The organism is Mesorhizobium escarrei (genome assembly GCF_935825525.1).
Lineage (GTDB): Bacteria > Pseudomonadota > Alphaproteobacteria > Rhizobiales > Rhizobiaceae > Mesorhizobium > Mesorhizobium escarrei.
The window spans coordinates 1-54,693 of the sequence record NZ_CAKXZT010000186.1; the positions used below are offsets into that span (position 1 = coordinate 1).

Sequence of the window (54,693 nt, forward strand, 5' to 3'; positions counted from 1 at the left end):
GAATAGAGAAGTGTCTCTGATCGCATTTCTGCTAAGCTGGGAAGAAAATCGCCCGCGATGTGCGTCCGGCTTTCCGAGTGTAGGCTTGAGAACCCGGGGGCGACGAGGCGCGCATCAGGGATGGTCCGCAAGGGGTCGGTTCTTGCCGCCACCGGAGTGTCAGACTTTCGCCATTAGATGGTGACAAGCATCTTGCCGGCATTCGCTAGCGGCGTCGTCACGCCCGACAGCATCGTGCGGATATGGGCAACGCTCTGATAGCGACCGTTGAGCGAAATGCGCGGCAGCGCTTGCAGGAAACCGGCATGTTCGGCGCGCAGCACGCCGTGGCGTGTCGTCACCGCCGAGGCATAGCCGGCATCGCGGGCAAAGCCGACTTCGCGGTCGCCAACGGCGCTGGCATAGCCATAGGGATAGGCGAAATGGCGCGGCGCCTCGCCAAGCTCGGCCTGCAATATGCGCCTGACGCCGTCGACCTCGTGCCGCGCATCGGCTTCGGAAAGCCGCTTCAGATTGCGATGATTGACGGTGTGCGCGCCGATCGTCACCAGCGGATGCCCTGCCATCGCGCGGATCTCGTCCCAGTTCATCAACATGCTCTGGCGCGCGCCCAACTCGATATCGTTCGACCGCGCCAATTCGCGCAGCACCGCGCGCTGGTCCTCTTCGCGGACCTCCAGCGTCAGATGGTCGTGCAGGCGCGCAAAGGCCTGGATTTTCTTGCCCGGGGTCGAGCAGTCGATCGTCACCGGACCGTTCGCTATCGTCAAAACCAACCGGTTCCGCGCGCTGACGATGTCCTCGACCACCTCCCACCATAGATCGGCGGCGCCGTCTATCAGCCCCGGCGCGACATAGATGGTGATCGGCGCGCCGTGCTTTTCCAGCACCGGCAGCGCCTCCGTCATGTTGTCGCGGTAGGCGTCGTCAGCGGTGATCGCCGCGAATTGGCCACCCTTGCCGCCGGCCTTGATGCGGTCGATCGCCTCGTCCAGGGTGACGAATGTATAGAAGTGCGCCTTCATGTCGGCGATCACCGCGTCGAGGAACTCAGGCGCGATGTTGAGATGCCGGTTGACGCTATCAGGCTTTTCCGGCGTGGCGGTGACCCGGTGCAGCATCAGGATGGCGCCGATGCCGCCGACGAACGGCTTGGCCAGCGGGGCAAGACCGGTATAGCGGACGACGTTGAGCGCCAGTTTCCGGATTGCCTCGCCCCCGTCGATCATTCATTCACCTTTTGCGCCTAGGCTCATCCAAGCACGGAATGCGCCTATGCGCCCCCAATCGCGGTGAATACGCCCTAAAGGATTGAGGTATGGTTGACGCCACCGCGTCATTTGACGGCAACCGGCTCGAGGCAATGGAGGCTGCGCCGCGCGCGCTGCCTGCGGATCATGCCGGCCTGTCGGTGTCGGTCGCCGACGGTGCGGCGATTGCGGCCTATTCCGAGTTCTGCGGTTCGGCGCTGTTCGCGCCGGCGCAGAGCCTGGCCTGGATCCTGAACTGGGCCAGATATGCCGAAGCGGACACCGTCTTAGTGACGCTGAGCGCTGACGGCCGGCCGGTTTTTTCGTTGGCGCTGGAAGTCACCAGCCGCGGTCGGCTCCGCGTCGCCCGTTTCATGGGTGGCCGCCATGCCAACGGCAATTTCGCGTGCGCCGACCCGTCCTGGCTGACCAAGGCGGATGCTGCCGCTATCCGCTCGATTTTCCCGGCGATCGCCAGGGCACGGCCGGACATCGACCTCATCGCGCTGGAACGGCTGCTGCCCGATCTCGACGGCATTGCCAATCCGCTGCTATCCCTCCCGCATTTTCCCAGCCCCAACCTGTCGCTGGCCGTCGACCTGGCGGGAGGTTTCGATGCACTGCTCGCCCGCGCGAGCGGCAAGCGCAGGCGCAAGAGGCACCGCTCGCAGGCTCGAAAGCTCGAGGCCGTCGGCAGCCACCGCCGCATCGAGGCCCGGACAGCCGACGAGGTGAACAGACTGCTCGATGCGTTTTTCGAGATGAAGGAATTCCGCTTTCGCAAGATGGGCATCACCAACGTCTTCGGTGAGGCGGAGGTTCGTGCTTTCTTCCGCGCGTTGTTCGTCGAAGCGCTTTGCGACGATAAGCCGTCCTTCGTGCTGCATGGGCTCGAAGTCGCCGGCAAGCTTCGCGCGGTAACCGGATCGAGCCGCTCTGGAAAACGCCTGATCTGCGAGTTCGGAGCGATCGCCGACGACGACCTCGCCCATGCCAGCCCCGGCGACTTCCTGTTCTTCGACAACATCGAGGAAGCCTGCGAGAGCGGGTTCGATGTCTACGATTTCTCGGTCGGCGACGAACCCTACAAGCGGCTGTGGTGCGACATCGAGACCCAGCATTCCGAGGTCTTGATTCCGCTGACGATCAAAGGCCGCGCGCTGGCCCTTGTCCTGCGGCAAGGCGCGCGCCTGAAAGCCTTCCTCAAGAACAGCCCGACGATCTGGAAGCTGACCAAGATGCTGCGCCGCAAGGCGGCCGGACAGGCAGCACCTGCGGTGGGCGAAGGCGACAGGTGAACGCCGCCGAGATTCCGGGACGTTCAAGAGAATCATCGAACCGTCTCAGGCGGCGGAGCGCCGTCCTGGTAGCGGCGTCCCTGGCGTCTGGTGGCCGACCGGGGTCACCAGCGTCAGGTCGGGATAGCCGCTCTCGATCAGTTCGACCGCGGCCTGCGCCACCTCGTCGTTCGGCTCCAGCAGCGACAGGAAGACCTCGGTGCCCTCGCCGACAAGGCGGCTGATGCCTTGCGCGTCGGCGGGTCCGCATTCGACCACGACCAGATCGTAGGCGGTGGTCAGCGACTGCATGATGATCGGCAGCCGGTCGGCGGCGCGCATGGCGCGAACCGGATCGGCGGTGCCGACGGGAATGACGTGGCAGTCCGAATAAAGATCGGCATGGATCACGTCGCTGAACTGCGCTTCGGAGGCGAGCAGATCGGTGATGCCCGGGAAAAGCCTGCTGTCCAGCGTCGGCCGCGAAGCGGCGCCCGAAGCGGTGAGATCAAGCAGGAGCACACGCAGGCCGGCGTCGGAAACCTCACGCGCCACCAGCACCGCCGAGGCGGCCGCCTCGTCGCCCTCCGGCGACACGAATATGGCGCGTGCCGCACCGCTTGAGACCAGTTTTTCCACCGCCTTGTCGATTTCGACCTCGCCAAGCGTGCGGCGCGCCGGCCCGACGTCCTCGCCAATTGCAGGGGCCGTTGCTGGCGCCGCGGCAGCCGCTTGCGGCTCTGCCTGGGCTTGCGCCGTCCGATCCTCAAGGTCTTCGATATCGGCCGGTTCGTGATCGGGGCGTTCGTGATCGGGGCATTCGTGGTTGGGCGATTCGTGGGCAACCGGCATCGCGACCTGTTCGATCCGCTCGAAGCGGGCGCCGGCGGCCGGCCGCATGGCGCGACCCGAAAACAGCTCTTGCAGAAGCGTCACGATCGCCATGACCAGCAGCGAGCCGACGAAGGCCGCACCGGTGATCGGCAGGATTTTTGGGAAATAGGGCTCGGACGGCGCCACCGCGCGGGAAAAGACACGGGCGTCGACCGGCAGATAGTTGCTGTCCTGGCGCGAGGATGCCTCACGATAACGGGTCAGGTAGGATTCGAGCAGCTGGCGCTGGGCGGTCGCTTCGCGCTGCAGCGCGTCCAGTTCGACCTGCTGGTCGCCGGCGCGCGCCGATGCGGCCTTCAGCGTGTTGACCTCGGCGACAAGCTGGTTTTCGCGGGCCTGGGCGGTCTGCGCCTGCGTCATCAGCCCCGTCATGATCTTTTCCGCCTCGTTGCGGATCTGACGGTCGAGATCGGCAAGCTGCGACCTCAGCGCCCGGATGCGCGGATGATTGTCGAGCAAGGAGGTGGAAAGGTCGGCGATGTTGGTCTTGAGCTCGACCTGCCGCTCGCGCAGGCGCTGGATGAGTTCGGACGACAGCACCTCCGGTACCGCATCGAGCGAGCCGCCATTCTGCAGCGCCCTGCGCACGCTGTCGGCAGTCGCTGCCGCCGAGGCGCGATTGGCGCGCACCCGCGACAATTCGCTGGACAGTTCGGAAAGCTGCTGCGTGGCGAGCACCGAATTGTTGCCGCCCATCAAAAGATCGGACTGGGCGCGGTAGCTTGCCGCCTTGGCCTCGGCATCCTTCACCCGCTTCGACAGGTCGGCGATCTCTGGCGCCAGCCAATCGGTTGCGGCGGAATTCGATTCGATGTTGGCATTGCCCTGGACGGAGATGTAGGCGTCGGCGATGGCGTTCGGAATTTCGGCGGCGAGCCGGGGATCTTCCGAGGAGAATTCGATGACGATAACGCGAGATTTTTCAACGCGATAAACGTTGAGCTTCTCGCGCATCTTCGTCAGCACACGTTCATCCGGCGGAATCTCGTTGGGGTCGCTTTTCAGGCCGGCGACGACAAGCAGACGGCTCAACGCCGGCATATCCGCCGTCTCGTCGAACTCGGGAAGCCGCGACAAATCAAGCTTCTGCGCCACCTGCTTGAGGATGTCGGTCGAGGAAATGACCTCGACCTGGCTGGTCACGCCTTCCTCGTCGAGAATCGGCTTGTCGTTGACATTGGTGCCGTCGGGGCGCGTGTAGACCGATTCGCGGGTCTCGATCAAAAGCCGGGTTTCGGCCCTGTAATGCGGCGTGGCGAGCCAGGTGAGCGCGAACGCCAGGCCGGTTACTACTAGCGCGACGACAAGAATGCGCAGCCAATTCCTCGCAAGGCTGGCGAAGAGCTGCCTGAGATCGACGTCGACATCTGCGGCCGCGGATTGAACGGACATGCATCCTGCTCCGGTATTTAGTCAGCATACACCGTAAACAACTATGGTAACTCAGCCGTTAATATCGCGGTAAGCATCTGTTAGGTTTTACTCGCACGCGGGCAACAAAGCTTCAAAACGGGGCGTCTTTTGCCGGTTGCCGTCGCCTGGGCCGCCCGCCTTTACCGGGCATTAACCCTAACCGGATGATAACGGGGCCTCGATCTCTCCAGAGTTTGCCGCGGTGTAGCGGCGGCCAGTCGAAGGTACATGTCCGGTCATGAAAAGCACTGCTCCCCTGTTCCGTGCGCTGCTCGCCGTGTCATTGCTTGCCGGTTGCTCCAGCTACCGGCCGGCGCCGGCCGCCTTTCATAAAATGCTCGATCAGCCCTATCGCCTCGGCGCCGGCGACCGGGTCCGCGTCACCGTGTTCGAGCAGGAAGGATTGACCAACGTCTACAGCGTCGACCAATCCGGCTATCTGTCCATCCCGCTCGTCGGCGCCGTACCGGCGCGTGGCCACACCGCACAGCAGCTCGAAGGCGAGATCGCCGACAAATTACGCCAGGGTTATCTCCGTGATCCGGACGTTTCGGTGGAGATCGACCGCTACCGGCCGATCTTCATCATGGGCGAAGTCGGTGCTGCGGGCCAGTACTCCTATGTTCCCGGCCTGACCGTGCAAAAAGCGATTGCCATCGCCGGCGGTTTCAGCCCGCGCGCCAACCAGGAAAGCGTCGACATCACCCGCGACATCAACGGCAAGGTCATGACCGGTCGCGTTGCCACCTCCGACCCGCTTCTGCCCGGCGACACGGTCTACGTTCGCGAACGCCTGTTCTAGACCACGTGGCGGACACACTCAGGATCGTCCACTGCTTTCGCTCACCTGTCGGAGGGATTTTTCGTCACGTGCGCGACCTGACCGAGGCGCAGGTTGCCGCCGGGCATGCCGTCGGCATCGTCTGCGATTCGACGACGGGCGGCGACTTCGAGGAACATCTGTTCAACCAGATGAAAGGCATAACGGCGCTCGGCATCCATCGCACGCCGATGCAGCGGCATGTCGGACCGGGCGACCTCGCCTCGGCCTGGCGCACTTTTGGGATCATCAAGGAATTGCGGCCGGACGTGCTCCACGGGCACGGCGCCAAGGGTGGCGCCTATGCCCGCCTGTTCGGCTCATTGTTGCGGGTATCAAGGTCTCGCGTAGCCCGCCTTTATTCGCCTCACGGCGGCTCTCTTCACTATGACGAGACTACCACCACGGGGAAGCTGTTCTTCGCGCTCGAGCGATTCATGGCGCGCTTCACCGACTATCTTCTGTTTGTCTCCGACTATGAAAGGCAGACCTATCGCAGGAAGGTGGGCGAACCGCCCATCCCGAACAACCTGGTCTACAACGGCCTGAGCGCCGCCGAGTTCGAGCCGGTGCGAACCGAGCCGCATGCGGCCGATGCCCTCTATATCGGCATGATGCGCGACCTCAAGGGACCGGACATCTTTATCGATGCGCTGGTTCTTGCCGGAACGCGGCTCGGCCGCCCGGTGAAGGCGGTGATGGTCGGCGACGGCGACGACCTGCCGCGCTACCATGCGCAAGTGAAGCGGCTCGGGCTCGAGGGCCATATGCGGTTCCTGCCGCCGATGCCGGCGCGCAAAGCCTTTGCGCTGGCCGAACTGGTTGTCGTGCCCTCGCGCGCGGAAGCCATGCCCTACATCGTGCTGGAGACGCTCGCCGCCGGCAAATCGATGATCGCCACCGGCGTCGGCGGCATCCCGGAAATCTTTGGCGTCGGGTCCCCTGCCCTGATCCGGCCCGATCCGCGCGAGCTCGCCGACAAGATGAGCGCGGCGCTGGCCGACCCCAATGCCTATAGCAGGCTGATGCCCGATACTGCCGACCTCAAGGGGCGATTCGGCGCCGACGTGATGGCCGCGGCGATCGAGACGGCCTATTTCGCCGCGCTCAAACGGTAACCCCAAAGGGCGCTAACTTCAAAGCTTCTCCAAAAGCTACTTGTTGCTTCAAGGGTTTCTTAGCTCTCTTTTGCTAATCACTTGAGTGTAGCTTTGCGGATGCACCATGAGCGAGACCGATCCCGCACGCCGCTTTTCGAAAGACGCGGTGCGCAATTTCAACGGCCCGGCCGGGGACGATAGCCCCGGCGGGATGAACGACGTCGCCCGTCAGGTCGCATCGCAATACCGGCGCGACACCATGTCGCCGATCATGGTCAGCGGCGTCTTGCGGATGGTCGAATTCGCGCTGCTGTTCCTGTCGGGCCTGTGCATCTATTTTTACTATGTCGGCTTCTTCAACCATCTCGCCTGGCAATATCCGCTGGCGATCGCCGCCGCCTCGGCCCTCGCCGTGGTGTTGCTCGACGTCGCCGACTGCTACCAGATCGTCTCGTTTATGCGGCCGCTCGCCAATTTCGGCCGTCTGCTGATGGTCTGGGCCGGCACCTTCGCCTTGATGGCGCTGACGGCATTCGCCATGAAGATGTCGCAAGACTATTCGCGCCTGGTTTTCGGCACTTGGTTCGTCGTGGGCTTCATTCTGATCTTCGGCCTGAGACTGCTGATGTCGAAGCTGATCCGGCGCTGGGCGCGCGACGGGCGCATGGAGCGCCGCGCCGTCATCGTCGGCGGCGGCGCGGCGGCGGAGGTCCTGATCCGCTCCGTCGAAAAGCAGCCCTACAACGACATCCGTATCTGCGGGATCTTCGATGATCGCGGCGACAAGCGCTCGCCGCCCATCGTCGCCGGCTATCCGAAGCTCGGCACCGTTTCCGAGCTCATCGAGTTCGCCCGCATCGCCCGTATCGACATGCTGATCGTATCGCTGCCGCTGACCGCCGAAACGCGCGTCCTGCAGCTTTTAAAGAAGCTGTGGGTGCTGCCTGTCGACATCCGGCTCTCGGCGCATTCGAACGCGCTGCAGTTCCGGCCGCGCGCCTATTCCTACATCGGCTCGGTGCCGATGCTCGATATTTTCGACAGGCCGATCAACGACTGGGATTCGGTCGCCAAGCGCGCCTTCGACATCGTCTTCTCGATCATCGGCATCATCGTGTTCTCGCCGGTCATGCTGGTGACCGCGATCGCCATCAAGCTCGACAGCAAGGGACCGGTGCTGTTCCACCAGAAGCGGCATGGCTTCAACAACGAGATCATCGAGGTCTACAAGTTCCGTTCGATGTACACCGACAAGGCGGACCCGACGGCCAAGCAGACGGTGACCAGGAACGACCCGCGCGTCACCCGCGTCGGCCGCTATATTCGCAAGACCTCGATCGACGAGTTGCCGCAGTTCTTCAATTCGCTTTTCGGTTCGCTGTCGCTGGTCGGCCCGCGCCCGCACGCCATTGCCGCGCAGTCGCACAACCTTCTCTACAATGAGGTGGTCGACGGCTATTTCGCACGCCACAAGGTCAAGCCAGGCGTCACCGGCTGGGCGCAGATCAATGGCTGGCGCGGCGAGATGGACACCAACGAGAAGATCCGCATGCGGACGGAGTACGACCTCTATTATATCGAGAACTGGTCGCTGCTGTTCGATCTGAGGATCCTGTTCCTGACGCCGATCCGGCTGCTCAATACGGAAAATGCCTATTGAGCGCAGTCGCGCATGAACTGTCGCCGGCCGCGATCAACGCCAAGCTGATCGCGCTGATTGCGTCGGGCGCGGTTTTCCTCGGCGTCTTCCTGTCCGGCTTCGTCATCGCCGAGCCGGCGCCATACGACCTCTATATGGTCGGGCTGATGGCAGTGTGGGCCTTGTTCGGCCTGCGCATATCGCGCGCGGCGGCGCCGCTGCTGGTGCTGCTGGTGGTCATGAACATCGGCGGCATGATCTCGATGACCCAGATGTCGGATATTGCCGGCACCCCGCTCTATCTCTCGGTGTCACTGTTCCTCGCCTTCACTGCGGTGTTCTTCGCCTCAGTGACATCGGTCCAGCCCAGTCTCTACCGGGTGATCTTCCTGGCCTATGTGATGTCGGCGGTGCTGACCTCGCTGCTTGGGATCGCCGGCTATTTCCATGCCTTCCCGGGGGCGGAAATCTTCACCAAATACGATCGCGCCACCGGCGCCTTCCAGGATCCGAACGTGTTCGGGCCGTTCCTGGTGCTGCCCGGCATCTACCTGCTCCATCTCCTGCTGACTGGCCCCGTCTCACGCATGCCGTTGCTGGCGATGCCGCTGCTGATCATCACCGCCGGCATTTTCTTCTCCTTCTCGCGCGGCGCCTGGGGTATGTTCGGCGTTTCGGCGATCCTTCTCACCGGTGCCCTGTTCCTGCAAAGCGCCAGCGGAAAATTCCGGCTGCGTGTCGTCGTCATGACCATTGCCGCCATCTCGCTGCTGGTCGTCGCGATGCTCGTCATCCTGCAGCTGCCGGGCGTCTCGGAGATGTTCTCCAGCCGCGCCCAGTTGGAACAGAGCTACGATACCGCCCGCCTCGGCCGTTTCGCCCGCTATATCTTCGGTTTCCAGATGGCGCTTGAGCATCCGCTCGGCATCGGCCCGCTCGTCTTCGGCAGGATTTTCGGCGAGGACACACACGACATCTGGCTAAAAATGCTGATGGACTATGGCTGGCTCGGCTTCGTCTCGTTCCTGGCGCTGACCTGCTGGACGATAGCGGCCGGCTTCCGCATTCTTCTGCGCGACAGGCCGTGGCAGCCCTACCTTCTGTGCGCCTATGTCGCCTTCATCGGCAATATCGCGCTGGGCACCTTCATCGATATCGATCACTGGCGCCACGTCTATCTGCTGCTCGGGCTGATCTGGGGCGCCATCGCATTGGAATACCGCCATCAGCGGCAGTTGCGGCCGCTGGCGCTGTCGTCGCCGCCAGCGTGATGGTTTTCAGGGCAAGTCTAGGTTTCTGGGGGCAAGTCTAAGTCTTGAAAATGGTCGGAGTGGCCGGATTCGAACCGACGACCCCTTGACCCCCAGTCAAGTGCGCTACCGGGCTGCGCTACACTCCGGACCGGTCGCGATGTATCGTGATAACCCGGTTCGGGTCAACCGAATTCGGCGGCCGTCACCCCGATGGTGGATTTGAAGTTCCTGCCCTGTTGGACGTCGTCAGCATTCAGGAACTTCAAATCCAGAACACGCTTGTCTGGCTTGATCCTCTGGCGTCGCTGCTATGAGACGGGTCTTGGATTTTCCATGGATTGGGTCAGCGCGGCTGTATCGATCAGCGCGCTTTCCGGAAGCCGGAGTGCAGAGGCTATTCGCCTAAGCTTCGACAAATCGGCATTCCTGCCGTTCTCGATGTCGGCGATCTCATCGACCGACAGTCCGCACGTCAGAGACAGCTCTTCCATGCTGTATCCCCTGGTTTCTCGGACGGCCTTGAGGACGCTGTGGTCGGGCGCAGCTTCGGTCGCCGACAGTTCGGAAAAAGCTTCGCTTGTTGCTATTTGGGGCATTTGGCAACTCCGTGGATTTAAAGAGTTTGATCAAATCAAGAAGTTGCCTGAGACGGCGCAGAGAATGCCCTCTCGATGGTGATTTGCCAAGCGCCAAAAATGCCGTCACGGGATCGTGATTCCGATCGGCGCGGCCGCGGCACAGGCCCCGGCGGCACCATCCCGATCGGGTTCTTTGACTGGCCGATCGCGAAATTGTTCGACCTCCCCTTATTTAGGCGGCTGTCGCTGGGTCGGCAGCCGTTTCGAAAGGATCGAATCAGGGCGGGAGCCTGATGCAAGCAGAACGCGTCAGGGGCTGCGAATATTCTTGAACCGACGCGTGAACCTTTTCTCTCCGGGCCGCACCAACACGGTATGGACGCCACAAAGGCGGTCCCAACCGGAAGGACGCCCTGACGGCGATCCTCGATCCAGAGAAGGAAACGCTCAGATGACCAACATCTCGAACTTCAAGCGCCTGAACTTCAAGCACTTGTCGCTCGCCGCTGCCATCGTCGTCTCGGCCTTCGGCTCGATTTCAGTGCCGAACTCGGCCGTCGCCAACGGCACGCATCCGGGCGGCGGCGGCGCGGTTTGTAAGGGGCGCGGGTCACTGCCTGGTGCTGCAGCTCGACTGCAAGGGTACCTACCCGGCCGCCACCGACTCCAACGGCACCGTCTACGGCAAATGCAGCCAGGCCGCGCAAGTCAGCCCGAAGAACAAGCTCAAGCGCGCGCGCTGATCGACCTGTAGCCAACGAAAATGGCGGCCGTCCGCGCCGCCATTTTCTTGTCTCAACGTGCCGATCTCGATCTCGTTCGCGACGTTTTCTGCTGGCGGCTGAGGAACAGGCTCGCGACGAGCCCGACCACAACCAGACCGACAGCGGCCGCTGTCGCGGGATGATCGCGGGCTGTCTTCTCTATCACCCTGCTATGCCTCCTGATCGCAGGCAGAGCGTCACTGAAGCGCTCGGCGAGGTCCGAGTAATAGTCCGACGCGGTGTCACGCCCGTCCTCGTAATAGGCGCTGCCGCGCCTGGAAACGGCCTTCCTCAGCGCCGCCAATTCCCTGGAGAGGGCCGCGACCTGTTTTTCAAGATCGATGTCGGAGAGGGTCGAAAATGATACCATGACAGGCTTCCTTCTTTTGCGAAGGAACGCACGATCGCAAAACCGGTTCCGGTTTTGCCGCGACCGATCGGGGCCCAGAGCGCGTCGCGTCGGAAGGGAGCCAGCGACCCGCTTGAAGTTCTTCTGCAGTCGCTATCCCAAACCCGCTGTGCGCCCTCGGGCCAGCCCAGGGGCATGTTTTGGGCGACATGCACTACAGCGCTAGTTCCTCGATACAGTGATTTTGACAGATCGGTGATCGGCAGCGTCGATCATTCCCGTCAGTGGCGATTCGCAAACCTCTATGATTGGCTGAGACATCCATCCCTTCGTTATCCCAGGGCGAGCAAGGAGCGCAGCGACGCGGCGCAGACCCTGGGATCCATGCCGTTACCTCGCGGCAGTGCCCGGCCGACCAGAACCGAACGTTACCACCACCCAGTTCCGCGAAAAAGCTCAAACCATTCTGGATTGGTCTTCTCGATCAGCTCGATCTTCTATTGGCGCGGCCAGCGCTTCTGGCTCGCGGTCATATAGGCATAGCCGGTCATGGTTGAAGGGTAACTGCCACCGTTGCGGATACAAGCGTCGTTCTGAGCCGCTGCATTCTTCGGCTGATGTCACGGAATGGATCCCAGGGTCTGCGCCGCGTCGCTTCGCTCCCTTGCTCCGCCCTGGGATGACGAAGGGCATGGTGGCCTGTGGCTAATCCCCAGCGTCAGAGATGATGGCTGCAGGCCGGCCGGCAACGACCGTCACTCAACGAACCAAATCCCCTGTGCAGAGGAACTAGCGCACCTGATCGAGCAGGCGCTTGCATTCCAGAAGGTCGAACAGCGCCTCCTGCAGCAAAGCACGGTTGTCGCGCGAGAGTTTCGACGTGCCCGGCTGCACCGGCCCGTCGTCGTCGGTCTTGCCCAGGCCGAAAAAACGCCGGCTGGGTTTCACCTTGGGCTCGCCGACCAGCATCTCGTCATCAGCGCCGCGCGGCTGGGCCGCCGGCGTCAGCGGCACCGCATCGGCCTGCCGGCGCTGCGAGATCGCCTCGACGGCCGCCATGTCGCCACTGCCGATGGCGACCAGGAAATGGTTTCCGTTCTCGCGCAGCAGCTTCTGCACGCCCTTGATCGTATAGCCCTGGTCGTAGAGCATGTGGCGGATGCCCTTGATCAGTTCGACATCCTGCGGCCGGTAGTAGCGGCGGCCGCCGCCGCGCTTCATCGGTTTGATCTGATTGAAACGGGTTTCCCAAAAACGCAGCACATGCTGCGGCAGGTCGAGATCTTCAGCGACCTCACTGATGGTGCGGAAAGCATCGGGGCTCTTGTCCATGGACGAAATCCTCACGCTGGAGCATGATCCCGAAAAGTGGGAATCGGTTTTCGGCCAGGATCATGCTCAACAAAGAGTCATTCCGATCCGGCTTGTTCTGCCGAATCGAGCCTTATTTCAGCGGTTTATGAAACAATATTCAAGCCCGGCGTCAAAGCAGGCGACCGTTTTCAACCGGGCTTTGAAGCGCAGGCGCTATTTGCTGCCCTTGGCCTTGCTGTTCTGGTGGGCGCGCAGAATGCGGTTCTTCAGCACATTCGACGATTTGAAGGTCATCACGCGGCGCGGCAGGATCGGCACTTCCTCGCCGGTTTTGGGGTTGCGCCCGATGCGCTCGTTCTTGGAGCGGACATGGAACGTCGCGAACGACGACAATTTCACCGTCTCGCCGCGAACGATCGCCTCGCAGATCTCGTCCAGAACCGCTTCGACGAGCTCGGCCGATTCAGTACGTGACAAGCCAACCTTGCGATAAACGGCTTCAGCAAGATCGGCGCGCGTAAGTGTCTTTCCCCCCATGCGAACCGTCCCCATCAGCTCAAAAAAACATAACTCTATATAAGCAAAGATAGAGCCTAAGTAATTGATCCGGCAAGGTCAAGGACCGAACCTGCCAGTTCGGCACTTACCAGCGAACCAGGACCGCGCCCCAGGTGAAGCCGCCGCCCATCGCCTCGATCAGCACCAGATCGCCCTTCTTGATGCGGCCGTCGGCGACCGCCACCGACAGAGCCAGCGGCACGGAAGCCGCCGAGGTGTTACCGTGCAAATCGACGGTAACCACCACCTTCTGTTCCGCTATCCCGAGCTTCTTGGCGGAAGCGTCGATAATCCGCTTATTGGCCTGATGCGGCACGAACCAGTCGAGATCCTCAGCGGTGATCCCGGCAGCCGAGAACGTCGCCTCGATGACGTCGGTGATCATGCCGACCGCGTGCTTGAACACTTCGCGGCCTTCCATCCTGAGATGGCCCACCGTTCCGGTGGTCGACGCTCCACCGTCGACGAACAACTTGTCCTTGTGAGCCCCGTCGGAGCGCAGGCTGGCCGCCAGCACCCCGTGGTCTTCAATGCCGCCCGCCCCCTCGCCTGCTTCCAGCACCATCGCGCCGGCGCCGTCGCCAAACAGCACGCAGGTCGAGCGATCGCTCCAGTCGAGGATGCGCGAAAAGGTTTCGGAGCCGATCACCAGCACGCGTTTGGCCAGGCCGCCGCGGATATAGAGGTCGGCCGTCGTCACCGCGTAGACGAAGCCCGAACATACCGCCTGCATGTCGAAGGCGAAGCCGTGATGCATGCCGAGCCGGTTCTGGATGTCGACGGCGGTCGCCGGAAAGGTGTTGTTGGGCGTAGAGGTCGCCAGCACGATCAGGTCGATATCGGCTGGCGTCAGGCCGGCATTGTCGAGGGCTGCGCGCGCCGCCGCCTCGCCGAGCGAAGCCGTCGTCTCGTCGTCGGCCGCGATATGGCGCTGGCGGATGCCGGTGCGCTGGGCAATCCATTCGTCTGACGTCTCGACCATGCCTTCGAAATCGGCATTCTTCATGATGCGGCGGGGCAGCGCGGCGCCTGTGCCGCGCACGACAGATCTGATCAAGGCTCTTTCCTATTCCTCTGCGTCGGCAACGACGTCGGATTTCCTGGATGTCTGGGCATGCGGATTGCGCGCATGGAACAGATCAAGATCGGCTTCGATGCGATCGAGCAGATTGTTTCGCACCATGTCGTAGCCAAGCTCGATCGCCGCCGCGAAGCCGTCCGAATCGGCGCCGCCATGGCTTTTCACCACGACGCCGTTCAGACCCAGGAAAACCCCGCCGTTGGAACGGCCGACATCCATCTTTTCGCGCAGGCGATCGAAAGCGCCTTTGGCGAATACATAGCCGATCCTGGCCATCAGCGTGCGGTCCATCGCGGCGCGCAGGTAACCGGCGATCTGTCGTACCGTGCCTTCCGCCGTCTTCAGCGCGATGTTGCCGGCAAATCCTTCGGTGACGACCACGTCGACCGTGCCCTTGCCGATGTCGTCGCCCTCGACGAAACCATGGTAGTTCATCGAGGCCATGTTGGCCTCGCGCAACATGCGGCCCGCCTCCTTGACCTCTTCTTGGCCCTTGATCTCCTCGACGCCGACATTGAGCAGACCGACGCTCGGCCGTTCGATGCCGAAAACCGAGCGCGCCATGCCAGTGCCCAGAATGGCAAAATCAACCAGTTGATGCGCATCCGCGCCGATGGTGGCGCCGACGTCCAGCACCACGCTTTCGCCGCGCAATGTCGGCCAGAGCGCCGCGATCGCCGGACGGTCAATGGTCGCCATGGTGCGGAGGCAGAATCTCGACATCGCCATCAGCGCGCCGGTGTTGCCGGCCGAGATGCAGGCGTCGGCAGTGCCTGCCTTGACCGCCTCGACCGCTTTCCACATCGACGACTTCCAGCGGCCATGGCGCAGCGCCTGGCTCGGCTTGTCGTCCATCCTGACTGCTATCTCGCAGTGGATGAACTCGCTCACTTGCGCCAGCTTGGGCAGCTTTGCGAGTTCGGGGCGCACTGCCTCCTCGCGACCATAGATGACGAAGCGGATGTCAGGACGCCGGGTGGCGACCGTCATGAGCGCCGGGATGACCACGCTTGGTCCGTGATCGCCGCCCATGGCATCGATGGAAATCCTGATCACGCGGTGTTCATCTCACAGTTTGCTTGAGCGAGCGCCTGGCGCTGGCAACGGGTTTAGGGCTCGCGAAGGTTCGGCGAAAATAGCGTTTTTGGGCTGCCGCACAACCGGCTTTCTCCGATTGGGTCGGGTTTTCAGGATTTCCCCAGCAGGGAACGCAGCTTTTGCTGGAATTCGCTTTCCGCAGTCCCGGCATCGTCGGCAGCCTCCATCGAAACGCCTTGCTTGCGCGGATAGGGATCGACCGCCAGTCCAAAGAACTGTTCGGCGAGCGCCCCGACGTCGATTGAATTGCCGGAAAAAGTTTCCGGGCTGTCCGGCCCTTCGGCATCGAGCATTATCTCGCCGCCGCCTTCGAAACCCTGCCGCCCGAGCTTCGACTGCTCCGGCAGGAACAGTGCGTCGACCGCCTCGTCAATATGCGCCTCGATCGGGTCCAGGGTGACGATGCAGGTCTGGGTGATATCGGCCTCGACGCGGCCGCTGACCTTAATGCCGTTGCGCTTCCAGGGCGCCACCAGCAGTTCGGCGCGGTAGTTCTCGACCGACAGCAACTCGTGCTCGCCTGCCAGCGCGGCGCGCTGCGCGGCGTCGGCCTCGATCAGCACCGGCAGTCCCTTTTGCGGCAGCCGGGCGACATTGGCCACGAAGGACACGGGGCTCTGGCGATCGGGGCTCTGGGAATCGGCGTGTTTCATCTTTTCCTTAGATATTCGTAATTCTTAGATAGGCTTGCTTTCTTAGATAGTCTTGGCCACGGGGAATGCCACCGTGCCGGAAACAATCGATTCGGTCGGCTGTTCCGCGAGTCGCCTGGAGACATCGGCGACGTAGCCGGCCAGATGCGTCGCCTGCGGCCACGTGCCGACATCGGGCCTGACATTGCGGGCAAGGGCCGCGACGAGTGCGTCATGGTCGTTTCGTTCCAGCGCATCGTCATAGGCGGCGGTGCGGCCATAGAACATCTTCGCCAGTTTCTTCATGCGCTTCGGCACGCCGACGTCGCCGATGCCGAGTTCGCGCAGCGAATGCTCGACATCCATGAAGAACTCGTCGATCAGCACCTGCGCGACCTCCCCGGCAACACCGCCCTCGCCGCGCAGACGGTGCTGGAACAGGAACATGTGCAGCGACAGCATCTCGAAGCGGCCAAGCGGCGTGTCCGGGACATTCCAGTCTGAATAAAACACAGTTTGCCGCGCCGCTGCCACGATTTGTGCGTAGAGCGCCTCGGTGATAGCGCGGTTGGCGTGACGTTCGCGACCAAAAAGGCGCTGGAACATTGAGGGTGGTCTCCCGGGGACCGGTTGTTGAATTGGCCTTGTTGCATCGGCGAGCAAGCTGGTTTACCGGTTTTGCGGCCCAGCGCAAGTTGCGGCCAGCTAATGGAGTTGTAGTTGCGCGCGCTGAAAATCAAGTCGAGTTTTCTGCCCAGGTCCGCTTTTCCGAGATCCGCCGGCGCGATCTCGCTGCTGGTGGTTGCTTCGGCGCTTTCCGCCTGCAACTCGTCGAAGATGATCGGTGATCTCAATCCGAGCGAGACGCTGACGCAGGGCTACGTCATCGACCAGCAGGCGATCGACCTGGTGCCGGTCGGCTCGAGCCGCGAACAGGTGCTTCTGGCGCTCGGCACCCCGTCGACGAAGGCGACTTTCGACAACGAGGCCTTCTACTACATCTCACAGACGCGCAAGCGTTACGTCGCCTTCGACAAGCCGAGGCTGGTCGACCAGAAGGTGCTCGCCGTCTATTTCGGCGAGGACGGGCGGGTTACCCAGATCGCCAATTACGGCCTGAAGGACGGCAAGGTGTTCGACTTCATCTCGCGGACCACACCGACCGGCGGCAAGGACCAGAACTTCCTCAGCCAGATCATCGGCGGCGCCAGCAGGCTGGCGCCCGGCCTCCCCGGCGGCGCCGGCGGCGGCGCCTCGCCCGGCACCTGATCCTCCTTTTCTTTTGCTTCCCCTCATTTGCTTCTGGGGAAGCAGCAACATCTCAGGCGACCGAAAACCCGCGGGAGCGATCCCGCGGGTTTTTGTTTTCCTCAGACCATTTCAACGCGAGCTTGAATCCGTCACCGGCGCCAATGCCCTGACGCTGGACGTCCAAAATAGACGAACCCGCGGGATCGCTCCTGCGGGTTCGGTTCTGGATTTCGGGCCTGGAAAGGCCGAGCGGCCTCAGCCGTGCGCGAGCACGGCCAGCAGCAGCAGGGCGACGATGTTGGTGATCTTGATCGCCGGGTTGACTGCCGGACCGGCGGTGTCCTTGTAGGGATCGCCGACGGTGTCGCCGGTCACCGAGGCCTTGTGCGCCTCGGAGCCCTTGAGATGTTTGACGCCGTCCTTGTCGGTAAAGCCGTCCTCGAACGATTTCTTCGCGTTGTCCCAGGCGCCGCCGCCAGAGGTCATCGAAATGGCGACGAACAGGCCGTTGACGATGACGCCGAGCAGCGAGGCGCCAAGTGCTGCAAAGGCGGACGCCTTCGAGCCCGAGATCAGCAGCACGCCGAAATAGACGACCAGCGGTGCCAGCACCGGCAGCAGCGACGGAATGATCATTTCCCGGATCGCCGCCTTGGTCAGAAGATCGACCGCACGCGCATAGTTCGGCTTCGAGGTGCCGGCCATGATGCCCGGATCCTCGCGGAACTGCTTGCGCACCTCCTCGACGATGGCGCCCGCCGCGCGGCCGACAGCCGTCATGGCGATGCCGCCGAACAGATACGGAATCAGACCGCCGAAGATCAGACCGGCGACGACGTAAGGGTTGGAGAGGTCGAAAGAGACTTCGCCCATGCCCTGGAAGTAAGGGTATTTGTCGCCATTGGCGGCAAAGAACTTCAGGTCGTTGGAGTAGGCCGCAAACAGCACCAGCGCGCCGAGACCGGCCGAACCGATGGCGTAACCCTTGGTCACCGCCTTGGTGGTGTTGCCGACGGCATCGAGCGCATCGGTCGACTGGCGCACCTCCTTGGGCAAGCCGGCCATTTCGGCAATGCCGCCGGCATTGTCGGTGACCGGGCCGAAGGCGTCGAGCGCAACGATCATGCCGGCAAGGCCGAGCATCGTGGTGACTGCGATCGCCGTGCCGTAGAGGCCGGCGAGCTGGTAGGTCGATATGATGCCGCCGACGATGACGATCGCCGGAAGTGCCGTCGACTCCAGCGAGACAGCAAGGCCCTGGATGACGTTGGTGCCGTGACCGGTAACCGAAGCCTGGGCGATGGAGTTCACCGGGCGCTTGTCGGTGCCGGTGTAGTATTCGGTAATCACCACGATGAGACCGGTCACCAGAAGGCCGATCAGGCCGCAGATGAACAGGTTCGTGCCGGTGATGGCCATGCCGGCGACCGTGCCGATCTCGCCCCAGCCCAGCGTTGCCGAGGTGGCGATGCCGAGGCCGACGATCGACAGCAGGCCGGTGACGATCAGGCCCTTATAGAGCGCGCCCATGATCGAGCCGTTGGAGCCGAGCTTGACGAAGAAGGTGCCGACGATGGAGGTCAGGATGCAGGCGCCGCAGATGGCCAGCGGATAGAGCATCGTGGCGCTGAGAACGGCGGTGCCGCCAAAGAAGATGGCGGCGAGGACCATGGTGGCGACCACGGTCACGGCATAGGTCTCGAACAGGTCGGCGGCCATGCCGGCGCAGTCGCCGACATTGTCGCCGACATTGTCGGCGATGGTGGCCGGATTGCGCGGATCGTCTTCGGGAATGCCGGCTTCGACCTTGCCGACGAGATCGCCGCCGACGTCGGCGCCCTTGGTGAAGATGCCGCCGCCGAGACGGGCGAAGATCGAGATCAGCGAAGCACCGAAGCCGAGCGAAACCAGCGCGTCGATGACGACACGGTCGTTGGGCTGAAGGCCGATGAATTGGGTGAGGATCAGGTAGTAGATCGAGACGCCGAGCAAGGCCAGGCCAGCGACCAGCATGCCGGTGATGGCGCCCGACTTGAAGGCGATCTCGAGGCCGGCTGCGAGGCTGTTGGAAGCCGCCTGCGCGGTGCGCACATTGGCGCGCACCGAGACGTGCATGCCGATGAAGCCGGCGGCGCCCGACAGAACGGCGCCGATCAGGAAGCCGATGGCGGCGGTGATCGAAAGCAGCCACCAGGCGAGCAGCAGGACCACGACGCCGACGATGGCGATGGTGGTGTACTGGCGCGCCAGATAGGCCTGCGCGCCTTCGCGGATGGCCGCGGAAATTTCCTGCATGCGTGCATTGCCCTGATCGGCCGCGAGGACCGAACGTGTCGCCCAGATGGCGTAAAGGACTGAAAGCAGACCGCAGGCGATGACAGCTGAAATTATGGTCATTGCCGGATTTTCCTCGATTTGATGACCCAAAAGAACCCCTCCCTGGGCCGTTGAGACGGGGAGCGGATTCCGCGCGCAGAATCCGCTCCCCTCGCATCGGCTTATGCGAAACAGGGGTGCGAACGTCAAGATATTGTTCGGTTTTTGCCCGGCTTTCGCCGAAAAGCCTCTCGGTAGAGCCGCTCTTTCACTTCAGTCCCCCGGCCGGGTCATGGAAATCGCTGTTGGAATCCATTTCTGCCGAGATGAGCGAAGGCGATATCTGCGTTTTGTTAACTACGCCGTCTCCTGCCCCATGCGCCGTGCGGTGTAGCGCTCGATCGCCGACAGCCCGTCATAGATCAGCACGGCAAGGGCGGCGACGATCAGGCCGCCCTGAAGGACGAAGGCGAGATTGTTGGACAACAGACCGGCGATGATCACCTCGCCCAGCGTCCTGGCCGCCACGGTCGAGCCGATCGTCGCGGTGGCGAGGCTGATGACCACCGAAAGCCGGATACCGCCGAGAATGATCGGCGCGCTGAGCGGCAGCTCGACCTTGACCAGCCTTTGCCAACCGGTCATGCCGGCGCCGCGCGCCGCCTCGACCACATTGGCCGGCAGCGTCGTCAGCCCGGTCAGCGCGTTCTCGAAGATCGGCAGCAGGCCGTAGAGAAACAGCGCGATCAGTGTCGGCTTCTCGCCAAAGCCGACGGCCGGCACGGCCAGAGCCAGCACCGCCACCGGCGGAAAGGTCTGGCCGATATTGACCAGGCTGCGCGACAGCGGCAGGAATTCGACGCCGGCCGGCCGAGTGACAAGGATGGCGAGCGCCACGGCAACGATGGTTGCCGCAACCGTCGCGATCAGCACAGTCCTCAGATGCAGCAGCGTCAGCGTCAACAGGCTACCCTGGTTGTAGATTGCCGGCGCGTTGCTCTCGGTCAGCGGCTTCAGCAGCGGCTCGAACCAGCCCGGATTGGTCACGAACGCAATGAGCAGCACCACCAAGGCAAGCCTGAGCAGTGATGGAAGCCAGGCTTTTACACCGGCCTCTTTCATGCCGGCCTCGCCGCCCGTTTCACCAGCCCGCCCACGGTCACGCGGCCGAGCGGCTTGCCGTCCGCGCCTTTCACCGGCAGCGCCGGGCGTCCCGACCAGAGCAGTTCGGCCAGCGCATCGCGCTGGCTGGCGTCGCCGGGGATCGCCTCGCCTTCGGCGGTGCCCGTCTCCACTGCGTCGCGCACCCGGCCGAGCGACAGCAGCCTGAACGGCTTTTCGCTGGCGCCGACCAGGGTCTCGACGAAGGCGCTGGCCGGCTTCGCCAGGATCTCGGCGGGCTTGGCATATTGCACCAGCTTGCCGGCATCCATCACCGCGATCTTGTCGCCCATATGCACCGCCTCTTCCATGTCATGGGTGACGAGGATGATGGTGGTGCCGAAGCGCTTCTGGATCGCCAGAAGATCCTCCTGCGCCTTGTTGCGGATGATCGGGTCGAGCGCGCCGAACGGCTCGTCCATCAACAGCACGTTCGGCTCCGCGGCAAGCGCCCTGGCGACGCCGACGCGCTGCTGCTGGCCGCCGGAGAGCTCGTGCGGATAGCGTGGCCCGAACGCCTGGGGATCGAGCTGGTAGAGCGTCATCAACTCGTCGACGCGGCGCTTGATGCGGGCCGCGTCCCAGCCGAGCAGCACCGGCACGGTGGCGATGTTCTGCGCTACCGTGCGATGCGGAAACAGCCCATGGCCCTGGATGGCGTAGCCGATGCTGCGGCGCAGCTCGTAGCCGGGCAGCGACCTGTTGTCGGCGCCGTCGAGCCTGATCACGCCGGCGGTCGGCTCGACCAGCCGGTTGATCATGCGCAGCAGCGTCGTCTTACCGGAGCCGGAGGTGCCGACGATGACGACGATGGTGCGCGGCTCGATCACCATCGACACGTCATCGACGACGGTCGTCGCGTCATAGCGCTTGGTAATGCCTTCGATCTCGATCATGCCGGTTGTGCCTCGCGTCTCCCGGTGGAGGTCATTTCGATCACCGCGTCGAGGATGATGGCGGCAGGAAAGGCCAGCGCCACCGTTGGCACGGCGCCGAGCAGCACCAGGTCCATCGCCGTCTGGCCGACGCCCTGGAACACGAACACGCCGAAGCCGCCACCGCCGATCAGCGCGGCAATGGTGGTAAGGCCGATGTTCTGGACCAGCACGATGCGGATGCCAGTGAGGATCACCGGGAAGGCCAGTGGAAATTCGACGCCGAACAGGCGCTGGCGCTCGGTCATGCCCATGCCGCGTGCGGCATCGTTGGCGGCGCGCGGCACGCCGGCAAGACCGACCACGGTGTTGGCCACAACCGGCAGCAGCGAATAGAGGAACAGGGCGACGAAGGCGGGCGCGGTGCCGATGCCGCGAATGCCGAGGGAGGCCGCGCCGGGCACATGCGTGGCGACCCAGCCGAGCGGCGCGATCAACAGGCCGAACAGCGCGATCGAGGGAATGGTCTGGATGATGTTCAGCACGTTGAGCACGCCGGCCCGCAGTTTTTCGACGCGGTGGCAGAGGATGCCAAGCGGCAGGCCTGCTATCACCGCCGCCGCCAGCGAACCCAGCGCCAGCGTTACATGCTTGGAGGCTTCCGCCCAAAAACTGTCGGCACGGTTGGCATATTCCTTGAGGATCGACAGACTGTTCCAACTGCCCGAGACCAGCAGCATGCCGATCGCCGCTGCCGCGACGACGAGCACGCCGATCCGGGCCCATGGCGACAGGTTCAGCCTCGTCAGCACGTCGGCGAGCAAAAGCGTAAAGGCGAAGATGAGCAGCCAGAAACCCGAAGCCGGCGAGATGCGGGCAAAGGTGTTGCCCTCAGGCGTCAGGAAGCTGCCGGCGACGCCGATCAGCAGCGCCAGCGCCGCAAGCGCGACCACGCCGGCGGCAAGGCGCATGATCAGCGGCGTTTTCAAAAGCGCGATGAGCGCCGCGGCGACGATGACCGCAAGCAGCGGCGAGCCTGTCGCCGCAGGCAGAGCTTCGAGGATCGAGCGTGCCTCGCCGGGTACGATGCGATTGGCGCGAAACGTGGCGAAGGGCGCGGCGAAGGCGGCATAGGCAACGATTGCGGCGATGACCACGCCGAGCTTGTCGAAGCGGACGGTCATGGCGCACGCCTGTGCGAAACGACGTACGCTGGGGGAGATGCGGCTGCGGGATTGTGACCTCGGCGCCCGGCGCCCCCCTCTGTCCTGCCGGACATCTCCCCCACTTGGGGGGAGATCGGATGTCGCCTCGGCTTTCGCCAATTGTCAGCGGCGCAAGGTGGGTGCCGGCTCCGGAGCCGCCAATCTCCCCCCAAGTGGGGGCCGGCAGGCCAGAGGGGGGCGCCTCGCACCGACGTCACGATCGCTGGCTGCCTACTTCAAAAACCCGTTCTTCTTCAAAAAGTCTTCGGCGACGCCCTTGACCGGCTCGCCGCCGACCTGCACGCGGCCGTTCAGTTCCTGCAGGGTGACGAGGTCGAGCTTGGCGAAGACCGGCTTCAGCAGCGTCTCGATTTCGGGATGCTCCTTCAGCACCGCCTCGCGGATGATCGGCGCCGGCTGGTAGACCGGCTGCACGCCCTTGTCGTCTTCGAGCACGACCAGGCCGGACGGCGCGATGCCGCCATCGGTGCCGTAGACCATGGCAGCGTTGGCGCCGTTGGTTTGGTTCGCCGCGGCGGCGATGGTCGCCGCCGTGTCGCCGCCGGACAGCGTGATCAGCTGGTCCGGCTTAAGCGTGAAGCCATAGGTGGTCTGGAAAGCCGGCAGCGCGGCAGCCGAATTGACGAATTCGGCCGAGGCCGCCAGCACCACCTGGCCACCGCCGGAGACATATTTGCCGAAGTCGGACAGCGTCGCCAGCTTGTTGGTCTCGGCGACATCCTTGCGCAGCGCAATCGCCCAGGTGTTATTGGCCGGCGACGGCGACAGCCAGACGATCTTGTTGGCGTCGTAGTCTAGCTTCTTGGCCGTTTCATAGCCCTTGGCGGCATCCTTCCACACCGGATCGTCGGCCTTTTCGAAGAAGAAGGCGGCATTGCCGGTGTATTCCGGGTAGATGTCGATCTCGCCGGCGGTGATCGCCTTGCGCACCACAGGAGTGCCGCCGAGCTGGATGCGGTCGGTGGTCTGGATGTTGTTGGCGTTCAGCACCAGCTGGATGATGTTGCCGAGCACGCCGCCTTCGGTGTCGATCTTCGACGACACAACCACCTGAGCGCTCGCCGAGGCTGCGGTGATGCCAAGCGCCACTGCCGCGCCGGCCAGAACCTTGACTGAAAACATTTCACAAATCCCTTGCTGAGAACCGGATTACGGCTGCCGCATATGAGCATGGCTTCAATGCCCCGTCGGGGTACACGGTTTCATAAGAAGGGGGATGGGGGCAATAATTTTGTACGGATGCAGGTGGATCCGCGGCTGTCTGATCCCGACAGCGTCATGTCACTAAAGCCCCTCGCGTTTGACCGGTCTCATGCGACGCGCTTTAGTGTTGTTGTTTTTTTATGCATGTCGTTATCGCAAAACCGCCTGCACACTTTTGCGCGATATGCATTAGAGCGCCGCGCGTCGGTTTGGACGCGCCAAAGGACGCTGTAGCACTTTGATTTTGCGCATGATCCTTTCCGAACCTTCGGTTCGGGGTCATGCGCCGGTCGGCCGCGCTCTCGTCATCTTCAAGACGCCCAGTGCCACGAAGCACAGCACCGTCACCGGGAAGATGATCCAGTTCAGCATCTCCCAGCCCCAGGCGTTGTAGACCGCGCCCGACATCAGCGAGGCGAAGGCGACGGAGCCGAACAGGACGAAGTCGTGAAAACCCTGGACCTTGCCCTTTTCGGACGGCCGGTAGCTGTCGGCGACCATCGCGGTGGCGCCGATGAAGCCGAAATTCCAGCCGAGGCCGAGCAGGATCAGCGCCGTCCAGAACTGCCACAGTGCCAGGCCCGACAGCGCCACCACTGCGCAGCCGACGAGCAACACAAGTCCGGTTGCGACGATCCGTTCGGCGCCGAAGCGATAGATCAGCGAGCCGGTGAAGAAGCTCGGCGCGAACATCGCCATGACATGCCAGGAAATGCCGAGCGTGGCGTCGTCCGTCGACAGGCCGCAGCCGACCATGGCGAGCGGTGCGCCGGTCATGACGAAGCTCATCAGCGCATAGCTGCCGACGGCACAAAACAGCGCCGCAGCGAAACGCGGCCTGGTGACGATCTCGGCGAGCGGCCGCGCGTCGCTGTCGGCGATTTCCGCTTTGCCCGTTGCCTTCGCCGGAATGCGCAGCAACGACAGGATGGCAGCGCCGACCGCCGCCAGCACCAGGATGGAGCCAAACGAGCCGGCAAACATCACCGGCGCAAACAATTCGCGGGTGAAGATGACGATCTGCGGCCCAAGGATGGCGGTGACGATGCCGCCGGCCAGCACGAAGGAGATGGCGCGCGCCTTGAATTCAGGTGGCGCGTTGTCGGCGGCGGCGAAACGGAATTGCTGGACGAAGGCACCGCCGATGCCGATCACCAGCAGGCCGAAGGCGAACAGCCAGAAGCTGGCCTGGAACAGCGCCAGCGTGGCGACCAGACCGCCGAGCGCGGTGACGATCGTCCCGGTCATGAAGCCGTCGCGCTGGCCAAGCCGGCGGATGATGGCTGCTGCCGGCAGGGCGCCGAGCGCCACGCCGACGTTGAAGCCGGTGATCGGCGCCGTCGCCAGCGACTTGTCGGAGTCGAGCAGATAGTGCCCGGCCAACCCACCCACGGAAATCGCGATGGGTGCGGCCGAGCCGATGATCGCCTGCGAAGCGGCAAGGATGAGCGCCGTGCGGCGCGCTTCCCTGCCGACCTCGGCGATATGGATGGCCGTCATGAAGCGTCCTTGCCACGCCCTTCGCCGCGCACCCGGCGCGACACGCGATCGAGCACCGCGTTGACCAGCTTCGGCTCGTCTTCTTCGTAAAACGCCTTGGCGATATCGACATATTCCGAGACGATGACAGCCACCGGCACGTCCTCGCGCTTCATCAGTTCGTAGACGCCGGCGCGCAATATGGCGCGCAGCGTCGAATCGAGCCTGGACAACGGCCAGTCCTCGGTCAGCGCCTGGCGGATGATCGGATCGATGGCCTTCTGGTTCTCGACGACGCCGGCGAGGATGGCGCGAAACCATTGCGCGTCGGCCTCGCGATAGAGCGCGCCGTCGACTTCCTTGCCGAGCCTGAACGCCTCGTACTCGGCGGTGATCTCGAAGACGCCGCTGCCGGCCACATCCATCTGGTAGAGCGCCTGCACGGCGGCCAGACGGGCTGCACCACGCTTGTTGGCGTGGCGCACCGCGGGCTGGCCGGGCGATGCGGGTTCGCTCACGATCGCTCTCCCAACTGTTGCTTGAGGGCGATCATGGTCAGCGCCGCACGCGCGGCAAAGCCGCCCTTGTCGCCTTCCGAACGCCTGGCCCGCGTCCAGGCCTGCTCGTCATTTTCGGTGGTCAGGATGCCGTTGCCGATGCAGACCGCTTCCTGGACGGACAGATCCATCAGGGCACGGCTCGATTCATTGGCGACGATGTCGAAATGATAGGTGTCGCCGCGCACCACGGTGCCGAGGGCGACAAAGCCGTCATAGCTCCGCCCGCCTTCGGCGGCGCCGTCAAGCGCGAAGGAAATCACCGCTGGAATTTCGAGCGAGCCCGGGACGGTGATGACGTCGTATGTCGCGCCCGCTTCCTCGAGCGCGCTGGTCGCGCCTTCGAGCAGCGCGTCGGCAAGATCGTCGTGGAAGCGTGCCTCGATGACAAGAAGGTGGGCCTTCTTGTTCGGGCGAATGAACGCTTTGCCGTGTTGGGATGTGCCAGCCATAGATGTCTCCGGGATCGCCGGTGACTTAGGCCGAAGCCGGTTTGATCGCAAGCAGAAGATTGGTGGTGCGGCGACAGTCCCTATCGATCCTCTCGCGTGTGCCACAGGCGGAGCACATAGATGGTCGATTTCTGGATCTCGTAGCGCATTTCGTAGTTGCCTACCAGAATGCGGCGAACTTCGCGTGGTTCGAACTCCTCCAGTCTTTCACCGATGCGCGGATGTTCAGTCAGCCGGGCGGGAGCGGCAGTCAGAGATTGCACCACGCGTGCGGCTGCCTGGCGGTTCACCGGCGTGAGAAAATCATGAAGCCGAACCAAATCGGACAGAGCCTTGCTGGTCCACTTCAATTCCATCAACGTGGTGCCGGCAGCGGCTTTTCCTTGTCAAGGCTATCGGCCCATGCCTGCACGGCTTGGTGGTCGACAACATGCCCGGAATCCACATCAGCCAGCGCTTCGAGCGTGAGCCGCCGACGCTCCTCCTCCATATCAACCCAAGCGGATAGGGCTTGCTTGACGATCCAGCCCCGTGGACGCTCAAGACGGGCTGCGAGTTGGTCTACCTTTTCTGCGAGTGGCAGGGGGACATGCGCAGTAATCACTTTCGTGTCCATTGAAAAGCCTCACCTAATTGAAACTAATCATAAGGATTAAACGTGATTAAGTCGAGGCTCGAATGCACTTACGATAGTTGCCTCAAAGCCCCTCTTTCGCGGCCTCCACCAGCCGCGCCGCGTAGCGGGCCATGGTGTCGATTTCCAGGTTGACCAGGTCGCCGACCCGGCGTTCGCCCCAGGTGGTTACCGTCAAGGAATGATGGATCAAGAGTACGTCGAAGCGCGTGCCTTCGACCTTGTTGACGGTGAGCGAGGTGCCGTCGAGCGCGACCGAGCCCTTGGGCGCGATGAATTTCGCCAGGTCGCGCGGCGCTTCCAGCGTGAAGCGCACCGCGTCGCCCTCCTCCTTGCGCGCTACAATCTCGGCCGTGCCGTCGACATGGCCCGAAACGATGTGGCCACCGAGTTCGTCGCCGATTTTCAGCGCCCGTTCCAGATTGATCCTGGTGCCGGATTGCCAGCCCATGGCTGTCGTCAGCCTGAGCGCCTCTTCCCACGCCTCGACCTCGAACCAGCGCGCATTGGCGCCGCTTTCCGGCAGCGCCGTCACCGTCAGGCAAACGCCGCCGCAGGAAATCGAAGCGCCGATGGCGATCGTCTCAGGGTCATAGGCGGTGTCGATACGCAAGCCGACACCCTCTCTCAGCGGCTTGACGGCAGCGACGGTGCCGACATCGGTGACAATTCCGGTAAACATCAGACTCTGTCTTTCAGTTGACCATGTTCTTGTCCAAAAACCGGTTCCCACTTTTTGGGATCATGGCTTCTTGTTTGGCCATGATCTTTTCCAAAAACCGGTTCCCACTTTTTGGGATCATGGTCTTATCCACTCGGCGTAGCTGTCTTCGCCGAAACGCATGTCGCGCAATTTGCGAAATCCTGCCGGGATATGGTTGGCGTCGAGGGGCGATGCAATTCCGCGCTTGCCGATCGGCTCCTGCCCCTGGAACAGCACGATGCGGTCGACCAGCCCCTCAGTGAGGAAGGCCTTGGCCACCTTGGCGCCGCCCTCGACCAGCACGCTCGCCATGCCGAGCGCGGCCAGATCCTCGAGCAGTTCCGGCAGCGCAATATCGCCTTCATACGTCTCGGTGCCGATGAAGCGCACGCCGGCGCGTTCGAGCGCGGCCCGCCGGTGCGGGTCGGCTTCGGCACAGGCGGCGACATAGAGCGGAACCCGGTCGACGCCGGCGACCAGTTTCGACGTCTCCGGCAGCCTGATCTGGCGGTCGAGCACGATGCGCGCCGGCGAGCGGTTCTCCAGCCCCGGCAACCGAACCGTCAGCGCCGGATCGTCCTCCAGCGCCGTGCCGATGCCGATCAGTATTCCGTCGGCTTCGGCGCGCATCAGATAGACTTCGCGCCGGGCGACGTCGCCGGTGATCGAGACCTGTCCCGCGCCTTTCATGCCGATCTTGCCGTCGCTGGAAAGCGCAAGTTTCAGGATCACTTCCGGACGTTTTTTCAGAGATCGAATGAGATAACCGGCCATCTGCTCGGCGGCTTCTGCCACCAGCGCCTTTTCGACCACTTCGACACCGGAGGCACGCAGGATCGCATAGCCGTTGCCGGACACGCGTGGATCGGGGTCGCTCGCAGCCCCAACCACTCGCGCGACGCCGGCATTGACCAGTGCACTGGCGCAAGGCGGGGTGCGGCCATGGTGGGCGCAGGGCTCCAATGTGACATAGGCGGTGGCGCCGCGTGCGAGCTCGCCGGCCTCGGCCAGCGCCTCGGTCTCGGCATGCGGCCGGCCGCCGACAGCGGTGACGCCGGTGCCGACGATCATCGGCCGGGTGCCGTCGTCGCGCACGATCAATGTGCCGACGGAAGGGTTGGTCGAGGTCCGCCCGGCGTTTTTCCGCGACAGCCTCAGTGCCGCCGCCATGAAGCGGCGATCAAGAACCTCTTGCTCGGCTTGGCTGCGCCTTGCCATGCTCAGCCGGCGTCCTCTTCCTTGAGCTCGTCACCTTTCAGTTCACCCAGCACGTCGTGAAAATCCTTGGCCTCGCGGAAATTGCGATAGACCGAGGCGAAGCGCACATACGCGACGTCGTCGAGCGACTTCAGCGCCTCCATCACCAGGCGGCCGACCTCGCCCGAGGCGACCTCGGTCTCGCCGGAGCTTTCGAGCTGGCGCACGATGCCGGTCACCGCGCGGTCGATGCGCTCGGGATCGACATTGCGCTTGCGCACGGCGATCTCGACCGAGCGCAGCAGCTTGTCGCGGTCGAACGGCACCTTGCGTCCGGATTTCTTCACCACAACGAGATCGCGCAACTGCACGCGCTCGAAGGTGGTGAAGCGGCCGCCGCAATCGGGGCAGACGCGCCGCCTGCGGATCGCCGCGCCATCTTCGGCGGGGCGCGAATCCTTCACCTGCGTATCTTCGGACTGGCAGTAGGGACAGCGCATGGACAGCCTTGTGTTCGCGATTCTCGTGGAGCGAAAGGCTTAGAGGTTTTTGCCGCGATGGCAAAGTATCGCGGTGGTCTCTCGCGCCTCAGAGATAGCGAGGCGCGGGGAAAATTGCCAGCGTCATGCCGGGCGGCAATACCAGCCGTTCAAGGCGCGACGTCACCAGTCGGGAACCCGCATGAGACGCCGAGGCTGCGATAGGCCTTGGTGAAGCCGTCCATCGATACCGTCGCGACCGGCGTGTCGGCGAAGCTGACATCGAGCGCGCTGGCGCGGCGCATGGCACGCAGCAGCGCCAGGCTGATCTCGGGCTTGTTGTTCAACATCCATTTTCCGCCGGCACCGGCCATGGCATCGACGGTCGCCTTGACCTTGCCGTTGGCATCGCCGAACACCGCCGGAATGTTCTCGCCAGTCGGCAAATCCTTGTTCTTCATGGCGATGACAAGGGTCGGATAGCCATTGGGCGGCAGTGCATCACCGTTCGAGATGGCAAGCGTGAGAGTGCCGCTGGTACCGCTCGCGTCGAGAAAGGCGGTCGAGGCGACGCAGGTTTTGCGCAGATCCTCACCGGTATCGATCTCGTCCACAGTGATGGACCACTGGCCGAAGGTTTCGGTCTTCGGTGCGGCTGGGGCGGGCGCAGACTGTGCCAGGGCGGCGGACGGCAAGGTGGTCAATGTGACCAGCACGCCAAGCGCGCCAAAGCCAGCGACACCGAAAATCTGCATCATCGTCAAGGTTCCTGTCCGGACTCCGTCCCCGCTGAAAAGTGCTTCTCGTCCGGCCGATAAGGGACGCCACTTTGCGTGAGCTCAACCGAGATAGGGATAGAGCGGAAAACGATCCGTCAACGCGGCCACCTTCGCCTTCACCGCTGCTTCTACGGCTGCATTGCCCTCATCCGAATTCGCGGCCTTGAGCCCGTCCAGCACCTCGGCGATCAGCTTGCCGATCTCGCGGAACTCGGCCTGGCCGAAACCGCGCGTGGTGCCGGCCGGCGTGCCGAGGCGCACGCCCGAGGTGACGAACGGCTTTTCGGGATCGAAAGGGATGCCGTTCTTGTTGCAGGTGATGTTGGCGCGGCCAAGCGCTGCCTCGGCACGCTTGCCGGTGGCGTTCTTCGGCCTGAGGTCGACCAGCATCAGATGGTTGTCGGTGCCGCCGGAGACGATGTCGAGGCCGGTTTCCTGCAGGCTGGAGGCCAGCGCCTTGGCATTGGCGGCAACGCTCTCTGCATAGGTCTTGAAGCTTGGCTTCAGCGCTTCGCCCAGGGCCACAGCCTTGGCGGCGATGACATGCATCAGCGGGCCACCCTGCAGCCCCGGGAACACCGCCGAGTTCATCTTCTTGGCGATATCTTCGTCGTTGCACAGGATCATGCCGCCACGCGGGCCGCGCAACGACTTGTGCGTGGTGGTGGTGACCACATGGGCATAAGGCAGCGGCGACGGATGCACGCCGCCGGCGACCAGGCCGGCGATGTGGGCCATGTCGACCATCAGATAGGCGCCGATCGAGTCGGCGATCTCGCGAAAGCGCTTCCAGTCCCAGACGCGCGAATAGGCAGTGCCGCCGGCCAGGATCAGCTTCGGCCTGGTTTCGTGAGCGGTCTTCTCGATCGCATCCATGTCGAGCAGATGGTCGTCCCTGCGCACCCCGTAGGAAACGACCTTGAACCATTTGCCGCTCATGTTGACCGGCGAACCGTGCGTCAGGTGGCCACCGGAGTTCAGGTCGAGCCCCATGAAGGTGTCGCCGGGCTGCAGCAGCGCCAAAAAGACCGCCTGGTTCATCTGGCTGCCGGAATTCGGCTGGACGTTGGCGAAGTTGCAGCCGAACAGCGTTTTGGCGCGCTCGATGGCCAGGTCCTCGGCCACGTCGACGAACTGGCAGCCGCCATAGTAGCGCTTGCCGGGATAGCCCTCGGCGTATTTGTTGGTCATGATCGACCCCTGCGCTTCCAGCACGGCGCGGGAGACGATGTTTTCCGATGCGATCAGCTCGATCTCGTGGCGCTGGCGGCCGAGTTCGTTGCGGATCGCGCCGAAAATCTCCGGATCGGCATCGGCAAGCGTGGTTTCGAAGAAGGATTCGAATTTGTTCGACACTGCCGCTGCTGTTGCCATGCTTGAGATCCTTGTCGTCCGGGGGCCTGCCGCGCCATTAACACAGTTGCTTCAGCCCCGCCACGTTTGCGACGCGAAATTTGCTGGTCGGATTGCGGCAGCGAGGCGAAGACCTCGTCTATTTCCTTGCCTGCCGGCCGTTCAGCAAGGCTTCTGTAAGCGTGATCTCGGTCAACAGCGCCTGCTTCGTATGATCGTTGATCTCTCGGCTGCGAAACATGGCGAGCACCGCCGCGCGCTCGGCCTCGATGCCGGCGAGCCTCATTTCCAGCTCCAGCCGTCCCGCTTCACGGGCCTCAGCGCGCGCGTCTTCGGCCTCGTCGGAGGCGGCGATGCGGCGCCTGTAGCCGGCGACAATGCTGTCGGCCGCAGCAAGCCGGGCGCCGGGCACCTCGCCTTCATCCCCGTCTTCGACTCCGGCGATGCTCTCGATGCGGGCGATGGCGGCCTTGGCCGCGGCGACACGCGCCAGGCGCTCCTCGGCAGCGCCGGCATCCTCGCCCGGCTCGACCAGCCCGCGCGCGATCCGGGGCAGCGCGAGGCTGGCGATGGCCAGCGAGCAGATGATGACGCCGGCGGCCAGGAAGATCACCTCGTCGCGCGCCGGAAAGGGCGAGCCGTCCGGCATGGTGAACGGCAGCGACAGGATGCCGGCCAGCGTTATCGCGCCGCGCACGCCGGCCACCGAGCCGGCGAGCCGGACACGCAGCCCGAACGGCTCGGCCTTGCGCTTGCGCAACCGCGCCACGACGCTGGCCGCGATATCGCCAATCGATATCCACAGGAAGCGCAGCGCGATCAGGCACAGCGTCAGCGCCAACACCGTCAGGATCGGCTGGATGACCGGATAGCGGCCACTGAGCTCGGGCGGCACATTGCCGATGATGTCGGGAAACTGCAGGCCGAGCAGGATGAAGAGCGCGCCGTTGAAAACGAAAGACAGCGTCGTCCACAGCGACATCGTCTGGATACGCGCCGAAACACCGAGGAAACGGAAAATCCCTGAGCCGCCGGTCAGCACGCCGGCGGTGACCGCGGCCAGGATACCCGAAGCCCCGACATGCTCAGCGCCGAGATAGGCGACGAAGGGCAGCAGGATCATCACCAGCACCTGCGCCTCGGCCGGCACGCCGCCGATGCGGTTCAGCAATTGCAGCGCCTTGGCGGCAACGAACAGTGCCGCCACGCCGGCCAGGATGCCGACTGCCACGGCGTAGAGGAACGTGAGGGATGCCGCGGCGAAGGAAAAGCTGCCGGTCAACACTGCCGCCACCGCGAAACGGAACATGACCAGCCCCGACGCATCGTTGAGCAGCGACTCGCCTTCTAGAATGTGCATCAGCCGCGCCGGAACCACATTCTTGTCGACGATCGAGGACACGGCGACTGCGTCGGTCGGCGACAGCACCGCGGCAAGCGCGATTGCGACGACGAGCGGAACACTCGGCACCAGCCAGTGCAAGGCGTAGCCGAAGCCGACGATGGTGAAGAACACCAGCCCGATGGCAAGGTCCAGTATCGGCCCGCGCAGCGCCACCAGTTCGCGCTTCGGCGCGCCATAGGCATCGCTGAACAGCAGCGGCGGAATGAACACCAGCAGGAAAAGCTCGGGATCGATCTCGACATGGATGCCGCGCATCGGCCAGGCGAGTGCCGCACCTAGGGCAATCTGCAGGACCGGCAATGGCACCCGCACCAGCCGTGCCAGCGCACCGGAAACGGCGACGAAGACGAGTACGACCAGGATGAAGATGGCGACTTGCATGGCCCTGTACCGAACGGCGCTTGCCGGACCCGGCGCAAAGCGCGCCCCCCAGCCGGATGCAAAAAGGCCGCCCTCAGCGGCGGCCTTTCAGCAAAGAGATCAGCGGCTTAGAGCGCAGACGTGATCTGCAGCTCGTTGGCTCCGTCGAGCCCGTAAATGTCGTCGCGGAACTGCACGACGCCAGGCCCCGTCGACCAGGCCGAGATGTAGAGGAAAAAGACCGGCACCGGATTGGTGACCTGCACCGGGATGTTCTCGCCGCTCTTGATCGCCGCCTCAAAATGCTGGCGGCTCCAGCCCGGGGTGTCGCGCAGGATCCAGGTGACGAGGTCGCGCACGTTCTGGACGCGCACGCAGCCCGAGGAATCGAAGCGCATCATCTTGCCGAACAGGCTTTGCTGCGGCGTGTCGTGCATGTAGACGCCGTCCGGGCTCGGGAAATTGATCTTGACCGAGGCCATCGCATTGCCGGCGCCCGGATCCTGGCGAAAGCGGTATTTCTCCGCGTCGTCGGTCGACCAGTCGACGGTCAGTGGATCGACCTCGCTGCCATCCGGTGCGAACAGCCGGATGTTGCTGTCCTTGAGATAGTTGGGGTCCTTCCGCATCAGCGGAATGATGTCCTTGCGAACGATCGAGACCGGCGCGTTCCAGTAGGGATTGACGATGATCTCGTTGATCTTGGAATCGACGATCGGCGTCTGGCGGTCGATCTTGCCGACCACGGCGTTATGGCGCAGCACGACGCGGTCGTTCTCGACCGCTTCGATCTGGGCGCCGGGGATGTCGACCAATACATAACGGTTGCCCAGCGTGCCGGCGCGTTCGTTCAACCGCTGCAGATTGGTCTGCAGCTGGCCAAGCCGGACCTGCGCCGAGACATTCATCGCCGCATAGGTATATTGGCCCAGGGTCCCGTCGGAAGGCAGGCCATGACGCGCCTGGAAGCGCTTGACCGCCGCATCGACATAGGAATCGAAGGCCTCTGACAGGCCGGCGCTCTGCGCCAGGTCACCCGAAACCATCAAGCGCCTGCGCAATGGCACCACGTCGAGATCGATGACGCCGAGTTGCAGTTTCTTGGTGTCCGGGACCCGCTCCCAGCCGCCCTGCGCGACAATATTCTGATACTGCGCGATCGCCTGCTCGGTGTAGGCAACGGTCTGCAGGCTGACGATCGGCAGCGTCGAGGCCACCTTGCCGCCCTGGCTGGCGCGGGCGTCGAACTGGTCGTTCCAGTTGCCGCGGCCCGAGGACTTTAGGATATCCGCGATCACGTCCTGCGCGCGGGCGCCACCGGCAAGCATCGACGCAGCCAACGCGGAGGCTCCGGAAAGGAAGAAACGGCGACTGGTTCTCATGTACGCTCCAGACATTCCTGTAACAGTTTTTTCACCGGGCGATCCGCCCGCACGCTTGGCCCACTCTAAGGTTGGCGCCCTTAACAATTAGCCAACCATGCCCCAATCGCTTTTGCGCGAGAACGCGCCGGGCGCGACGCCCCTTCACAGAGGCGGTTGACGGGGCGACGGATTGGCTCGCGCCGCAACATCACCCGCATTCTCGCTTTCACCGGGAATATGGCGGCAACGTGACCCTGACCGCGATTTGGATCGGCTTGCCTCACGAAACGCAAAGACCGAAGCTTTTCGGCACCGGTCTTTTGGATCGCTCCCCGACCCCGCCTGTGGCGCGGTTCCCGCTCATGCGACGGACATGCTTACATCCGATAGGCGATGGTATCGTTCCAGAAGCGGTCGAGGCGCTGCAGGGCGCGGTTCATTTGCTTGAATTCTTCCGTGTTGATGCCGCCGACCTGCTCGATCGAGCCGACATGGCGCTCGTAGAGGCCGGCGACAACTTCCGCCACCTCACTGCCCTTCGGCGTCAGCGAGACCCGCACCGAACGGCGGTCGATGCGCGAGCGCTGGTGGTTGATGAAGCCGAGATCGACCAGCTTCTTCAGATTGTAGGAGACGTTCGAGCCGAGATAATAGCCGCGCGAGCGCAGTTCGCCGGCGGTCAGCTCCGAATTGCCGATGTTGAAGAGCAGCAGCGCCTGGATGGCGTTGATATCGGAACGGCCGTTGCGGTCGAATTCATCCTTGATCACGTCAAGCAGGCGGCGGTGCAGCCGCTCCACCAACTGCAGCGATTCCATGTACAGCGAACGGATCGCCTCGCGGCGGTCATCGGATACGTTGGCGGTCTTCGCCGCCGGACGGGAATTGATCATTGTCTTGCCTCTCGTTTGTCGCCTGGTGATTTTTTGTTTTTCACCTTGATCGCGACACTATCGAATACTCATAAAATTCGACTTAAACGCTAGGGCTAACAAGAGCTTACCGGCAATAGGTTTCGAAAGAGGCTTAACGAAGGGTCACCCGATCAAGGATGATTAACCTAAAGATTTAGCCAATGAATCCGGGCGGTAATTTCCCCGTCGAACCGGACCGGTGGGCTATTCTTGTTGAGCATTGCTCCGATGCTCTATTGCCGGCTCCGGCGCTTCTGCATCCAGATCACCACGCGAAAGACGATGTAGAGCAGCGCCACCGCCGCATGCGAGGCGACGATCAGCGGCCGGTGACCGAAGAGCTCGGGAAAGCCGGCATACATGACGGTCTCGGTCGCCGCGCAGATGAACCAGATCACCGGCCCCCAGGAGGCCAGCATCCACAGGCCGGCGGCGGCGAACGGAAAGAACACGGCGAGCGTCACCGCCGCCACCTGCCAATGCACCGGCATCAGGTCGAAGCGCCACAACGAGCCGGGATAGAAGCCGATCAGCCGGATCCAGTACAAAATCCCGAACAACAGACAGTAGCCTGAGATGACGCGCTGAAACCAGGCGAAGATGACTTCGACCGTCGAGGGCTGGAGCACGACGCGTCTCGACGTGACCTCGCTCACAGCTTGAGCTCCCGTTCGCCGAGCGGAGCGAAATAGGCATCGACGTCGGCAGCACTGACGTCGTCGATGCCTGCCGGCCGCCATTGCGGCGTCGAGCCTTTGTCGATGATGGCGGCGCGGATGCCTTCGTAGAAATCGTGGCCGGCAAGCATGCGGTTGAGGATGCGGAACTCCATCCGCATGCACTCGTCCATCGACAGCGTCAGCCCGGCGCTGATCTCGCGCCAGGCAACATGCAGGCTGGTCGGCGAGCGGGTGCGGATCGTCGCCAGCGTCTTTGCCGCGAGCGCGTCTGCGGGTGCGGCGCGCTCCAGGCTGCCGATGATGTCGCTCAGCGACGGCTGCACGAAATGGCGGGCGATGGCTTCCAGCGTCGGACTGTCCGTTTCGCGCCGGGCCGGGACGGAAAAGCCGCGCAGCGCCGCTTCCGGGTCGCCGCTCGCAACCAGCCGGTCGAGAAAGCCGGCCTGGTCCTGCGCCTTGATCGTGTGCGTCGCCAGGCCCGACCACAAAGCGTCGCCATAGCGGATGCGGTTTCCGGTCAAGGCCAGATACATGCCAAAGCTGCCGCCGAGGCCCGGCAAGAGATGACTGGCGCCGACATCCGGGAAAAAGCCGATGCCGACTTCCGGCATGGCGAACTGGGCGTTCTCGGTCAGCAGCCGATGCGAGCCGTGGAACGAGATGCCGACGCCGCCGCCCATGACGATGCCGTCGATCAGCGCGACATAGGGTTTTTGGAACCGCGCAATGCGGGCGTTCAGCCGGTATTCGTCGGCAAAAAAATCGACCGGCGGTTTTCCCGCCCGGCCGGCCTCGTAGATGTGGAGGATGTCGCCGCCGGCCGAAAACGCCCTGCCCTCGGCCTTGACGACGACAACATCGACGCCGTCGTCGCGCTCCCAGGCGCGCAGCGCCTTGTCGAACGCCTTGACCATGCGATGGGTGACGGCATTGAGCGCCTGCGGCCGCGTCAAAGTGACAACGCCGGCCCTGCCCAGTCGTTCGAAGCGAATCTCGTCGCCGCCGCCAAAATCCATCGCCTAAAGAATCCCTCCCCCACGCCGCCGGGATTGAAGTGCTAAAGCGTGGCGCATGGCTGCGTCAATGCCAGGGTCAGTCGGTACAGGGCAGTTTGGATTTCTGGAGTGGACAGAGCTCATCCTTTGCGTCCGGATCAAATGGGCGCAAAATTGTCAGCGACAAGCACAGCCGGCCGCTGTGCAGCAGTCAACTCAAAGGCGAACGCATGATCGTTGAACCCAGAGGGTCAGAATATGATTTGACGATGCCGCGAAATTTCGACCCGGATGATGTCCTCAGTCGCCCGCTGATGGCGAATTTGGCGACCGTTACCGCCGACGGCGCGCCGCGCAACGCGCCCGTATGGTTCATCTGGGAGAACGGTGCGATCTGGCTTCTCGGGTCGTCAGACGGGAGCGCGGTAAAGCATCTTGAAAGAGACCCGCGCTGCGCGGTGGAAATTGTCCACTTTGACAACAATGCCGGTATTCTGCTCCACCTCGGGCTGCGCGGCGCCGCCACCATAGAACCGATGTCACCAGATCGCTTCAAACGGTTGCTTCGAAAGTATCTCGGTCCGGAAGCTGGGTGGAACCAGTGGTTCATTGACAACGTGGCCCAGATCGAACATCCGGATGGGCGCATGATCAGGCTTGCCCCGGCCAGCATTTTCACCAACAACGTCTCGTTCTTCAGAACTGGCCCCGACCTTGCGTGGCCGCCAAATCTGTAGCTGGCTGCGAACCACGGACACGCTGGCACTATCGTGCCGCATTGGTCAGCGGCGGAGCCTCGTGTTAAAAGCCGCCAATCCGGAGTTTTGGCGATGAACAAATTCACCCCAGCAAAGCCTGCCGGCGCGCGCAGCGTCGACGAGATCACCGGCAGCCGCCGTTTGCGGCGCATGCGCAAGGCCGACTGGTCGCGCCGTCTCGTCCAGGAAAACCGGCTCGGCGTGGACGATCTGATCTGGCCGATCTTCGTCGTCGACGGGAAAAATATCCGTGAACCGATCGCCGCCATGCCTGGTGTCTTCCGCCTGTCGCTCGACCTTGCCGTCAAGGAGGCCGAGCGCGCGGCAAAGCTCGGCATTCCGGCGATCGCCACCTTCCCCAATGTCGAACTCGGCCTGCGCGACCAGACCGGCTCGCACATCCTCGATCCGGAAAACGTCATCAACCGCGCCACGCGCGCCATCAAGCACGCGGTGCCCGAGATCGGCATCATCACCGATGCGGCGCTCGATCCCTTCACCTCGCACGGCCACGACGGCATCTTGCGCGACGGCATCATCGTCAACGACCAGACCGTGGAGCAGGTCACGGCGGCTGCCGTCATCCAGGCTTCGGCCGGCGCCGATATCATTGCCCCGTCCGACATGATGGATGGCCGCATCGGCGCCATTCGCGATGCGCTCGACGCCAATGGTTTTCAGGATGTGGCGATCATGTCCTACGCAACGAAATTCGCTTCCGCCTTCTACGGACCCTACCGCGAGGCGGTCGGCACCGCCGGCCTGCTCAAGGGCGACAAGAAGACCTATTATCTCGACCACGCCAATTCCGACGAGGCCGTGCGCGAGGCCGAGCAGGACCTCGCCGAGGGCGCCGACATGCTGATGGTCAAGCCCGGCCTGCCCTATCTCGACATCATCCGCAGGCTGAAGGACGAATTCCGGATGCCGACCTTCGCCTATCAGGTGTCGGGCGAATATTCGATGATCAAGGCGGCCGCCGCCAATGGCTGGATCGACGGCGACAAGGCGATGCTGGAATCGCTGCTCGCCTTCAAGCGCGCCGGCTGCGACGGAATCCTGACCTATTTCGCGCCTGAAGTGGCGGCGATGCTCAAGGGATAGGCACTCGCATCGTTTTGGGATTTTGCTGCAATCCGATAGAATAGGCTCATGAGCAGGAACGAGGTCATCGAACGGTTGCAGAGAAACGCAGATGCCATCAAAGGCATGGGCGCGACTTCGCTGTATCTGTTCGGGTCGGCGGCGCGGGAAGATGCGCAGCCGGACAGCGATCTTGATCTGTTCATCGACTATGATCCGGCGCGGCGCTTTTCTCTGATCGACATGGTCGGGATCAAGCAATTCCTGGAAGAGAAGATGTCAACGGAAATTGACATCACCACGCGTGACAGCCTTCAGCCTATGTTGAAAGCCCAGATCGAACAATCGGCCGTGCGCGTATTCTGATGGCAGTCCGCCGGATCGAGCTGATACTGGCCAAGATCATAGCGGCTTTGGATGGCATCAGCGCTGCCACCGCCGGCAAGACTCTGGACGACTTTCGTGACGACTGGCTGCTTCGTCATGGCGTGGAGCGCGGCATCGAGATTATCTCCGAAGCCACCCGGCACATCCCGGACGATTTGATTGCTCTTGCTCCAGAAATTCCCTGGAAACAGATTCGTGGAATTGGGGACCTTTTGCGTCACGAATACCACGAGACTTCCGATGCCATCGTCTGGACCGTGGTGACAGACAGTCTGTCGCCGCTCCGCCTAGCTGTCGAGCGAATACTCGAGGCGTCGCGGCGCAAGTAGCTGCTGCAGCCACCCCTCTTTGCGGTGGCCCTGATGCTGGCCAAACGAGCCGCATATGCTTGGCGGCGAATTACCGCTTGCAAATTGCAATCAGTCCAGCTAAAAACAACTGCTTGCATTTCACAACTGGATTAAGGGAGCCAGCCATGCCCAAGCTTCGCGTCAACGCTTTCACCGTGTCTATCGACGGCTTCGGGGCCGGTCCCGACCAGGACCTGAAAGAACCGTTGGGCGTCGGCGGGGAAGCCCTGCACACATGGATGTTGGGCACCCGAACCTTCCGCAACATGTCCGGCGAAGATGACGGGACCACGGATACCGACGACGCGTTCGTAACGCGCAGCTTCGAAAACATCGGCGCGTGGATCATGGGCCGCAACATGTTCGGGCCGATCCGCGGGCCTTGGCCCGATGACACCTGGAAGGGCTGGTGGGGAGACAATCCGCCCTACCATGTGCCGGTCTTTGTGCTCACCCACCATCCGCGGGATGCTATCGTCATGGAGGACGGCACGACCTTCCATTTTGTGACCGACGGCATCCACTCAGCGCTGGAAAAGGCGAAAGCAGCGGCTGACGGCAAGGATGTCCGGCTCGGCGGCGGGGTCGCCACGATCCGGCAATATCTCAGGGAAAAGCTTATCGACGACATGCATCTGGCGATATCGCCGATGCTGCTCGGCTCAGGCGAGAATCTTTTTGCCGGCATCGACATGCCCAAGCTCGGCTACCGCTGCAGCGAGCAGGTCGCAACGCCGAATGCCATGCATGTCATCATCAAGCGCGATTAGGACGTTTCGTCTGCTCTTTTGTCGAAAGCTTCGGTGCAGGCCCTTTCTCCCCGTCACTATACGGGGAGAAATGCCCGGCAGGGCAATGAGGGGCGGCGCAAGCGACCAAAGATTACACAGCCGGACAATACCCCTATGGCAATATGACATCAGAATAATTTTTGTCCCATGCAGTGACTTTGTGGCTAAATTGTCGAGGCGGGCGGCGCCCCTCATCCGCCTGCCGGCACCTTCTCCCCGTATAGTGACGGGGAGAAGGGGAGCCCTGCCTCAATACTTCCCCGGAACATACAGCTCGCGCGGCAGCACCTGGCGCTCGTATTCGGGATTGAACACGCGGTCGGGCAGCGTGATCTCTTCGTGCGGCACTTCCTCATAAGGCATTTGCTTGAGGAGATGATCGATGCAATTCAGCCGCGCCCGCTTCTTGTCGTTGCCCTCGACGATGAACCACGGGGCTTCGGGGATGTTGGTGCGGGCGAACGTCTCTTCCTTGGCCTTGGTGTACTGTTCCCAGCGCACGCGCGACTGCAGATCCATCGGCGACAGCTTCCACTGCTTCATCGGATCATGGATGCGCATCTGGAAACGCATCTGCTGTTCCTCGTCGGTGATGGAGAACCAGTATTTGACCAGCGTGATGCCGGAGCGGACCAGCATGCGCTCGAACTCCGGCACGTCGCGAAAAAACTCCTCGACCTGGTCCGGTTCGGCGAAGCCCATCACCCTTTCGACGCCGGAGCGGTTGTACCAGGAGCGGTCGAACAGCACGATCTCGCCGCCCGCCGGGAGATGCGGGACGTAGCGCTGGAAATACCATTGCGACTTCTCGCGCTCGGTCGGCGCCGGAAGTGCGACGACGCGGCAGATGCGCGGATTGAGCCGCTGGGTGATGCGCTTGATGACGCCGCCCTTGCCGGCCGAATCGCGGCCCTCGAAAACCACCACCAGCTTCTTCTTGGTGTAAGCCACCCAGGACTGCAGCTTGATCAATTCGGATTGCAGCGTGATCAGGTCGCGAAAATATTGCTGGCGATCCATCGAGGGCGGATGCGCCTTCTTGTAGATCTTGGCGATCTCCAGCGACAGCGCCGGTTCCGACATTTCCAGTTCGTAGTCCTCGTCGAGCGTGTCGGCCAGTTCCGCTTCCAGCCAGTCCTTGGCGGGAGAATTCTGTTTTGCTTCGGTCATTTATGCTACTCCGCGTGCACACCCGTGTCGGCGTCGGCCTGACGGCCGGACACCTTGAGCCGATCTGCATATAGGCCGGCAATGACGGTTTTATTGCAGCCGGCCCGCGCGCCGGTCGCCCAACTCCGTGAGATGTGATCGATCAGCCTCCCTGACACGCACGACAAACGGCTCGAATTGTCCTACAAATGCCGGGTTCCCCCGGGCAGCCTTCAAAGCACCCCTTTTCAACAACTCAATTGCGAGGATCTGACATGGAATACCGCACACTCGGCCGTTCCGGGCTGAAGGTTTCGACGCTGACCATGGGCACCATGACTTTTGGCGGCGCCGGCGCATTTTCGGCGGTCGGCAAGACCGATCTCGACGAGGCGCGCCGGATGATCGACCTCTGCATCGATGCCGGCATCAATCTCATCGACACCGCCAATGTCTATTCGAACGGGCTTTCGGAAGAGATCATCGGCGAAGCGCTCGGCGGCAAACGCAAGGGCGATGTGCTGATCGCCTCCAAGGCGCGCATGCGGATCGGCGACGGCCCCAACGATGAGGGCCTATCGCGCTACCATCTGATCCGCGAGTGCGAGAAGAGCCTGAAGCGCCTCAGGACCGACGTCATCGACATCTATTTCCTGCACGAATGGGACGGCACGACGCCGCTCGAGGAGACCATCGCCGCGCTCGACACGCTCGTCAGCCAGGGCAAGGTCCGCTATGTCGGCTGTTCCAACTATTCCGGCTGGCAAGTGATGAAGGCGCTGGGGATCAGCGACCGCCAGCACCAGCCGCGCTTCGTCACCCAGCAGATCCACTACACGCTGGAGGCGCGCGAAGCCGAATATGAATTGCTGCCGATCTCGGTCGACCAGGGGCTTGGCGTGCTGGTGTGGAGTCCGCTCGCCGGTGGACTGCTGTCCGGCAAATACAACCGCGACCAGGCCACCGCCCGCCAGCTCAGCGGCTGGACCGAACCGCCGATCCGCGACGAGGACCGGCTGTGGCGGATCGTCGACGTGCTTGCCCATATCGGCGAGAACCATGGCGTGTCGGCGGCGCAGGTGGCGCTTGCCTGGCTGCTCGGCCGGCCGGCCATCAGCTCGCTGGTGATCGGCGGACGGACCGAAGCACAGTTCAAGGACAATATCGCCGCAGCTAGCCTGGTGCTGACCAGCGAGGAGCGCGCACGCCTCGACGCTGTCAGCCGCCCGCCCGTTCTCTACCCCTATTGGCACCAGCAATTCACGGCAAAAGACCGGTTTGGTCCGGCCGATCTGGTTCTTGACCGGGAAGATATCTGACAACGATCCGGATCAGGTCGAAGGTCGCCGCCGACGGGCTTAGCCTGAGATAAAACGCCAGGACCTCGGGATCAGGCTCGATCTGGCCGCTGAGCACGAAATGTTTGTAGAGCACGAGCAAGCAGATCGCCTGCTCGTGCCGCTCGTCGGCGAACTTGCGGCTCATCTCGGCAGCCGGCTTATCAACACGGCCTGGCGCTCGGCGCGAAAGCATCCTGCAATCTATTGTAATAGTTGAGACCGCGCGCGGACCGAGCCGTCTGAAAGCCTGGCCTGATCAAGCGCCCGGCGAGCCTGCGGCGGGCTTGTGATTTGCACCCCCAGACCCCCCCCTACACCATTGTGCCAGCCATCCTGCAAGCCACGGAACCGTGTTCAGCCGGCCTGCCGGCTATCTATGGAGCCGATCGCTCTTTGCGGTGTTGTGTTTGTAGCCCAATGCTCCTAGGCAGGGCTAAGAACCTTTGGGATTGTGAAAGGAAGAGATATGGCGCGAGCACCGAACTACGGCCAGGAACGCAAGGAACGCGACCGGCAGAAGGCTGCCAAGAAGGCGGAAAAGCAAGCGGCCAAGGTCGCAGCCAAGGAACGTTCGAAGCCCGAAGACGAGACCACGTCCGAGACCGAAACGGAAACCGCAGAGTAAACTGCAGGGCAATCGCTTCATAGTGACGGCAGAAGGGATCTGGCCGCAACCTTGGCGCGCTTTTTGCACGCTGAAGAGTGGCGAAACCCTTGGTGCAGGCCCTTTCTCCCGTCACTATACGGGGAGAAATGCCCGGGAGGGCAATGAGGGGCAGCGCAAACCGCAAGCGATTGCCCCTAAGGGTAAAAGCGCATCCAGCCCGCGAGGCGGATCAGATTTCGCTGCGTCTTCAGGCCGGCGCCTTGTCGCTGACGAAAACGTTCACCTCGCGCGCGGCGGCAATGAAGGCGCGCCTTGCGGTCATCGCCGGTTTGTCGCCCGCCAGCGCATCATGGCAGGCCTGCAGCGCTTCGCGATGCTTGGGACTGCGCTTGCCGGGCCAGTTGTTGAGGAGGTAATCGGAAGCCTCGCGGGCGGTCCGCAAGAGCTGAGTGCCTCCCGCCGCGCCCTTGACGGTCACGGGTGTTTCAAATCGGTTGTTTTCCATCGCCGCTCTTACGCCATCGGCGCTCGCGAAGCGAGGGCGAAAGTGGTTGCCTCGACAATCACGCCGCGACGACGGCGAATTCCCTGGCCCGCAGAACTGGCCGCACAGGACACGACATGCCGCAAGACGCCACCCCTGCCACCCAAGGCGCCCACAACATCCATTGGCGCCGCAATCTCGCCGTGTGCTTTGCCGGCTCGTTCAGCACACTTGTCGCCATGACCTTGCTGTTGCCCTTCCTGCCGCTTTATGTCGAGCAGCTGGGCGCCGAGGGCCACGCGGCTGTTGTGCAGTGGTCCGGCATCGCCTATGGCGCGACCTTCTTCGCCGCCGCGCTGGTCGCGCCGCTGTGGGGACGGCTTGGCGACCGCTACGGCCGCAAGCTGATGCTGGTGCGCGCCAGTTTCGGCATGGCCGTCTGCATGTCGCTGACCGGCATGGTGGAGACCGTCTGGCAATTGGTGCTGCTGCGCCTGCTGATCGGTTTCGCCGGTGGCTATTCCTCGGGCTCGACCATTCTTGTCGCCATGCAGACGCCGAAGGAGCGGTCGGGCTGGGCGCTCGGCGTGCTGTCGGCCGGCATCACCGGCGGCGCTCTCGTCGGTCCCTTGCTCGGCGGCGCGCTGCCGCCTTTGATCGGCATCCGCGCCACCTTCCTGGTCGCCGGCGGCGTCATTTTCCTGGCGTTCCTGGCAACGACTTTTCTCATCAAGGAGAACCCTCGCCCGGCAACCGACAAATCAGCATCGACTGAGAAGCCGAAAGGCGGCTGGTCGCAAATCCCGGACAAGCGCCCGATCGTCGCAATGCTGGTGACCGGCACACTGCTGAGCTTCGCCACCATGTCGATCGAGCCGATCATCGCGGTCTATGTGAAACAGATCATCGAGGACCAAAGCCGGGTCACGCTGGTGTCCGGCGTCGTCATGTCGGCGGCGGCACTTGGCGCCATCCTGTCGGCCTCGCATCTCGGCAAGCTCGCCGACCGCGTCGGTCACTGGAACGTCATCATAGCGGCGCTTGCCGTCTCGGCGCTGCTGCTGATCCCGCAGGCTTTCGTCACCAAGGGCTGGCAGCTCGTCGGCCTGCGTTTCCTGATGGGACTGGCGCTTGGCGGCCTCCTGCCCTGCATCACCAGCGTCATCCGCCACAATGTTCCGGACGGCGTCGGCGGCAATGTGCTCGGTCTGTCGATCTCGGCGCAGTATGTCGGACAGGTTGCCGGCCCGCTGCTCGGCGGCTTCGTCGGCGGTCATTTCGGCATGCGCGCGGTGTTTCTCGGCACATCCGTGCTGATGGCGGGCGGCGCGGCGTATAATTGGCTGGTCCAGTCGCGCCGCGCACGCGACATGCTGGTGCAGGCCGGCAAATCCTGAGACCGTTTGCGGGCCATCACCACTTCACGGAGACCAGAGACATGGACACGGCCGACCACCCAGCAAGCGGCAGCCGCCGCATCCTCGTTTTCACCGGTGGCCTGTGCGGCGCGGCCGGTGTGGCGCTTTCTGCCGCGGCGGCACATCTGGGCGGCGCTTTCGTCGGCACGGTCGCGTCCTTCCTGCTCATGCATGCACCGGTCTTTCTTGCCGTCGGCCTCGGTGGCGCAAACCGGATCATGCGAAGCGCAAGCTTCATCCTTCTTGTCGGACTTGTATTATTCTGCGGCGATCTCCTCGCCCGTGACTTCCTCGGCTCGCGGCTTTTCCCGATGTCGGCGCCGATTGGCGGCACCTTGCTCATCGCCGGCTGGCTGGCGGTTGCGGCCTCGGCGCTGAGGCGCCCGCGCTCCTGAGGCGGCCGGATTCGGCTTCCGCCAAACGACGGTCAGTCAGACGATGGCCACTCTTGCCTGCGTTCTGGCCAGACCGGCAGGTCACGATTGCGTGCCGCCGGCTTGGCCAGGCGCCGCCGCTCCGGCCTGTCGATGGCCGGCGAGATGCCCCAATAGTTGCGATAGATCTCTTCGAACAGATGATTGATCGGGTGCATGGCTAGTTTCCTTTCTCGATTTGAGATTTGAATCGATCCAATCGACAGGCCCGAAAATGCCGTGCCGATCAGCTCCGCTTGCGCTCCACGAGAAAACGCAGATCGCGAATCCACGGGCCGGCGCTGCCACGACGCGTCCGGGTCACCGCCTTCGAAATTATGCTCCAGTCGTTGCGATAGATGTCCTCGAACAGATAGTTGACGGGGTGCATGGCTCGCTCCTTTTCAGATTGGATCGATTCAAACTTATGCCCGGCCCGCGCTGATGTCAAGCAAAATTTGAATCGATCCAACAAAGATGCTAGATAGCAGGCTGGAGGCAGAAAAATGGCGTCATCTACCGAAGGCAATACAAGACCCATCCGGCTGGCCGACATCGCCAAGGCCGCTGGGGTTTCGCACGGCACCGCCTCCAACGTGTTCAGCCGTCCCGAGATCGTGCGCGAGGAAGTCCGCGAACGGGTCAAGGCGGCGGCCGAGGCGATGGGCTATGCCGGTCCCGACCCGAAGGGCCGGCTGCTGCGCGCCGGCAAGGTCAACGCGATCGGCGTCGCCACGACCGAGCCGCTGTCCTATTTCTTCGACGATCCCTTTGCCCGCGCAATGATGGCCGGCATCTCGCAGGCATGCGACGCCACCGGCGCGGGAATAGCGCTGGTATCGGCCGGCAACGAGGAAAAACTTGCCTGGAACATCCAGAGCGCGCTGGTCGACGGCTTCATCCTGTTTTGCATCGAGGGCGGCTCACGGCTTGTCGAACTGACGCGCGAACGCAAACTCCCCTTTGTCGCGCTTGAGCTCGGCTTCGACGACGACACTGTTTCGGCAATCGGCGTCGACAATGTCGCCGGCGCCCGCCTGGCGGCGCAGCATCTCGCCGAGCTCGGCCATCGGCGCTTCGCCGTGCTGGCGCTGCCTTTCGCCGACGGCAGCACCGGCCTTGTCTCGCCGGAGAAGGTCCGGACGGCCCTCTACACCGGCACACGCGATCGCCTCGTCGGCTATTTCGAGGCGTTTTCCCGGTACGGCGTCGATACCGCAGGGATACCGGTATACGAGACCGAAAACGACGAAGCCAGCACAAGGGCCGGCCTCGAGACGATCTTCGCCTCGGCAGAGCCGCCGACCGCCATCGTGGCGATGTCGGACCGGATCGCCATGATCGCGATCGAATGGTTGGCCGCGCGTGGCATTGCGGTTCCCGGCGACGTCTCCGTCGTCGGCTTCGACGGCGTGCCCGACGCCGCAATTTGCGATCCTCCGCTGACCACGGTCGCGCAGCCGATCGCCGAGATCGGCCGCCGGGCGGCGCGATCGATCCTCGATTTCGACGGCACGGTGCGGCGCGAGACGCTTGGCGTCGAGCTTGTCGTCAGGGCATCTTCGGGATCTCCGCCCAAGACAGCCTGAGCCCGACGCTATCGATTCATGCCTGCCGCCATGCCGCCCATCCCGAAGGATGCATGGACCGGCGGCGCCTCGCTGCGGACCGGCTTGCTGCTGCCGCCAATAGCCGCCAGCCATTCGAGATAATAGGCGAGCGCGAACTGCATGGCGATGCCTGCGGCGATCAGCAGGCTGTCATAGGCAAATCCACCCGGGTTGATCAACTTCATCACCTGCGCCGCCATGGCGATCAGCGTGCCGGCGATGAAAACCGGCAGCGATCGCTTGCCCAATATGGCGAGCGGATGGTCGCGGCTGGTGCGGAACAGGTTGGAGACAGAAGGAAACGCCACGATCAGATAGCTCACCGCCAGGATGTGCAGCAGCCTCGGCAGCGACAGGAAGGTCTTGTCGAAGCCGGTCAGCACCACCGGCAGGTTCAGCCACGACACGTGCCCCCATAGCGGGCTGTGCACCCAGACCAACGCCGTCGCGACATAGACCACCGACGCGCCGACCAGCCAGCGATTGAGCGGAATGGCGCCGCCGCGCCTGATGTGCAGCATGCTCGCCAGGCCGATGTTGAAGAGGAACTGCCACGACAGCGGATTGAGGAACCAGAAGCCGGGCTCCGGATAATTAGGCGGAGCGATCTGGTAGATCCCGGCAACCAGCCACAGAGTTCCGGACACGGCGAGCGCCATGCAAGGCCGGTAGCTGATGAACAGCAGGAAGGTTGGCGCCATCAGCAGCAGCACCGCATAGACCGGCAGGATATTGTTGTAGCCAAGCTGATGGCCAAGCGTGACGATGCCGATCAGCGCTTGTTGCGGGTCCCTGATCAACGGCTCGATGTTGATCAGGGTCAGCATGTCCGGCCGTTTCGCGAACATCGCCGCCGCGCAGAAGATGGCCACCACCGCCATCGTCATGACAATGTGCGCGACATAGAGCACTCCGGCGCGGCGCCACAATTTCAGTGTCGCCAGGAGCCGGTCTCCGGACTGGAATTTTGAGCCGTAGGCGAGCGCGACGGACATGCCGGAGATCAGCACGAAGGCCTCGGCGGCATCCGAAAAGCCGAAATTCTTGTAGGTCAGGGTTTCGAAAACTGTGCCAGGCACATGGTCGACAAATATGATCAGCAGCGCGAGAGCGCGGAACACATCAATGCGCGTATCGCGATCCGGGATATGCGTGCCGCGATCCGGGATACGCGTATCGCGATCCGGTGAAATTGGCATGGTCATCGATAAAAGGCCTCAAAGCTGGTTGTTCATGCCGCGATCGATGCGACCGCCGGACGCACCGCTTCGATTCCTCCCGCAGGAGCATATCGGCAAACAAACGGACTGAAATGCGCCCGGTTCGATCAACTTTGAAGGAGCCCGAAAATATTCCGTTTTGAAGCCGGCAAATGATTAAAAATCACACGAAATCAAAAGGATGCAATATGGCCGAAAAACCTCCGGAAGACGGCTTTTTGCGGCGCGACCTGCCGTTTTTGTACCGCCTTTATCGACCGGTGAATGCGAGCGGCGAATGCCTTTTTCTGCTGCATGGATCCGGTGTCGACGAGACGACGCTGGTGGCGCTGGGGCGGCAAATCGCGCCGCGCGCCGTGCTGGTGGCGGTGCGTGGCCGCCTCGCCCAGGAGGACGGTTTCCGCTGGTTCGCGCGGATCACGCCGACGCGCTTCGAAGAGGAGAGCATCCGCACCGAGGCGGACGCTTTCGCCGGCTTCATCACCGCGGCCGCGAAGCGCCATGGTCTCAATCTCGCCAGGACGATTTTCCTCGGCTATTCGAACGGCGCCAACCTGGTTTCGAGCGTGATGCTGCTCCATTCCGGCCTCATCGAACGGGCAGCGTTGCTGCGCCCGATGCCGGTGCTCGACGACGTCCCCCCGGCCGATCTGTCCAAAGCGCGCGTGCTGATCATCGCCGGCGCAGATGATCTGACCTACGCGCCCTTCGCGCCGGCGTTGGTCGCATTGCTCGAATCACACGGCGCCGAGGTCGACGCCCACACCATCGCCTCCGGTCATGAAATCGGCGATCGGGATGCTGAAATCATCAGGCAATGGCTGGCCGGCGCAACGGTCGCACGGGCCGGTTGAGCATTAACGCCTTCGGGCGGACAGCATTCGCATATATGGCCCCGCGAGGCCCTTCCATTGTCCACAGCGCCGACATATGTCTGTCGAACTGACTGTCTATCGAGATACTGTTCACGTGAGGGGGAGGTCTGCATGGCCGACAAGAACAGCATCACTGTGCTCGACGATACCTCGAAGCAGCCGGCAATCGCGGCCAATCCATCCGATGTTGCAAGAATAGAGAGCACGATCGATGTTCGCGATCGTGCGGCGATCTCGGTCTATGGCGACCGCGCCCAGCAGGCGGTCAGCGACTATGCCGACAAGATCCTCGGCCAGTTACGTAATCGCGATCTCGGCGACACCGGCGAGCTTTTGACCGACATCATCATGAAGGCCAAGAACCTCGATCCGGCCTCGCTCAAAGACCAGGGGTTCTTGAGCGGTCTGTTCAGCTCCTTCAAAGCAAGACTTGAACGCTTCAAGGAAAAATACGAGGACGTTGCCGGGCAGATCGACCGCATCGGCCTGGAGCTCGACCGCCACAAGGATACGCTAAGGCGCGACATTGCCGTGCTCGACGATCTGCACGAGCAGACCAAGGTATCGATTGTTAAGCTCGACGCCTATGTGCAGGCCGGCAAGAAGTTCATCGAAGACTTCCGCGCCAACGAACTGCCCAAGCTGAAGACGGCGGCGGACGCAGCCGGCGGCGATGTCGGTGGCACGCTGGAAGCCCAAACCTATCAGGACACCGTCCAGGCGTTGGACCGGTTGGAAAAACGCATCTTCTACCTGGTGCAGGCGCGCCAGCTCGGTATCCAGCAATTGCCGCAGATCCACATTGTCCAGTCCGGCGACGAGACGTTGATCGAGAACCTGCAGGCGACCTCGGCACTGACCGTTCCGGCATGGAAGCAGAAGATGGTCATCCTGCTCGGCCTGACCAACCAGAAGTCGGCGCTTGAACTGCAAAAGACCGTGACCGACGCCACCAATGAAATGATCCGCCAGACGTCCAAGATGATGAAGGATCAGGCCATCTCCATCGAAGAGCAGGCGCAGCGGGGCATCGTCGATGTCGAAACACTGGCGCAGGCGAACCGCGATCTCATCGATACGGTGCAAGGCGTGCTCAAGGTCCAGCAGGAGGGCCGCCAGAAACGGGCCGACGCCGAAAAACAGATGGACCAGATGACCGTCGATCTGAAGAAAGCGCTGACTCAAGCCTAGAGAGCTTTATGCCGAAGACGCTGACGTCCGTTCTGCTCTTGGCTTTCTCGGTGTTGCTGTCGGCGTGCAACGCCAGCAACGTCAAATTCTCCATCGTTTCCGGTTCCGAAAACACCGTATTGGAGCCGATCGTCCAGGAGTTCTGCAGCAAGCAGGACGCATCTTGCACCTTCGCCTATGAAGGGTCGCTCGACATCGGGCTTGGCCTGCAAAAGCCTGGCGGAGTCGACCAGGATGCGGTCTGGCCGGCTTCGAGCGTTTGGGTGGATCTGTTCGATTCCGGCCGCAAGGTGCGCAATCTCACTTCGATCGCGCAGATGCCGGTCATTCTGGGCGTGCGCAAATCCAAGGCGGCCGAACTCGGCTGGGTCAGCAAGCAGGTTTTCATGAAGGACATCCATGCCGCGGTGAAGGCCGGCAAGCTCAAATTCCTGATGACCTCGGCGACGCAGTCCAATTCCGGCGCCAGCGCCTATCTCGCCATGCTATCCAGCGCGCTTGGCGGCAAGGAAGTGATCGAGCCCGGCGATCTCGACAAGCCTGATGTACGCGAGGCGGTTGGCGCCCTGCTGCAAGGCGTCGAGCGCTCGTCCGGCTCGTCCGGCTGGCTGGCCGACCTCTATATCGATTCCGCGAGCCAGGGCACGGTCTACGATGCGATGTGGAATTACGAGGCGACGCTGAAAGAGACCAACGACAAGCTCAAGCAGATGAGCAAGGAGCCGCTATATGCCGTCTATCCGGCCGACGGTGTTGCCGTCGGGGACTCGCCGCTTGGCTTCATCGATCACGGACGCGGCGCGGATATCGAAAAATTCTTCACCGACCTGCTCGCCTATCTGCAGTCGGACGCGGTGCGCAAACGCATCGCCGACACCGGCAGGCGGCTGCCGCTCGGCGGCCCAGCGATCCAGGCGACGGCCGAGCCGGACTGGAACTTCGATCCGGGCAGATTGGTGACGTCGATCCGCATGCCCGAGCCCGCGGTGATCCGCAATGCGCTCGACCTCTACCAGCAGGCCTTGCGCAAGCCGTCGCTGACCGCGCTCTGCTTCGACTTCTCCGGCTCCATGGAGGACCAGGGCGAAAAGCAGCTGCAGGCGGCCGCGCAGTTCCTGTTCACGCCGGAAAAGGCCAGCGAAGTGCTGGTGCAATGGACGCCATCGGACCATATCTTCGTGCTGCCTTTCGACAGCGCCGTTCGCGACAATTTCGAGGCGAGCGGCGATCCGGCCGGCCAGAGCCGACTGTTGGCGGCGGTCGCGGAGCAGCACGCCGGCGGCGGCACCGACATGTATGCCTGCGCCGAGCAGGCGCTGCAGAAAATCACGGCGACGGCCGATCTGTCGAAATATCTGCCGGCCATCGTCATCATGACAGACGGCCGCACCGACGGCGGCGCCGAGATGTTCCTCAACCAGTGGCGGAATGCGCCGGTGCGCGTGCCGGTGTTCGGCATCACCTTCGGCGACGCCGACAAGAGCCAGCTCGACAGCCTCGCCAAGGCAACGTCGGCACGGGTCTTCGATGGCAGCGGCGATCTTGCCGGCGCCTTCCGCGCCGCCCGCGGCTACAATTAGGCTACTGCATGCGCGGCTTGTTCGGCAACGACTGGAACTGGATCGCGGCAGGTGCGGTATCGGCCGCGTTGCTGCTGGGCTTGAGCTTCCTGACTCACTTTCCATTCCTGGTGTCGGCCATCATCTCCGTGCTGGTCTTTGCCGGGCTGGTGTTCGTGCTGGCGCCGCGCCAATTGTTCGAAGGACTCGATCTGCGCTCGCTCAGCGGCAGCAAGGTGGCGTTCGCGCGCGAGCTTCTGGCGCAGGCGCAACCGGCGGCCGACAGGCTCGCGGCGGCGGCCCGCTCGATCTCGGACAAGGACATGCAAGCCAAGGTGAAAAACCTGTCCGACATAGCCGCCGACGTGATCTCCAGGGTGGAAGCCAAGCCCGAGAGCGCGCCGGCCGTGCGGCGTTTTCTGACCTACTATGTGCCGCAAGCAGCGGAAGTCGCGGAAGGTTATGCAACGCTGGCAAACCGGCGTACGCCCAGCCAGGTGCGGCTGGCCAGCGTCGGTGCCGTGATCACCAAGCTCCAGGACGCTTTCGTGCATTATGCGGACAGTCTGGCCGACTCCGAGCTTGGCACGCTCGACGTCTACCTGCGACTCATACAGGAGTCGTTGAAAGAGGATATCGGTCGCTGATGGCCATTTCGCGCCGCGCTTTCGGATTGGGTCTGCTCGGTGCCGCCGCTGCCGGAACCGGCGGCTATCTGACGCTCAAAGATCGCCCGGAGTTCAGGGGCTATCTCGGCAACAGAGCGCATCTGTTCGGCTTCATCGGCGGTGAGAAGCAGGCGTTCCTGGCCGACCCCGACGTCGTTCGTGCGCTCGGTGGCTATGGCCTGCAACTCGATGCACGCGTCGCCGGCTCCGTCGAGATGGTGCGGGAATCGGCACTGCTGTCGCAAAAGCCGCAATTCCTTTGGCCGTCATCGTCGATCATGGTCGATCTGGCGCGCAAGAGCGGCGTGGCGATCCGCAACGATCAGGTCGTGCTCAACTCGCCGATCGTTGTCTACACATGGGGGCCGGTGGTCGAAAGTCTGAAAAAGAACGGGCTGGTGAGCGTCGCCGCCAAGGGCGGCTACAATCAGCTCGATCTCAAGGCGCTGCTTGACGCTGTGCTCGCCGGCAAAACGTGGTCGGCTCTGGGCGTCGACGAACTCTACGGCCGGGCTCGCATCGTCTCCACGGACCCCAATCGTTCCAACTCCGGCTTCATGTTCGCCGGGCTGGTGCTCAGCCTGATGAGCGGCGACGTGGCGACGCAGGAATTACTCGCCCAGCATGGCGATCAAGCGAAGGCGCTTTTCCGCAGCATGGGGCTGAAGTCGTCCTCGTCGGGAAAGCTGTTCGACCAGTATATCGCCGGCGGGCTCGGCGCCGAGCCGATGGCGGTGGGCTATGAAAACCAGCTGGTGGAATGGGCGCTTGCCGATCCGGCGCGCTGGCAAAGGGTGCAGGCCGGCACCGGGGCGAAGCCCGAAATGCTCTATCCCCGGCCGACCGTCTATTCGGCGCACCCGCTGATCGTCATCGATCCGGCGGTGGACACGGTGCTTGGGGCCCTGACCAGCCCGCAGTTGCAGGAACTGGCCTGGTCGAAGCACGGTTTTCGCGGGCCGCTCGGCACCGTCGCCGCCGGCAGCGGCACGATCGCAGGCGTGCGGCCGGCCGAAATCGAGGCGGTGCTGCCGATGCCTTCGGCCGACGTGATGCTGGCGCTGCTCGCCCAGATGGAGGGTTAGTGGTTAACTTCGCCCCATCCGGTTCCAGGCATCCAGCCCGGCGATCTTGTAGGCTTCGGCCAGCGTCGGATAGTTGAAGGTGTTGTTGACGAAAAAATCGACGGTGCCACCGAGATTGATCACCGCCTGGCCGATGTGGATCAGTTCGGTCGCGCCCTCGCCGACGATGTGCGCGCCGAGCAGCCGGCGCGTTTCGATCGAGAACAGAAGCTTCAGGAAGCCGGTGTTGACGCCCATGATATGGCCGCGCGAGGTTTCGCGGAAGCGCGCCACGCCGACCTCATACGCGCCGCCGCTCTCGC

59 protein-coding genes and 1 tRNA gene (1 of these 60 only partly in view) are annotated in these 54,693 nt (G+C 63.1%); 23 read left to right on the forward strand and 37 right to left on the reverse strand.

Going from position 1 to position 54,693, the window contains the following annotated elements:
• Nucleotides 1-173 precede the first annotated feature (173 nt).
• Nucleotides 174-1,229, reverse strand: a complete 1,056-nt coding sequence (locus NMG80_RS35540) for a polysaccharide deacetylase family protein (RefSeq protein WP_254022461.1) — start codon at nucleotides 1,227-1,229, stop codon at nucleotides 174-176.
• A gap of 89 nt (nucleotides 1,230-1,318) precedes the next feature.
• Between NMG80_RS35540 and NMG80_RS35545 the strand changes: the two genes are divergently transcribed.
• Complete coding sequence (locus NMG80_RS35545) at nucleotides 1,319-2,548, forward strand: GNAT family N-acetyltransferase (protein WP_254022462.1); 1,230 nt, start codon at nucleotides 1,319-1,321, stop codon at nucleotides 2,546-2,548.
• 45 nt (nucleotides 2,549-2,593) lie between these two features.
• Here the strand turns inward: NMG80_RS35545 and NMG80_RS35550 are convergent, their stop codons facing one another.
• A complete protein-coding gene (locus NMG80_RS35550; RefSeq protein WP_254022463.1) occupies nucleotides 2,594-4,813 on the reverse strand; it encodes a GumC family protein in 2,220 nt (739 codons plus the stop codon).
• A 259-nt stretch (nucleotides 4,814-5,072) separates the two neighbouring features.
• Between NMG80_RS35550 and NMG80_RS35555 the strand changes: the two genes are divergently transcribed.
• The 4 genes from NMG80_RS35555 to NMG80_RS35570 all read left to right on the forward strand — a co-directional run bounded on the left by NMG80_RS35555 (nucleotide 5,073) and on the right by NMG80_RS35570 (nucleotide 9,664).
• Nucleotides 5,073-5,636: a polysaccharide biosynthesis/export family protein gene (locus NMG80_RS35555; protein WP_254022464.1), complete on the forward strand. Its 564-nt coding sequence runs from the start codon at nucleotides 5,073-5,075 to the stop codon at nucleotides 5,634-5,636.
• Between the two features lie 5 nt (nucleotides 5,637-5,641).
• The gene (locus NMG80_RS35560; RefSeq protein WP_254022465.1) at nucleotides 5,642-6,772 is read left to right on the forward strand and encodes a glycosyltransferase family 4 protein; all 1,131 of its coding nucleotides are present in this window, start codon (nucleotides 5,642-5,644) and stop codon (nucleotides 6,770-6,772) included.
• A gap of 106 nt (nucleotides 6,773-6,878) precedes the next feature.
• On the forward strand, nucleotides 6,879-8,414 hold the full coding sequence (locus NMG80_RS35565; RefSeq protein WP_254022466.1) for an undecaprenyl-phosphate glucose phosphotransferase: 1,536 nt from the start codon (nucleotides 6,879-6,881) through the stop codon (nucleotides 8,412-8,414).
• Entirely contained in the window at nucleotides 8,411-9,664 is a 1,254-nt protein-coding gene (locus NMG80_RS35570) for an O-antigen ligase family protein (RefSeq protein WP_254022467.1), read from the forward strand. The genes NMG80_RS35565 and NMG80_RS35570 overlap by 4 nt, the downstream gene beginning before the upstream one ends.
• 51 nt (nucleotides 9,665-9,715) lie before the next feature.
• On the opposite strand, the gene NMG80_RS35575 is transcribed toward NMG80_RS35570, so the two are convergent.
• Nucleotides 9,716-9,792, reverse strand: a tRNA-Pro gene (locus NMG80_RS35575).
• Nucleotides 9,793-9,856: 64 nt separating this feature from the next.
• Between NMG80_RS35575 and NMG80_RS38115 the strand changes: the two genes are divergently transcribed.
• Both NMG80_RS38115 and NMG80_RS35585 read left to right on the forward strand, forming a co-directional pair.
• Nucleotides 9,857-10,324 (forward strand): hypothetical protein, encoded by a 468-nt coding sequence (locus NMG80_RS38115; protein ID WP_436798757.1) that lies wholly within the window; start codon nucleotides 9,857-9,859, stop codon nucleotides 10,322-10,324.
• 351 nt (nucleotides 10,325-10,675) lie between these two features.
• Nucleotides 10,676-10,978: a hypothetical protein gene (locus NMG80_RS35585; protein WP_254022468.1), complete on the forward strand. Its 303-nt coding sequence runs from the start codon at nucleotides 10,676-10,678 to the stop codon at nucleotides 10,976-10,978.
• Nucleotides 10,979-11,019: 41 nt separating this feature from the next.
• Here NMG80_RS35585 and NMG80_RS35590 read toward each other — a convergent pair whose 3' ends face one another.
• From NMG80_RS35590 to NMG80_RS35620, 7 genes are all read right to left on the reverse strand, one after another.
• Nucleotides 11,020-11,358, reverse strand: a complete 339-nt coding sequence (locus NMG80_RS35590; RefSeq protein ID WP_254022469.1) for a hypothetical protein — start codon at nucleotides 11,356-11,358, stop codon at nucleotides 11,020-11,022.
• 768 nt (nucleotides 11,359-12,126) lie between these two features.
• Nucleotides 12,127-12,669: a MerR family transcriptional regulator gene (locus NMG80_RS35595; protein WP_123147533.1), complete on the reverse strand. Its 543-nt coding sequence runs from the start codon at nucleotides 12,667-12,669 to the stop codon at nucleotides 12,127-12,129.
• 195 nt (nucleotides 12,670-12,864) lie between these two features.
• A complete protein-coding gene (locus NMG80_RS35600) occupies nucleotides 12,865-13,188 on the reverse strand; it encodes an integration host factor subunit alpha (RefSeq protein ID WP_095485783.1) in 324 nt (107 codons plus the stop codon).
• 106 nt (nucleotides 13,189-13,294) lie between these two features.
• Entirely contained in the window at nucleotides 13,295-14,266 is a 972-nt protein-coding gene (locus NMG80_RS35605; RefSeq protein ID WP_254022470.1) for a beta-ketoacyl-ACP synthase III, read from the reverse strand.
• Between the two features lie 9 nt (nucleotides 14,267-14,275).
• Nucleotides 14,276-15,346 (reverse strand): phosphate acyltransferase PlsX, encoded by a 1,071-nt coding sequence (plsX, locus tag NMG80_RS35610; protein ID WP_254022471.1) that lies wholly within the window; start codon nucleotides 15,344-15,346, stop codon nucleotides 14,276-14,278.
• A gap of 131 nt (nucleotides 15,347-15,477) precedes the next feature.
• Entirely contained in the window at nucleotides 15,478-16,041 is a 564-nt protein-coding gene (locus tag NMG80_RS35615; protein ID WP_254022472.1) for a YceD family protein, read from the reverse strand.
• A gap of 42 nt (nucleotides 16,042-16,083) precedes the next feature.
• Nucleotides 16,084-16,626 (reverse strand): ubiquinol-cytochrome C chaperone family protein, encoded by a 543-nt coding sequence (locus NMG80_RS35620; RefSeq protein WP_254022473.1) that lies wholly within the window; start codon nucleotides 16,624-16,626, stop codon nucleotides 16,084-16,086.
• Nucleotides 16,627-16,740: 114 nt separating this feature from the next.
• Between NMG80_RS35620 and NMG80_RS35625 the strand changes: the two genes are divergently transcribed.
• Complete coding sequence (locus tag NMG80_RS35625) at nucleotides 16,741-17,289, forward strand: outer membrane protein assembly factor BamE (RefSeq protein ID WP_254022474.1); 549 nt, start codon at nucleotides 16,741-16,743, stop codon at nucleotides 17,287-17,289.
• A 237-nt stretch (nucleotides 17,290-17,526) separates the two neighbouring features.
• Here NMG80_RS35625 and NMG80_RS35630 read toward each other — a convergent pair whose 3' ends face one another.
• The 20 genes from NMG80_RS35630 to NMG80_RS35725 all read right to left on the reverse strand — a co-directional run bounded on the left by NMG80_RS35630 (nucleotide 17,527) and on the right by NMG80_RS35725 (nucleotide 37,424).
• Nucleotides 17,527-19,668: a sodium-translocating pyrophosphatase gene (locus tag NMG80_RS35630; protein WP_254022475.1), complete on the reverse strand. Its 2,142-nt coding sequence runs from the start codon at nucleotides 19,666-19,668 to the stop codon at nucleotides 17,527-17,529.
• A gap of 276 nt (nucleotides 19,669-19,944) precedes the next feature.
• Nucleotides 19,945-20,709, reverse strand: a complete 765-nt coding sequence (locus NMG80_RS35635; protein WP_254022476.1) for an ABC transporter permease — start codon at nucleotides 20,707-20,709, stop codon at nucleotides 19,945-19,947.
• The gene (locus tag NMG80_RS35640; RefSeq protein WP_254022477.1) at nucleotides 20,706-21,644 is read right to left on the reverse strand and encodes an ABC transporter ATP-binding protein; all 939 of its coding nucleotides are present in this window, start codon (nucleotides 21,642-21,644) and stop codon (nucleotides 20,706-20,708) included. The genes NMG80_RS35635 and NMG80_RS35640 overlap by 4 nt, the downstream gene beginning before the upstream one ends.
• Entirely contained in the window at nucleotides 21,641-22,807 is a 1,167-nt protein-coding gene (locus tag NMG80_RS35645; RefSeq protein ID WP_254022478.1) for an ABC transporter permease, read from the reverse strand. Before NMG80_RS35645 ends, NMG80_RS35640 begins: the two co-directional genes overlap by 4 nt.
• Before the next feature lie 252 nt (nucleotides 22,808-23,059).
• Nucleotides 23,060-23,971: a glycine betaine ABC transporter substrate-binding protein OsmF gene (gene osmF / locus NMG80_RS35650; RefSeq protein ID WP_254022479.1), complete on the reverse strand. Its 912-nt coding sequence runs from the start codon at nucleotides 23,969-23,971 to the stop codon at nucleotides 23,060-23,062.
• Between the two features lie 360 nt (nucleotides 23,972-24,331).
• Entirely contained in the window at nucleotides 24,332-25,552 is a 1,221-nt protein-coding gene (locus NMG80_RS35655; protein WP_254022480.1) for an MFS transporter, read from the reverse strand.
• Nucleotides 25,549-26,049: a transcription antitermination factor NusB gene (gene nusB / locus NMG80_RS35660; RefSeq protein WP_254022481.1), complete on the reverse strand. Its 501-nt coding sequence runs from the start codon at nucleotides 26,047-26,049 to the stop codon at nucleotides 25,549-25,551. Before nusB ends, NMG80_RS35655 begins: the two co-directional genes overlap by 4 nt.
• Nucleotides 26,046-26,540, reverse strand: coding sequence for a 6,7-dimethyl-8-ribityllumazine synthase (gene ribH / locus NMG80_RS35665; RefSeq protein ID WP_254022482.1), 495 nt, complete (start codon nucleotides 26,538-26,540; stop codon nucleotides 26,046-26,048). The genes nusB and ribH overlap by 4 nt, the downstream gene beginning before the upstream one ends.
• 80 nt (nucleotides 26,541-26,620) lie before the next feature.
• Nucleotides 26,621-26,896: a type II toxin-antitoxin system RelE/ParE family toxin gene (locus NMG80_RS35670; RefSeq protein ID WP_254022483.1), complete on the reverse strand. Its 276-nt coding sequence runs from the start codon at nucleotides 26,894-26,896 to the stop codon at nucleotides 26,621-26,623.
• Complete coding sequence (locus NMG80_RS35675) at nucleotides 26,896-27,156, reverse strand: CopG family ribbon-helix-helix protein (RefSeq protein ID WP_077371906.1); 261 nt, start codon at nucleotides 27,154-27,156, stop codon at nucleotides 26,896-26,898. The genes NMG80_RS35670 and NMG80_RS35675 overlap by 1 nt, the downstream gene beginning before the upstream one ends.
• An 82-nt stretch (nucleotides 27,157-27,238) precedes the next feature.
• Nucleotides 27,239-27,856: a riboflavin synthase gene (locus NMG80_RS35680; protein ID WP_254022484.1), complete on the reverse strand. Its 618-nt coding sequence runs from the start codon at nucleotides 27,854-27,856 to the stop codon at nucleotides 27,239-27,241.
• Between the two features lie 117 nt (nucleotides 27,857-27,973).
• On the reverse strand, nucleotides 27,974-29,095 hold the full coding sequence (ribD, locus tag NMG80_RS35685) for a bifunctional diaminohydroxyphosphoribosylaminopyrimidine deaminase/5-amino-6-(5-phosphoribosylamino)uracil reductase RibD (RefSeq protein WP_254022485.1): 1,122 nt from the start codon (nucleotides 29,093-29,095) through the stop codon (nucleotides 27,974-27,976).
• A gap of 2 nt (nucleotides 29,096-29,097) precedes the next feature.
• Nucleotides 29,098-29,574, reverse strand: a complete 477-nt coding sequence (gene nrdR, locus NMG80_RS35690; protein ID WP_023798407.1) for a transcriptional regulator NrdR — start codon at nucleotides 29,572-29,574, stop codon at nucleotides 29,098-29,100.
• 149 nt (nucleotides 29,575-29,723) lie between these two features.
• Nucleotides 29,724-30,311, reverse strand: coding sequence for a hypothetical protein (locus NMG80_RS35695; RefSeq protein ID WP_367186064.1), 588 nt, complete (start codon nucleotides 30,309-30,311; stop codon nucleotides 29,724-29,726).
• A gap of 81 nt (nucleotides 30,312-30,392) precedes the next feature.
• Nucleotides 30,393-31,706 (reverse strand): serine hydroxymethyltransferase, encoded by a 1,314-nt coding sequence (gene glyA, locus NMG80_RS35700; RefSeq protein ID WP_254022486.1) that lies wholly within the window; start codon nucleotides 31,704-31,706, stop codon nucleotides 30,393-30,395.
• Nucleotides 31,707-31,824: 118 nt separating this feature from the next.
• Nucleotides 31,825-33,471: a Na+/H+ antiporter gene (locus tag NMG80_RS35705; protein WP_254022487.1), complete on the reverse strand. Its 1,647-nt coding sequence runs from the start codon at nucleotides 33,469-33,471 to the stop codon at nucleotides 31,825-31,827.
• 107 nt (nucleotides 33,472-33,578) lie between these two features.
• Nucleotides 33,579-34,832: a L,D-transpeptidase family protein gene (locus tag NMG80_RS35710; RefSeq protein WP_254022488.1), complete on the reverse strand. Its 1,254-nt coding sequence runs from the start codon at nucleotides 34,830-34,832 to the stop codon at nucleotides 33,579-33,581.
• A gap of 359 nt (nucleotides 34,833-35,191) precedes the next feature.
• Entirely contained in the window at nucleotides 35,192-35,707 is a 516-nt protein-coding gene (ldtR, locus tag NMG80_RS35715; RefSeq protein WP_027154640.1) for a transcriptional regulator LdtR, read from the reverse strand.
• Nucleotides 35,708-35,961: 254 nt separating this feature from the next.
• Nucleotides 35,962-36,384: a DUF6163 family protein gene (locus NMG80_RS35720; RefSeq protein ID WP_254022489.1), complete on the reverse strand. Its 423-nt coding sequence runs from the start codon at nucleotides 36,382-36,384 to the stop codon at nucleotides 35,962-35,964.
• Nucleotides 36,381-37,424: an enoyl-CoA hydratase/isomerase family protein gene (locus tag NMG80_RS35725; protein ID WP_254022490.1), complete on the reverse strand. Its 1,044-nt coding sequence runs from the start codon at nucleotides 37,422-37,424 to the stop codon at nucleotides 36,381-36,383. Before NMG80_RS35725 ends, NMG80_RS35720 begins: the two co-directional genes overlap by 4 nt.
• Nucleotides 37,425-37,633: 209 nt before the next feature.
• Here NMG80_RS35725 and NMG80_RS35730 point away from each other — a divergent pair, with 209 nt between their 5' ends.
• The 5 genes from NMG80_RS35730 (at nucleotide 37,634) to NMG80_RS35750 (ending at nucleotide 40,751) form a co-directional block, all read left to right on the forward strand.
• A complete protein-coding gene (locus tag NMG80_RS35730) occupies nucleotides 37,634-38,140 on the forward strand; it encodes a pyridoxamine 5'-phosphate oxidase family protein (RefSeq protein WP_254022491.1) in 507 nt (168 codons plus the stop codon).
• Nucleotides 38,141-38,233: 93 nt separating this feature from the next.
• On the forward strand, nucleotides 38,234-39,265 hold the full coding sequence (gene hemB / locus NMG80_RS35735; protein ID WP_254022492.1) for a porphobilinogen synthase: 1,032 nt from the start codon (nucleotides 38,234-38,236) through the stop codon (nucleotides 39,263-39,265).
• A gap of 48 nt (nucleotides 39,266-39,313) precedes the next feature.
• Nucleotides 39,314-39,610, forward strand: coding sequence for a nucleotidyltransferase family protein (locus NMG80_RS35740; protein ID WP_254022493.1), 297 nt, complete (start codon nucleotides 39,314-39,316; stop codon nucleotides 39,608-39,610).
• Complete coding sequence (locus tag NMG80_RS35745; RefSeq protein ID WP_254022494.1) at nucleotides 39,610-39,960, forward strand: HepT-like ribonuclease domain-containing protein; 351 nt, start codon at nucleotides 39,610-39,612, stop codon at nucleotides 39,958-39,960. The genes NMG80_RS35740 and NMG80_RS35745 overlap by 1 nt, the downstream gene beginning before the upstream one ends.
• Nucleotides 39,961-40,106: 146 nt before the next feature.
• Complete coding sequence (locus tag NMG80_RS35750; protein WP_254022495.1) at nucleotides 40,107-40,751, forward strand: dihydrofolate reductase family protein; 645 nt, start codon at nucleotides 40,107-40,109, stop codon at nucleotides 40,749-40,751.
• Nucleotides 40,752-41,021: 270 nt separating this feature from the next.
• Here NMG80_RS35750 and ppk2 read toward each other — a convergent pair whose 3' ends face one another.
• Nucleotides 41,022-41,942 (reverse strand): polyphosphate kinase 2, encoded by a 921-nt coding sequence (gene ppk2 / locus NMG80_RS35755; RefSeq protein ID WP_254022496.1) that lies wholly within the window; start codon nucleotides 41,940-41,942, stop codon nucleotides 41,022-41,024.
• Between the two features lie 254 nt (nucleotides 41,943-42,196).
• Between ppk2 and NMG80_RS35760 the strand changes: the two genes are divergently transcribed.
• Entirely contained in the window at nucleotides 42,197-43,240 is a 1,044-nt protein-coding gene (locus tag NMG80_RS35760) for an aldo/keto reductase (protein ID WP_254022497.1), read from the forward strand.
• Here the strand turns inward: NMG80_RS35760 and NMG80_RS38120 are convergent.
• The gene (locus NMG80_RS38120; RefSeq protein ID WP_436798758.1) at nucleotides 43,182-43,406 is read right to left on the reverse strand and encodes a hypothetical protein; all 225 of its coding nucleotides are present in this window, start codon (nucleotides 43,404-43,406) and stop codon (nucleotides 43,182-43,184) included. The two genes, NMG80_RS35760 and NMG80_RS38120, sit on opposite strands and share 59 nt — an antisense overlap.
• Before the next feature lie 321 nt (nucleotides 43,407-43,727).
• Between NMG80_RS38120 and NMG80_RS35770 the strand changes: the two genes are divergently transcribed.
• Entirely contained in the window at nucleotides 43,728-43,886 is a 159-nt protein-coding gene (locus NMG80_RS35770) for a hypothetical protein (RefSeq protein WP_023798419.1), read from the forward strand.
• 229 nt (nucleotides 43,887-44,115) lie between these two features.
• Here the strand turns inward: NMG80_RS35770 and NMG80_RS35775 are convergent, their stop codons facing one another.
• The gene (locus tag NMG80_RS35775) at nucleotides 44,116-44,373 is read right to left on the reverse strand and encodes a DUF982 domain-containing protein (RefSeq protein WP_254025030.1); all 258 of its coding nucleotides are present in this window, start codon (nucleotides 44,371-44,373) and stop codon (nucleotides 44,116-44,118) included.
• Between the two features lie 116 nt (nucleotides 44,374-44,489).
• On the opposite strand from NMG80_RS35775, the gene NMG80_RS35780 reads away from it, so the two are divergent.
• Together NMG80_RS35780 and NMG80_RS35785 are read left to right on the forward strand one after the other, a co-directional pair.
• Nucleotides 44,490-45,749: a multidrug efflux MFS transporter gene (locus NMG80_RS35780; protein WP_254022499.1), complete on the forward strand. Its 1,260-nt coding sequence runs from the start codon at nucleotides 44,490-44,492 to the stop codon at nucleotides 45,747-45,749.
• Between the two features lie 41 nt (nucleotides 45,750-45,790).
• Nucleotides 45,791-46,165, forward strand: coding sequence for a DUF423 domain-containing protein (locus NMG80_RS35785; RefSeq protein ID WP_254022500.1), 375 nt, complete (start codon nucleotides 45,791-45,793; stop codon nucleotides 46,163-46,165).
• 32 nt (nucleotides 46,166-46,197) lie between these two features.
• On the opposite strand, the gene NMG80_RS35790 is transcribed toward NMG80_RS35785, so the two are convergent.
• Together NMG80_RS35790 and NMG80_RS35795 are read right to left on the reverse strand one after the other, a co-directional pair.
• Entirely contained in the window at nucleotides 46,198-46,362 is a 165-nt protein-coding gene (locus NMG80_RS35790) for a hypothetical protein (RefSeq protein ID WP_254022501.1), read from the reverse strand.
• Between the two features lie 68 nt (nucleotides 46,363-46,430).
• Nucleotides 46,431-46,574: a hypothetical protein gene (locus NMG80_RS35795; RefSeq protein WP_254022502.1), complete on the reverse strand. Its 144-nt coding sequence runs from the start codon at nucleotides 46,572-46,574 to the stop codon at nucleotides 46,431-46,433.
• A 115-nt stretch (nucleotides 46,575-46,689) separates the two neighbouring features.
• Between NMG80_RS35795 and NMG80_RS35800 the strand changes: the two genes are divergently transcribed.
• Nucleotides 46,690-47,772, forward strand: coding sequence for a LacI family DNA-binding transcriptional regulator (locus tag NMG80_RS35800; protein WP_254022503.1), 1,083 nt, complete (start codon nucleotides 46,690-46,692; stop codon nucleotides 47,770-47,772).
• Nucleotides 47,773-47,780: 8 nt separating this feature from the next.
• Here the strand turns inward: NMG80_RS35800 and NMG80_RS35805 are convergent, their stop codons facing one another.
• On the reverse strand, nucleotides 47,781-48,998 hold the full coding sequence (locus tag NMG80_RS35805) for an OpgC family protein (protein WP_254022504.1): 1,218 nt from the start codon (nucleotides 48,996-48,998) through the stop codon (nucleotides 47,781-47,783).
• A gap of 203 nt (nucleotides 48,999-49,201) precedes the next feature.
• Here NMG80_RS35805 and NMG80_RS35810 point away from each other — a divergent pair, with 203 nt between their 5' ends.
• The 5 genes from NMG80_RS35810 to NMG80_RS35830 all read left to right on the forward strand — a co-directional run bounded on the left by NMG80_RS35810 (nucleotide 49,202) and on the right by NMG80_RS35830 (nucleotide 54,391).
• A complete protein-coding gene (locus tag NMG80_RS35810; RefSeq protein ID WP_254022505.1) occupies nucleotides 49,202-49,867 on the forward strand; it encodes an alpha/beta hydrolase in 666 nt (221 codons plus the stop codon).
• A 132-nt stretch (nucleotides 49,868-49,999) separates the two neighbouring features.
• Nucleotides 50,000-51,079 (forward strand): toxic anion resistance protein, encoded by a 1,080-nt coding sequence (locus NMG80_RS35815; protein ID WP_254022506.1) that lies wholly within the window; start codon nucleotides 50,000-50,002, stop codon nucleotides 51,077-51,079.
• Nucleotides 51,080-51,087: 8 nt separating this feature from the next.
• Nucleotides 51,088-52,659, forward strand: coding sequence for a VWA domain-containing protein (locus NMG80_RS35820; protein ID WP_254022507.1), 1,572 nt, complete (start codon nucleotides 51,088-51,090; stop codon nucleotides 52,657-52,659).
• 8 nt (nucleotides 52,660-52,667) lie between these two features.
• The gene (locus tag NMG80_RS35825) at nucleotides 52,668-53,285 is read left to right on the forward strand and encodes a 5-bromo-4-chloroindolyl phosphate hydrolysis family protein (protein ID WP_254022508.1); all 618 of its coding nucleotides are present in this window, start codon (nucleotides 52,668-52,670) and stop codon (nucleotides 53,283-53,285) included.
• Nucleotides 53,285-54,391: a substrate-binding domain-containing protein gene (locus NMG80_RS35830; RefSeq protein WP_254022509.1), complete on the forward strand. Its 1,107-nt coding sequence runs from the start codon at nucleotides 53,285-53,287 to the stop codon at nucleotides 54,389-54,391. Before NMG80_RS35825 ends, NMG80_RS35830 begins: the two co-directional genes overlap by 1 nt.
• A 3-nt stretch (nucleotides 54,392-54,394) precedes the next feature.
• Here the strand turns inward: NMG80_RS35830 and sthA are convergent, their stop codons facing one another.
• On the reverse strand, nucleotides 54,395-54,693 hold the 3' end of the coding sequence (gene sthA, locus NMG80_RS35835) for a Si-specific NAD(P)(+) transhydrogenase (protein ID WP_254022510.1). It continues 1,090 nt past the right edge of the window; only the last 299 of its 1,389 coding nucleotides appear in the window; its start codon lies off the right edge, out of view; it ends in the stop codon at nucleotides 54,395-54,397.

Bases quoted from the DNA above. Each gene is read 5' to 3' on its own strand.
- NMG80_RS35540 (WP_254022461.1), bottom strand. From the start codon at position 1,229: ATGATCGACGGGGGCGAGGCAATCCGGAAACTGGCGCTCAACGTCGTC.
- NMG80_RS35545 (WP_254022462.1), top strand. From the start codon at position 1,319: ATGGTTGACGCCACCGCGTCATTTGACGGCAACCGGCTCGAGGCAATG.
- NMG80_RS35550 (WP_254022463.1), bottom strand. From the start codon at position 4,813: ATGTCCGTTCAATCCGCGGCCGCAGATGTCGACGTCGATCTCAGGCAG.
- NMG80_RS35555 (WP_254022464.1), top strand. From the start codon at position 5,073: ATGAAAAGCACTGCTCCCCTGTTCCGTGCGCTGCTCGCCGTGTCATTG.
- NMG80_RS35565 (WP_254022466.1), top strand. From the start codon at position 6,879: ATGAGCGAGACCGATCCCGCACGCCGCTTTTCGAAAGACGCGGTGCGC.
- NMG80_RS38115 (WP_436798757.1), top strand. From the start codon at position 9,857: ATGGTGGATTTGAAGTTCCTGCCCTGTTGGACGTCGTCAGCATTCAGG.
- NMG80_RS35585 (WP_254022468.1), top strand. From the start codon at position 10,676: ATGACCAACATCTCGAACTTCAAGCGCCTGAACTTCAAGCACTTGTCG.
- NMG80_RS35590 (WP_254022469.1), bottom strand. From the start codon at position 11,358: ATGGTATCATTTTCGACCCTCTCCGACATCGATCTTGAAAAACAGGTC.
- NMG80_RS35595 (WP_123147533.1), bottom strand. From the start codon at position 12,669: ATGGACAAGAGCCCCGATGCTTTCCGCACCATCAGTGAGGTCGCTGAA.
- NMG80_RS35600 (WP_095485783.1), bottom strand. From the start codon at position 13,188: ATGGGGGGAAAGACACTTACGCGCGCCGATCTTGCTGAAGCCGTTTAT.
- NMG80_RS35615 (WP_254022472.1), bottom strand. From the start codon at position 16,041: ATGAAACACGCCGATTCCCAGAGCCCCGATCGCCAGAGCCCCGTGTCC.
- NMG80_RS35620 (WP_254022473.1), bottom strand. From the start codon at position 16,626: ATGTTCCAGCGCCTTTTTGGTCGCGAACGTCACGCCAACCGCGCTATC.
- NMG80_RS35630 (WP_254022475.1), bottom strand. From the start codon at position 19,668: ATGACCATAATTTCAGCTGTCATCGCCTGCGGTCTGCTTTCAGTCCTT.
- NMG80_RS35635 (WP_254022476.1), bottom strand. From the start codon at position 20,709: ATGAAAGAGGCCGGTGTAAAAGCCTGGCTTCCATCACTGCTCAGGCTT.
- NMG80_RS35640 (WP_254022477.1), bottom strand. From the start codon at position 21,644: ATGATCGAGATCGAAGGCATTACCAAGCGCTATGACGCGACGACCGTC.
- NMG80_RS35645 (WP_254022478.1), bottom strand. From the start codon at position 22,807: ATGACCGTCCGCTTCGACAAGCTCGGCGTGGTCATCGCCGCAATCGTT.
- osmF (WP_254022479.1), bottom strand. From the start codon at position 23,971: ATGTTTTCAGTCAAGGTTCTGGCCGGCGCGGCAGTGGCGCTTGGCATC.
- NMG80_RS35655 (WP_254022480.1), bottom strand. From the start codon at position 25,552: ATGACGGCCATCCATATCGCCGAGGTCGGCAGGGAAGCGCGCCGCACG.
- ribH (WP_254022482.1), bottom strand. From the start codon at position 26,540: ATGGCTGGCACATCCCAACACGGCAAAGCGTTCATTCGCCCGAACAAG.
- NMG80_RS35670 (WP_254022483.1), bottom strand. From the start codon at position 26,896: ATGGAATTGAAGTGGACCAGCAAGGCTCTGTCCGATTTGGTTCGGCTT.
- NMG80_RS35675 (WP_077371906.1), bottom strand. From the start codon at position 27,156: ATGGACACGAAAGTGATTACTGCGCATGTCCCCCTGCCACTCGCAGAA.
- NMG80_RS35680 (WP_254022484.1), bottom strand. From the start codon at position 27,856: ATGTTTACCGGAATTGTCACCGATGTCGGCACCGTCGCTGCCGTCAAG.
- ribD (WP_254022485.1), bottom strand. From the start codon at position 29,095: ATGGCAAGGCGCAGCCAAGCCGAGCAAGAGGTTCTTGATCGCCGCTTC.
- nrdR (WP_023798407.1), bottom strand. From the start codon at position 29,574: ATGCGCTGTCCCTACTGCCAGTCCGAAGATACGCAGGTGAAGGATTCG.
- NMG80_RS35695 (WP_367186064.1), bottom strand. From the start codon at position 30,311: ATGATGCAGATTTTCGGTGTCGCTGGCTTTGGCGCGCTTGGCGTGCTG.
- glyA (WP_254022486.1), bottom strand. From the start codon at position 31,706: ATGGCAACAGCAGCGGCAGTGTCGAACAAATTCGAATCCTTCTTCGAA.
- NMG80_RS35705 (WP_254022487.1), bottom strand. From the start codon at position 33,471: ATGCAAGTCGCCATCTTCATCCTGGTCGTACTCGTCTTCGTCGCCGTT.
- NMG80_RS35710 (WP_254022488.1), bottom strand. From the start codon at position 34,832: ATGAGAACCAGTCGCCGTTTCTTCCTTTCCGGAGCCTCCGCGTTGGCT.
- ldtR (WP_027154640.1), bottom strand. From the start codon at position 35,707: ATGATCAATTCCCGTCCGGCGGCGAAGACCGCCAACGTATCCGATGAC.
- NMG80_RS35725 (WP_254022490.1), bottom strand. From the start codon at position 37,424: ATGGATTTTGGCGGCGGCGACGAGATTCGCTTCGAACGACTGGGCAGG.
- NMG80_RS35730 (WP_254022491.1), top strand. From the start codon at position 37,634: ATGATCGTTGAACCCAGAGGGTCAGAATATGATTTGACGATGCCGCGA.
- hemB (WP_254022492.1), top strand. From the start codon at position 38,234: ATGAACAAATTCACCCCAGCAAAGCCTGCCGGCGCGCGCAGCGTCGAC.
- NMG80_RS35740 (WP_254022493.1), top strand. From the start codon at position 39,314: ATGAGCAGGAACGAGGTCATCGAACGGTTGCAGAGAAACGCAGATGCC.
- NMG80_RS35745 (WP_254022494.1), top strand. From the start codon at position 39,610: ATGGCAGTCCGCCGGATCGAGCTGATACTGGCCAAGATCATAGCGGCT.
- NMG80_RS35750 (WP_254022495.1), top strand. From the start codon at position 40,107: ATGCCCAAGCTTCGCGTCAACGCTTTCACCGTGTCTATCGACGGCTTC.
- ppk2 (WP_254022496.1), bottom strand. From the start codon at position 41,942: ATGACCGAAGCAAAACAGAATTCTCCCGCCAAGGACTGGCTGGAAGCG.
- NMG80_RS35760 (WP_254022497.1), top strand. From the start codon at position 42,197: ATGGAATACCGCACACTCGGCCGTTCCGGGCTGAAGGTTTCGACGCTG.
- NMG80_RS38120 (WP_436798758.1), bottom strand. From the start codon at position 43,406: ATGAGCCGCAAGTTCGCCGACGAGCGGCACGAGCAGGCGATCTGCTTG.
- NMG80_RS35770 (WP_023798419.1), top strand. From the start codon at position 43,728: ATGGCGCGAGCACCGAACTACGGCCAGGAACGCAAGGAACGCGACCGG.
- NMG80_RS35775 (WP_254025030.1), bottom strand. From the start codon at position 44,373: ATGGAAAACAACCGATTTGAAACACCCGTGACCGTCAAGGGCGCGGCG.
- NMG80_RS35780 (WP_254022499.1), top strand. From the start codon at position 44,490: ATGCCGCAAGACGCCACCCCTGCCACCCAAGGCGCCCACAACATCCAT.
- NMG80_RS35785 (WP_254022500.1), top strand. From the start codon at position 45,791: ATGGACACGGCCGACCACCCAGCAAGCGGCAGCCGCCGCATCCTCGTT.
- NMG80_RS35790 (WP_254022501.1), bottom strand. From the start codon at position 46,362: ATGCACCCGATCAATCATCTGTTCGAAGAGATCTATCGCAACTATTGG.
- NMG80_RS35795 (WP_254022502.1), bottom strand. From the start codon at position 46,574: ATGCACCCCGTCAACTATCTGTTCGAGGACATCTATCGCAACGACTGG.
- NMG80_RS35800 (WP_254022503.1), top strand. From the start codon at position 46,690: ATGGCGTCATCTACCGAAGGCAATACAAGACCCATCCGGCTGGCCGAC.
- NMG80_RS35805 (WP_254022504.1), bottom strand. From the start codon at position 48,998: ATGACCATGCCAATTTCACCGGATCGCGATACGCGTATCCCGGATCGC.
- NMG80_RS35810 (WP_254022505.1), top strand. From the start codon at position 49,202: ATGGCCGAAAAACCTCCGGAAGACGGCTTTTTGCGGCGCGACCTGCCG.
- NMG80_RS35815 (WP_254022506.1), top strand. From the start codon at position 50,000: ATGGCCGACAAGAACAGCATCACTGTGCTCGACGATACCTCGAAGCAG.
- NMG80_RS35820 (WP_254022507.1), top strand. From the start codon at position 51,088: ATGCCGAAGACGCTGACGTCCGTTCTGCTCTTGGCTTTCTCGGTGTTG.
- NMG80_RS35825 (WP_254022508.1), top strand. From the start codon at position 52,668: ATGCGCGGCTTGTTCGGCAACGACTGGAACTGGATCGCGGCAGGTGCG.
- NMG80_RS35830 (WP_254022509.1), top strand. From the start codon at position 53,285: ATGGCCATTTCGCGCCGCGCTTTCGGATTGGGTCTGCTCGGTGCCGCC.